Origin of the sequence: Trichocoleus sp. FACHB-40, from assembly GCF_014695915.1 — a bacterium.
Taxonomy (GTDB): Bacteria; Cyanobacteriota; Cyanobacteriia; order Cyanobacteriales; family FACHB-T130; genus Funiculus; species Funiculus sociatus.
This window is the reverse complement of record NZ_JACJPF010000113.1, coordinates 1-46,708: the sequence shown is the minus strand read 5'-3', so window position 1 is coordinate 46,708 and position 46,708 is coordinate 1. Positions and strand designations below refer to the sequence as shown.

The following is a 46,708-nucleotide window of genomic DNA, read 5'->3' as shown; positions in this document are numbered from 1 at the left end:
CTCCCATCAATTTATCGGCAATGTGCTGTTTGTTATACAGATTATTGGGCGGCTTATGAGCAGGTTATTCCAAGCAAACGACATAAAGCCGTGGGCAAAAACAGCGGGCTGACCAACCATATTGAGAGATTTAATAATACGATGCGTCAAAGAATTTCTCGATTGGTTAGGAAAACTTTATCTTTTTCTAAAAACTTAGAAAATCACATTGGGGCTATATGGTATTTTATCCATCATTATAATGCGTCGCTATCTATGTAGTAATTTTTTCACTACATATTTACCACTACCAATTATTTATATACTTATTTTACTTATTATTAGATTCAATCCGACTTTCAAAAATTCCTAATATCGTGCCTACATTATTCAAATTTATTAGTTTTTTGTTTTATAGCGTTTTTCACTTGGTTGGAGTATATCAAAATTCTTACCTTCCCGCGACCTTTCTAGGAACGTGGCATTGCCATGTCCCTACAAATGTATCGCACCCAATAGAGAATTGCTATATAATAATGTGCGACTTTTGTATAACTATTTTATTATATTTTCTGGGTCAAGCAAGATGCTCACCCCATTTTATTTACTTCAAAAACGGACGAGCTAAAAAGAAACTAGAAATCGATTTGGCATCTACAGGTTCGCCTGCCAAAATCGCTTTTTCTAACTCTTCAGGAGTCATAAAAACGGTTTCAATATCTTCATCGACATCTTGCTGAGGAGGCTTTTCTAACAGTTCCAAATCTTGAGCTAAAAAAGCATAAATAAACTCATCAGAATAACCAGGCGCTAAGGAAAACTTACCCAAGTTTTGCCATTTGTGAGCGCGATACCCGGTTTCTTCTTCTATCTCCCGCTTAATCGTCTCCGCCGGGTCTTCATTCGGCTCTATTGTTCCCGCCGGAAACTCCAAAAGTCGCCCCTGAACTGCAAAGCGATATTGCCGCAATAGTATCAGTTTACCCTCTGGCGTGACTGGCACGGCAAGCGCTCCGCCCGGATGACGAACGCATTCCCACTCACCCTCAGCACCATTGGGGAGACGCAGGCGGGTAACTTCATAGTTAAATTTACGCCCTTTATAGAATAGGCGTTGTTGTAAAACTGTTGGCGGTTCTTGACCCAGCGACATAGTAAATTACAATCGGCGGACTCCTGAACAGTCTACAGCCTGAACCAGTTGCGCGATCGCTTTCCCCGAAACTGGCTCTATCCAATCTGGCGTAATTTCCGCCAAAGGAACCAGCACAAAAGCTCTTTCCCCCATTCGAGGGTGAGGTAGCTCAAGTGTCGGCGTATCTAAGATTACATCATCAAATAGAAGTATATCTAAGTCAAGGGTTCTTGCCCCCCAGCGTTCTTTTCGGATGCGACCAAACTGCGCTTCAATTCTCAGCAGCGTCTCTAACAATTCCTGGGGCGTCAGCTTGACATCCAACAATGCACAACCATTCAAGTAATCTGGTTGCGGTGGCCCTATAGGTACAGTTTGATACCAACTAGACCGTGCTATTACGGTAATTCCGGGAGTTGCGTCCAGAATTTCCAAAGCTGCTGTGAGGATAGCGCGGCTGTTACCGAGATTGCTACCAAGAGCGATTGCGCTTTTGGTACACTTTTCTAATCCCATTTTCCTAATATGCTACACACAAATCCCCTCAAAGCCCCCCAATTTATCGGGGGGTTTGGGGATCTAAAATGTTGCATCAAAAACGTGAATTCATGGCAAAGAGACTGTTAGCTGTCTAAATTTCCTCTGCCTAAATATTGATCTTTAAAGCTGTTAATTTCCTCAGATAGCTCTTGGCGGCTGGAAGCTCGGAGTAAATAGCGGTTAATGAACCAAATTGTGTATCCTAGACCAATCAGATTCAAAGTCGAATCTAGCAAAGGCAAGTCATCAATTGCATCCAGCAAAGCCAGCGTCAGCTTTAAGGTAATCAAAGACGCAAAAATTAGCCCAACTGTAATTAGCGGTCGGCTGTATGACTTGAAAAAGTTGCCAATATAATTTGGCATCTTATCTAGAAAATCAGCAATTTTTTCCCCGACCTGCTGCCATTGAGAATTAAAGTTTTCTGTCGATAGCCTTTTTTCTCCCAAGGTTTCTGAGTTTACCTCTACCTCAAGCTTGATGTTTTCAGCTTCTGCCGTATCGTCGGAGCGTGAAAGTTCAGGATTCATATCAATTTTTGGGAATGACAACAACTTGATGCGTTAATTACGGCGGCGATTGTTCTATTTCTGGCTTGTCTTATGAAGATAGCGAGGTTAATCCTGCGCTTGGAAGTCATTATCTACTAAAATGATGAAAAACAAGCATTTTAAAGCAAAATTAACAGAACAACCTTGCTCTGTCGCCGCTCTCCAAGGCTCTCATCCATAAAAATAGCCGAGTATTGCCGTAACCGCCTCTAGCATTGGTTGTAGCCCCTATAAAAGTAACTTAGTTTATGATTCATCTGAGTAAGGCAGCAGCTAGCGAGATTAAGCGTCTGCAATCTAAGCGTCACAACTCCAAGAATCTCCAATTCCGTTTGGGAGTTCAAAGTGGTGGTTGTTCCGGAATGTCCTACACGCTAGGATTTGAAGAAGTTGTGACCCCAGGCGATCGCGTATATGACTGCGATGGGATTCAAGTAGTGGTGGACGAGCAAAGCCTAAATTTCATCAACGATCTCACCCTGGATTACTCAGAGGATCTTATGGGTGGGGGGTTTCGCTTCCACAACCCAAAAGCCAAAGAAAGCTGTGGCTGCGGTAACTCTTTCTCAACTAATGAGCCGGCGACAACCGACAGATAAAGTACCAAACTCCACAAATTGACACAAAGTTACTAATGGTGCTAAACTCAGAATTTGTCTGCATTCGGTTCAACTAAAGGCTCTGTAAATCCCGTAACTCATGCCCACAATCCAGCAGCTCATCCGTAATGAGCGCCTAAGCACAAACAAGAAAACTAAGTCGCCAGCTCTCAAGAGCTGTCCGCAGCGTCGGGGTGTCTGCACCAGAGTATACACAACGACACCAAAGAAACCTAACTCAGCTCTCCGGAAAGTAGCAAGAGTTCGTCTGACTTCAGGCTTTGAAGTAACGGCGTATATCCCCGGAATCGGTCATAACTTGCAAGAACACTCCGTGGTAATGATTCGGGGTGGAAGGGTTAAGGACTTGCCAGGAGTTCGTTACCACATTATTCGCGGAACGCTAGACACGGCGGGAGTAAAAGATCGTCGTCAAGGTCGTTCTAAGTACGGCACTAAACGGCCTAAAGAAGCTGGAGCGAAGAAGTAAGCTTTGCCGAAAGCTACCATTACGGTGTTTGGAAAGCCAAAATGTTCGCAGTTGTGCGATCGCACTTTCCTTAGTCGCGGGAACATCCCTCTCTCGTGCTAAAACTGGGATGAAACCCAGGCAATAATGGTAGAGTTGGATAAAGTATGTTTTAACTGGATTCTGTGCGATGAGAAGCATCAGAGATGTTATAGAAGCGTAGAGTCACACCTGATGCGGTAGAGATACCAACAAAAGCTAGGGGGTGTGAATCCAGTAAAATATATCTGAATCCAGGAAAGATTGCTTCGTTGTTGGCAACGAGGCAAAAAGAAATTAACGCGCTGGGGACAGGACGTAACTGTTATGTATGGGCGAATTTTACTCAATGTGAAATTCCCACAGTAGACTTTCCTGAACCCACAAAGAGGCTTGTTAAACAAAAAATCCCATCAAGAGGCGCGTCCATTGGGATTTAAGAAATTCTGCATTTTATTCATTGAAGGCTTACTATGTCTCGTCGTACCGTAGTTAAAAAGCGTCCTGTTCCCCCCGATCCAGTTTATAACAGCCGCCTGGTCAGCATGATGGTGCGGCGGATTATGAGAAGCGGCAAGAAATCCATAGCTTTAGGGATTATCTATGACGCACTGAAAACCATTGAGGAAAGAACAGGTAGCGATGCTTTGGAAACTTTTGAAAAAGCAGTTCGCAATGTCACCCCTCTGGTAGAAGTAAAAGCGCGTCGCGTGGGCGGTGCCACATACCAGGTGCCAATGGAAGTCCGTGCTGACCGAGGAACAGCCTTAGCGTTGCGCTGGCTGATTCAATTTTCCCGCTCTCGTCCAGGCCGCACAATGGCAGGCAAACTGGCAAATGAGTTAATGGATGCTGCTAACGAAACAGGGAACGCCATTCGTAAGCGGGAAGAAACGCACCGGATGGCAGAAGCGAATAAAGCTTTTGCACATTATCGGTACTAAATACGGACTCGCATCCATCAAAGGTGAAAACCTTTAACAAAGTATACAATTATAAACAGAGAGTAACGCCCGCATCCCATGCGGCACAGATAAAAGGAGGTAACTGTGGCACGTACCGTCCCGCTTGAAAGAACACGCAATATCGGAATTGCGGCCCACATAGACGCGGGCAAGACAACAACAACAGAACGGATTCTGTTCTATTCAGGTATCGTTCATAAAATTGGTGAAGTACACGAGGGAACGGCTACCACTGACTGGATGGAGCAGGAGCGGGAGCGGGGCATCACCATCACTGCTGCCGCTATCAGCACCAGTTGGCGGGATCACCAGATCAACATTATTGACACCCCAGGACACGTAGACTTCACGATTGAAGTAGAACGTTCCATGCGGGTATTGGATGGCGTGATTGCCGTGTTCTGCTCGGTTGGCGGCGTGCAGCCTCAATCTGAAACTGTATGGCGACAGGCAGATAGATATAAAGTTCCTCGGATCGCCTTTGTAAACAAGATGGATCGGACTGGGGCGAACTTCTACAAAGTTTATAGCCAGATACGCGATCGCGTCCGGGCAAACGCCGTCCCAATTCAAATTCCCATCGGCGCTGAAAACGACTTTCGGGGAATTGTAGACTTGGTTCGGATGCGAGCCTACATCTACAAAGACGACCAGGGAAAAGAAGTTGAGGACACTGAGATTCCCGCCGATCTTCAGGAAGTAGCGGAAGAGTACCGCACCAAGCTCATCGAATCCGTAGCAGAAACCGATGATGTCCTGACGGAGAAGTACCTCGAAGGTGAAGAACTAACCGAACAAGAAATTCGGACGGCGTTGCGTAAAGGCACCATTGCAGGCACAATTGTCCCGCTTTTGTGCGGAAGTGCCTTTAAAAACAAGGGCGTTCAGTTGCTATTAGATGCAGTAGTAGATTACCTACCCGCACCCATTGACGTTCCCCCAATTCAAGGGCTATTGCCAGACGGCACCGAGGTCGTTAGACGCGCCAGTGATGAAGAGCCTGCGGCAGCTTTGGCTTTCAAGATTATGGCAGATCCCTATGGACGCTTGACGTTCATTCGGGTATATTCCGGCGTAATCAAAAAGGGCAGTTACATCCTCAACTCCACCAAGGGGAAAAAGGAACGCATTTCTCGCTTGATCATTCTCAAAGCTGACGAACGGATCGAGGTAGATGAAATGCGGGCTGGAGACTTGGGCGCTGCATTGGGTCTGAAAGACACCTTTACAGGCGATACCATCTGCGACGAAAACTCACCAGTGATTCTGGAGTCCCTGTTTATCCCAGAGCCAGTGATATCCGTAGCAGTGGAACCAAAAACCAAGCAGGATATGGAAAAGCTCTCCAAAGCTCTGCAATCCTTGTCTGAGGAAGATCCAACTTTCCGAGTCAACATTGACCCAGAAACCAACCAGACAGTAATTGCGGGGATGGGCGAACTGCACTTAGAAATTCTCGTAGATCGAATGCTGCGAGAGTTCAAGGTAGAAGCCAACGTCGGTGCGCCGCAAGTCGCTTACCGCGAAACCATCCGCAAACCCGTCAAAGCTGAAGGTAAATTTATCCGTCAGAGTGGTGGTAAAGGTCAGTACGGTCACGTAGTGATTCAGGTGGAGCCTGGAGAGCCTGGGACTGGGTTCGAGTTTGTCTCCAAAATTGTTGGGGGTATAGTACCTAAAGAGTACATCGGCCCAGCAGAACAAGGGATGAAAGAAGCTTGCGAATCCGGCATTGTGGCTGGATATCCCGTGATTGACCTGCGGGCAACTATGGTGGATGGGTCTTATCACGATGTAGACTCCTCAGAAATGGCTTTCAAAATCGCTGGCTCAATGGCTATTAAAGAAGCCGTGATGAAGGCTTCACCAGTGCTATTGGAGCCTATGATGAAAGTTGAGGTAGAAGCTCCTGAAAACTTCCTTGGGGACGTGATGGGAAACCTCAACTCTCGTCGCGGTCAAATTGAAGGCATGAACTCGGAACAAGGTGTTACTAAGGTAACAGCGAAAGTTCCACTCGCTGAGATGTTTGGCTATGCGACGGATATCCGGTCGATGACTCAGGGTCGGGGTATCTTCTCAATGGAGTTTAGCCATTACGAAGAAGTTCCTCGCAACGTGGCTGAAACCATCATCGCCAAAAGCAAAGGGAACGCATAATTAGTCTGCGGTCAGTTGTTAGTTATAGGTAGCTTGCCAACTGGCAACTGACGTCAGGCATCTCGCCTGGGGCTACCAACTGACAAAGGAAAAAGGAAAAAGGAACACGTAACACATGGCACGCGCAAAGTTTGAACGGACTAAACCCCACGTCAATATCGGCACAATTGGTCACGTTGACCACGGCAAAACAACCTTAACTGCTGCTATTACCATGACCCTGGCAGCAATGGGTCGGTCGAAAGCAAAGGGTTATGCCGACATTGATGCAGCGCCGGAGGAAAAGGCTCGCGGGATTACCATCAACACCGCTCACGTTGAGTATGAAACCGAATCTCGCCACTACGCCCACGTAGACTGCCCAGGTCACGCGGACTATGTGAAGAACATGATCACGGGTGCAGCTCAAATGGATGGTGCCATCCTGGTAGTGTCAGCAGCAGATGGCCCCATGCCTCAGACACGGGAACACATCCTCCTCGCTAAGCAAGTTGGCGTTCCCCAGCTAGTTGTCTTCTTGAATAAGCAAGACATGGTGGACGATGAAGAATTGTTAGAATTGGTGGAACTAGAAGTCCGGGATCTGCTGAGTTCTTACGAATTCGACGGTGACAACATTCCTATTGTGGCAGGATCAGCGCTACAAGCGTTGGAAACCATGACTGCTAATCCCAAGACCACACGGGGAACGAATGAGTGGGTAGATAAAATCTACCAGTTGATGGATGAGGTAGATTCCTACATTCCAACACCAGAGCGGGATATTGACAAGCCCTTCCTGATGGCTGTAGAAGACGTATTCTCGATCTCAGGTCGTGGTACCGTTGCTACTGGTCGTATTGAGCGGGGTAAAGTAAAAGTCGGGGAAACCGTTGCACTGGTCGGAATTCGCGACACTCGCAGCACAACCGTGACTGGGATAGAAATGTTCCAGAAGACCTTGGATGAAGGTATGGCAGGCGATAACGTCGGCGTACTGCTTCGGGGTCTCAAGAAGGAAGACATTGAGCGGGGTATGGTGCTGGCTAAGCCTGGTACAATCACTCCTCACACTCTATTTGAGTCGGAAGTCTATATCCTTCAGGAAAAAGAAGGCGGTCGGAAAACACCGTTTTTCGCAGGTTATCGCCCTCAGTTTTACGTGCGGACAACCGACGTAACGGGAACCATCAAAGCCTTTACAGCAGATGATGGTACTGATGCCGAGATGGTGATGCCGGGAGACCGCATCAAAATGACCGTTGAGTTGATCAACGCGATCGCTATTGAGCAGGGAATGCGCTTTGCTATCCGTGAAGGTGGCCGCACCATCGGTGCAGGTGTCGTTTCTAAAATCCTGAAGTAGGATTCTGACAAACAAATAAGGAGCAGAAAAGCAATTGCCTTTCTGCTCCTTATCTGTGTCGCTTAAATCAAACTTTCTAATTTTCTGGCTGGGAAATTAGGTTTCATTCATAAGATACAATCTCGAAGGCTCTAGCTTCTACCAACTACTTTGAACCTGGAAAACTGAAAATGGCAACTATCCAACAGCAAAAAATTCGCATTCGCCTTAAGGCTTTCGATCGGCGTTTGCTGGACACATCTTGCGAGAAGATTGTCGATACGGCAAACCGGACACAAGCTACAGCAATCGGTCCTATTCCCTTACCGACGCGGAAGAAAATTTACTGTCTCTTGAGATCGCCTCACGTTGATAAGGACTCGCGGGAACACTTTGAAACCCGTACCCACCGCCGCATTATTGACATTTACCAGCCTACCTCGAAGACAATTGACGCTTTGATGAAACTGGATTTGCCAGCAGGCGTGGATATTGAAGTCAAACTTTAATAGGGTTTACGCACGTCAACATGCTGTAGGGGCATGGCAATACCATGCCCCTACAGCAGAATCAGGCATTCACTAATTAACTGCGTAAGTCCTGTTTAACAGTTTGTCAGTTGTTAGGGACGAGTTCCAATTATTCCCTAACAATTGACTAATGACTATCTATTGGCCCTTTAGAGCAACCTCTAAAGGGCTTCGTAGTTGGGATTCTGGGGAGAAATCGGTTAAAGTAAGTAAAGAATCACACTTACCGTGAACTATAGGGACAATGGCATCCTCTTCCTCAATCGCAGTTCGAGAACTTCCCCTTTTTCCACTGCCCGAAGTGGTGCTATTTCCAGGGCGACCCTTGCCACTACATATTTTTGAGTTTCGCTACAGAATTATGATGAATACGATTCTGGATAGCGATCGCCGCTTTGGGGTCTTGATGTGGAACCCAGTTCAAGGTAAACCCGCAACTGTAGGATGCTGCGCTGAAATTATTCACTTGCAGCGTCTTCCAGACGACCGGATGAAAATATTAACCTTGGGTCAGCAGCGGTTTCGAGTTCTGGAGTACGTCCGCGAAAAGCCCTATCGAGTCGGTTTGGTGGAATGGATTGAAGACAATCCGCCAGAGAAAGATTTGCGAAGTTTGGCTACAGAGGTCGAACAGTTGCTCAGAGATGTTGTGCATCTCTCAGCCAAGTTGACTGAGCAAGATATGGAACTTCCAGAAGACCTGCCAACTCTCCCTAGAGAATTGTCTTTTTGGGTTGCCAGTAATCTTTACAATGTAGCAGCTGAACAGCAATCCCTTCTGGAAATGCAAGATACAGCAGCACGTCTGGAACGCGAAGCGGAAATTCTCACCTCTACTCGCAATCACTTGGCGGCTCGTACTGTACTCAAAGATGCGCTGAGATAGTATCAGTGAATTGCTAATTGCTAATGGCAATAAACCAAATCGCAATTAGCAATTCTGTCTAAATCCCAGCTTCTTTTTGCCAACTAAACCAGCCGTACCAGTGACGGACAGCCAGCCATACGGCGGAAAGTAATCCTGCTAAGCTAAGGGTTAGGCCGCTGTAAGGCACTAATAAACCAAAAACGGGCAGGACTGCACCGGAAATTGTGCAAATGAGCGCAGCTAAGGAAGCCCGACGGTTGTTTGCGCCTAAGCCCCAGGATAAAGCTAACAAAGTTAGGGAAATTAAAGTCCACGCCAGGGGCGCACTTATTAAGCGGCTGAGATAAGTCAAAGTTAGTAAGCAAGCAAAGAAAACGCCGCCTGCGATCGCTACATTTTTCAGAGTCATTGGTAGCGACAAATACAGCAATAATATCCACCACAGAAATAACGCTGGTGCTAACAACAGCAGCCGTGGCAAAATTCCCGTATTTTGAATTGGGCCTGTCGAGGTAAAGACACCAAAGGGATTTTGTACAGAAACATTGTCATCAAATACCCAGGTGAAACGAGTGCCTTGTCCTTCTCGTTTGCTTTCAGTCGGGAGAATCCCACTAGCAAAATCAGCGTCAGGGAATGTAGAGAGCGCTCTCAAGCGAAAGTTGGAGAGCAACTGACCATTAGCACTATAAACCCAACGCGGCCCTCCTTGAGCCTTGTAGGTGACTTTGAAAGTAGTTTCTTGTCCAGGTTTCAAGTTGAAAGGAAAACCATAGTCACCGGGGTTTCTCTGTTGAAGCCTAGTGCCATCCCGCTCTACCTTAAAGCCTTGCAGCAGTGAGTAACCGTTAGGCGGTGGTATTTCAAAGAAAAAATTCTCAATATCGCTGAGCTGGTTGACTACTTTATATTCAGCCGTGTAGTCTACTCGGTAAATCGCCCGCCGAGCTTGAACGTCTTTGCTTTGGTCAAGTTCTACCTGAATTTGCGAGCCAGCCAGCGTCAGGAAGCGACTAACCTCTCGCGTATCCTTTACCCGGACGATTTTTCCATCAACTTGAGTGTCGTAAGCATACGGCTCTTGGATCGTGTACCGCACTTGTGGCGCTGCTTGCTCTAGCCTATCCCCAGCAACAGTTTGAGCCACTTGAGTCACCTTTGCCTGTTCCCAGTTGTGGTAACGATTGCCTAAAGTTGAGGTAAGAAAAAATCCTCCCACCAGCAAAACTAAGACTAGGGCTAAATGCTGCAATCCTCTAAGTAATTGGGAATATAGCAGCACCCATTCGCCAATGAAAATAGATTGTTCTGGCTGAACTCGACGTAGGGAAAAACTCAACAGAGCGATCGCAATTCCCAAACCACCGACAATGAATATTAATGTGGGGAACATCGCAAGCAGCTGTCCCCCAAATTTCATTAGCTCAGCCGGATGCGTTAAATCGGGCAATCCGGGAATGCCTTGAGCAGATGGAAACATAGTTGTAGATTTGTAAAGACGCTTGTAGGTCGCGTCTGCGTTGAGTTTTAGAGACTACAATTTCATCACTAGAGTTTCCCTATTGACACAATAGAATAGCTACCAAAAATCTTCAGCGTTTCGGTATAAGCTGTTAATTCTTTTAAAGCAGATTGAACAGAAGCTTCTCTGGCATCAGCTTCTAGGTCAGTAAAGAAAAGATAGTCACCAAGACTTCGCTTTGTCGGACGAGATTCAATTCGGCTCAAGTTAATCCCTCGACTGGCAAACACTTCAAGCGGTTTCACCAGCGCCCCCGGTACATTAGCGGGAACGCTAAAAGCTAAACTGGTATGACTGCCGCCGCCAGAAGGTTGTAAACTCAGTACCCAGAACCTGGTATAATTATCCGGATAATCATTAATAGGACAGACGAGAATTGGTAGCTGGTAGAGTTGGGCAGCTCTAGAGGATGCGATCGCTGCCGCAGTTTTATCCTCGCCCAAATACTTTAGCGCCTCCGTAGTCGCATTCATCGGCACTAGCTGCACAGAGGGCAGAAACCGCTCCAGCCACCCCTGACACTGAGCTAGAGCCTGGGGGTGGGAATAAACTGTCTTTATTTCTTCCAGAGTTTCCGCTCGTGACAACAGGGCATGAGAAATTGGCAACACATGAGCCTGTTGAATTTGCAGCTTATCCAATTGCCAGAGCGTATCCAGCGTTGTTGTCACGCTGCCCTCTACAGAATTTTCAACAGGCACGACTGCCACATCAGCTTGTCCCTGTGCCGCTGCTCGCAGCGTCTGAGCAATGCTGGGACAAGGACATAACAGCCCTTGCTGTCCCCTTTGGTTAAGCCAATTTACATAAGCCAAGGCAGCTGCTTCTGCGTAAGTGCCTGGTGGCCCCAAATGTGCAACCGATACGACCATTAAAGCTAGCCCTCAGTTTTCCGCAAGAGTTATAATGTGCAACCGATACGACCATTAAAGCTAGCCCTCAGTTTTCCGCAAGAGTTATTCTGACAACGTTTTAACCTTTATCAGTTATCAGTTACCAGATGTCAACCACTAAGTCCGTCGCTGGGGATAGGCTGCTGGATCTAGGTTAAACCCAATAATAGTGTCTACTTGTGATGCCTGAGAAGGAGGGAAATCAACTACATAAATTTTTATCATGACAGAGCGATTCAATTAATGCACAGTTTCCTTTCAAAAGCTGTAGCAGCGGAACAATCGAAATCCTCTGCAACTTTTTTAAGAACCGTAACGTAAAATTAACTTATCCTGCGTACAGAATTACATTCTGTTACCATCCCCTCATGCAAACTCAATTTGTTGCCTCCCAATCTGTTGAAATTGCTGTTGCGGAACAACCTGTTCCAATTCAGCATTATCTGCGCCAACCTCAACGTCTAGTACAAGCTCTGGTTGACCCCACTCGAATCGAACAACTCAGCGAGGAGATTTTCCGCCTGAAAATGCGCCCGTTGAGCTTTATGGCCCTCTCACTTCAACCAATTGTAGATATGAAGGTGTGGGCAGATGCAGACGGGACGGTTCACTTAAGGTCTACACGTTGTGAGATTCGCGGCATTGAGTATATCAACCAGCGCTTTGCGCTTAACTTGGTTGGTAAGCTTTCTCCCTGTCAAGTAAACGGTACAACTCATCTCAAAGGTAGAGCGGATTTAGAGGTCAAAGTCGAGTTACCGCACGCTTTTTGGTTCACGCCTAAAGCTTTTATAGAAGCTACCGGGAATGGTTTGCTCAAGAGCGTGCTGTTGACTATTAAACAACGATTAATGTATCAGCTGCTATCAGACTATCGCCGCTGGGCTAACACTTGGAATCAGCAGACACCCCCACCTCAAGTTCCGGTACTGCCCGCAGACAGCCCTTCGGCTTAATAAATTGAGGCTGAGCCTCGTTATTTTAGTTCCCAGGCTGGGACTGAGAACTAGGAGGGGGAGGCTCAGCCTCCAGAGAGGATATAGACTGAAAATCTACAATTTAATATCAACCCGGCAAGGACTGAAAGACCTCCGATGGAAGCGGGAGGGGCCGTGTTGTTGTAAAGCAAGTAGATGGTGAGCGGTGCCGTAACCCTTGTTCGCTGTTAAGTTGTAGGCGGGGTACTTCGCCGCCAGACGGATTATCAGGTCGTCGCGCCACACTTTAGCAACAATGCTGGCGGCGGCAATTACCAATGATTTTTCATCACCCTTGACTAGATTCTGTTGTGGGATTGGCAAGTCTGGAAGCTGCCACTTACCATCAACCAGACAAAGCTCTGGTTGGACATTCAGCTTGATTACAGCCCGCTTCATCGCTAACAAGGATGCGTGGAAAATATTAATTTGGTCAATTTCCTTGTTGGAAGCATAACCAATTTTCCAGTCTAGAGCGATCGCTTGAATTTGTGCTGCCAGTTTACCACGGCGATAACTAGACAGCTGCTTGCTGTCTCTTACCCCAGCGGCTGAAAGTTCAGCAAAAGCAGACTTTGGTAATATTACAGCCGCCGCCACTACTGGGCCAAACAAAGCTCCGCGCCCAACTTCATCGACACCAGCAACCAGTTCCCAGCCACCGAGTAACTCTGGCAAATCCGAGAGGTTAAAATTTGGTTTGCGGGAAGTCTTAACGACTGCACCTTTGTCTACCACTTGCTGCACCGACACGATACGAAAGCTCCTTAGTAATTAGTCACTGGTTCTTAGCCATTAGTCAGCTGCCATCTTAAAAGTTGTCAAGTTGAAACGAAGTCTTGTTCCAACAACTTTCCAACCTTCCAACCTTCTTCTAGCCAACAGACTAATGGCTAACCACTAACTTCACCCTTTCTCAAGCCTCTGTTGCAGAAGACCGCCGCCGCCGCCGCCGCCGAACTGGAGACTCGTCACTGTCTGATTCTGATTCTTCACTGGGGGATGCAGAGTCAGATGCGATCGCCTCTGACTCTTCAGGGGCTTCGTCTACGACAGGTACCAGTTCCTCTATCTGTTGTTGTTCCTCGTCTGCTGTCTGATATTCCATTTCATCTACCTCAAATGCGGAGGGTAGATAAGAGGCATTATCATCTTCCTCAGACTCAAAGGCAGAAGTCTGTGTATCCCTGTTATCTTTCGCCGCCTGGATTGAGGAAGCGATCGCTTCCGTAGACTGTGACTCTCCAGGCAAAGTAATCGATACTATCGCCGATTTCGGATTTTTCACTTCCCGCTCTAACAGCACCAACGGAGAAATTCCCATCAAAGCATAAACATCCTGTTGCTCTGGGGTCATTTCAATGGAAACAATCTCCGGCGGTTCAATTTCCTGTCTGGAAGGCTTGGGACGCTCAGGTTTCGGTGAGCGACGGACTTCTTCCACAACGGGTAGAGGCGTACTTCCCCCGCCCATATATGTCTCGCTTTCGCGGATTGGTTCCGGTTCTGCCACCGGAGTTGACCGGAAATGATTCACTATAGTCGGAGGAGTCGAAATCCGAATAGGAGTTTTTGGGGTTGGGGTTAATTCCTCCTTTAATGGAGGTTCACCCACCCGACGGCGGCGACGACGGCGATTATTATTTGCCCCCCGCTCCTGATAGCTGGGATGATTCATCAAATCCATTGACTCGTCATCATCGTCAACACCTAAATCTAAAGCTTCGCTGCGACTTTCAACGACTGGCAAAGGTATTTCCCTAATTCCGACTTCATTGTTGCGGTAGGGTAACGTCCGTGCTTCCCTAACAGGTGTCGGCGAGGGAGGTTCGGCAATTTCTCCTCCATTTTTGTTAGCCGACTCACCCGGTAGGCGAACCATATGCCCCAAACCGCCACAACTGGGGCAGGGCTGACTAAACAACTCGTAAATATTTTGCCCTTGCCGCTTGCGAGTTAGTTCTACTAAGCCGAGTTCGGAAAGTTGAGCAATTTGTGGTCTAGCTTTGTCTGCCTTGAGTGCTTTGTTGAAGTGTTCCAGCACTTGCAGCTGGTCTCGGCGCGCATCCATGTCAATAAAGTCAACAATGATGACACCAGCGATATTCCGCAACCGCAGTTGACGGGCTATTTCTGTCGCTGCTTCGCTGTTTGTCCACAGGACAGTTTCTCTAGCAGTTGCAGAACGGGTGAAGGAACCTGAGTTGACATCAATCACCGTTAAAGCTTCCGTCAGCTGGATAATGATGTAGCCTCCTGAAGGTAGATCCACTCTAGGTTTGAGGGCTTCTCGAATGGCTGCATTGATGCGGAAGTATTCTAAGATAGAAAGGCGCTCGCGGTGATGGTCGATTAATACTCCTTCCGGCGACTTTCCTCCGCTCCAACTGACTAAGTATTGCTTGACTCGCTTAACTCCGGTGTGGGAATCTACGACAATTCGATTTACTTCCGCACTGTACATATCGCGCAAGACGCGCTGAATAAAATCATCGTCTCGATTTAGCAGCGCTGGCGCTCTAGTGGAGTTTACTTCTTGTTGAATCGCTTCCCACTGTTTTTGCAGTGTCTCCAAATCTTCTATGATGGCTTCTTCCGAGCGTCCCTCGGCTTCTGTCCGCACGATTAGCCCCATGCCAGCAGGTTTAATGAGAACGGCTAAGGCTCTAAGGCGGTTGCGCTCGTTTTCGCTCTTGATTTGCCGCGACAGACTCACACCTCGTCCGAAGGGCATCAATACTACATAGCGTCCAGGTAAGCTGATATTACCTGTGAGCCTGGGGCCTTTGTTGCCTGTCGGCTCTTTCATTACTTGAACCAGAACTTTCTGTTGGGGTGCCAGTAGTTCTGTAATCGCACCAGCGGAACGTTTTAGTCGCAGCGGGCCTAAGTCAGTAACATGGATAAAGCCGTTGCGTTCGGCATCTCCAATGTTTACAAATGCGGCATCTATCCCAGGTAAGACATTTTCAACAATGCCCAGATAGATGTCTCCGACTTGGTGGCTACCAGTAGCAACGACAAGTTCTTGAATTTGATCTTCCCAAAAGACGGCAGCAATCCGATGCTGCTCCGCGATAATAATTTGCTTCGGCATTCAATTTCCTCAAAAATTCGTAGCAAGTTTAGGCACAACAGAGAATCGGAAAGTAGAAGGCGGATTTAATTCCTTTTTCTTCCTTCTTCCTTCCTCGTTGATCCTTTCTAGGCGCCTCTCACTTTTGCTCAAAGAAATAACGGTGTAAGCCAGAAACTCTCTTTCGGTCGATTTGGTTTTACCTTCTGATTCAATGTGACAGGGGATAGATTCTAAACCCGCCCCTACGTAGAGAGAATAAAGGTGTGTTAACCCAGAATCACTGATTACAGTGACAGACATCCCTTGTAAACTCTTCCCCGATTGCATTTTTTGCCAGTGCCATGCCTTTTCAAAAGGCTTGAACACTGGAATTTGCCCAAAATGAACAGAAAGTCTCTCTGAAAAGCTATCTTGCGCGATCGCTTCCATTTCAGGTTCACTCTTAGGGGCAACCTGATAGATCCTCGATCCGCAATTGCTTCTATTGTGATGTATTATATCGCGCTGTCACTCCGATCAGACTCAACTTATGGGTAGTTGCACTCGCTTTAATTTTGGTAGTCCCAAGGACTCTTGACTAGGGAAGAGGTGAAAAGAAGATTCTCTCTTGTCCTATTGTCTCCCTTCATTGCATTTGTTTACGCAAGCTGAAAATAGTTGCGATCGCGTGTTTTGCTACAGCTTCTATCTCAGATGCCGTATTAAACCGTCCAATTCCAAACCGAACCGAGGCGTAAGCCAGTTGTTCTGAACGTCCCAGCGCCGTCAGAACATGGGAAGCAGACACATTGGCGGCGGTACAAGCCGATCCGGAAGAAACTGCTACCACTGGCTGCAATCCTAGCAGCAGCGCCGCTCCATCCACCCCTTCTACACTGATGTTAAGGTTTCCTGGTAGTCGCTCTTTGGGGTGTCCGTTCAGATGAATTTTTTCTACCTGACTGAGTTGTTGCCAAAGGCGATCGCGCAACTGGATGAGGCGTTTTGTCTCTGATACCATGTTTACCTGCGCCAATTCTACGGCTTGGGCAAATCCGACAATTTGAGGTGTATACAGTGTACCAGAGCGCATTCCCCGCTCATGTCCACCTCCATGCAGCTGCGGTGCAATTTGGACTCTGGGGTTGCGGCGTCTGACGTAAAGAGCGCCAATACCCTTGGGCCCATAGACTTTGTGGGCAGTCATTGACATTAAATCAATGTGCATCGCCTCCACATTTAGAGGTATTTTGCCAATAGCTTGAGCAGCATCAGTGTGGAATAGTACCTGATGCTTGTGACAAATTGCCCCAATTTCTGCTAAAGGCTGTATGACACCAATTTCATTATTAGCTGCCATTACGGAAACTAAAATTGTGTCGGGACGGATAGCTTTTTCCAATTGATCTAAATTAATCAATCCATCACTTTCAACTGGGAGAAAAGTAATTTCAAAGCCAAGAGTTTGCAAATATTTACAAGGGTCGAGAACCGCCTTATGCTCGGTTGCCACTGTAATGATGTGTCGCCCTTTGCTAAAATTAGCTTCCGCCACACCTTTAATAGCTAAATTGTTCGCTTCCGTCGCGCCGCTAGTAAAAATAATTTCCTCTGGCGTAGCGTGTATCGCTTGTGCTAAAACTTCCCTTGATTGTTTGACAGCAGCTTCAGCTTCCCAACCATAGGAATGGCTCACGCTGGCGGGGTTGCCGAAATGCTGGGTGAAGTAAGGCATCATGGCGGCAAGTACGCGATCGTCTAGGGGCGTTGTGGAGTGACAATCCAGATAAATAGGGCGTACAGTCATACCAATTTGAGATTTAGGATTTGGGATTTGGCGGTGGTCGGAGTTTCGGAAACTCCGATGATTGGTTTGCATCAAACTATCAGGTATATTCACTTCGCGATCGCTCCCCTTGTATGCTCCCTGAAGATGTGTAGCTCCACCAAATCAAAATGGTGTCAATGGGTGTCTCGAATGAGTCACAATTCTATTTTGGCAAAATTGTAAGTTGAGAAATTAAAGATACGATAGCGATAAGCAAAAGACTTGATGAAGTTCCTCTGACTGTAATACTTCAAAGATAGAGCGAAACTACAAGAACAGTTGCATCTGAGCGATCGCGACTACCAACTGTAACTACAAGATGGGAATATTGTTGTAATAACTATCAGATATCGCATCCAGCAAATTGGCACTGAGTTAATTAGACTTCTAAGAGGATGTCTGAAAAGTAAAAAAGCTCTCATAACTATACCCTGTCAATAGCAAAATGTTGATTCGACAGCGTTAAGAGAGCAATGTCTCAATCCTATCCCAGTGACTTAACCGACGAGCAGTGGGAACTGCTCTCAGGACTGATTCCTAGAGCCAAAGTAGGTGGGCGTCCCCGAAGTGTTGATATGCAAGCTGTGGTGAACGGTATCCTCTATATCTTGTGTGCTGGTTGCGCGTGGCGGATGCTACCCCACGACGCAACCCGCATGGAAAACGGTTTATCACTATTTTCGGCAATGGCGTATTGATGGAACTTGGCAACGCATCAACAAAAGGCTACAGCAGTGGGTGCGAGTGATGGAAGATCATGAGCCTACCCCCAGCGCTGCCGTTTTAGATAGTCAATCAGTGGAAACTGCCACAATGGTCAATATTGAGGTCGGCTATGATGGCGGCAAACAGGTGAAAGGGCGCAAGCGGCATCTGTTGGTCGATACCTTGGGATTAGTGGTGATGGTGGTAGTCACTGCTGCTAATGTCAATGACCGCGATGGGGCACGCTGTCTGTTGGAAAGGCTGTATCAGATACGCCAACCCTTTCCCCGTCTAGTACGCATGTGGGTTGATGGCGGCTATAGCGGTGAGAAGTTTATCCCCTGGGTGATCAATATTTATCGTTGGATTCTCGAAGTCGTGTTGCGCCCGCAGACTGCCCAAGGCTTTGAGGTGCTGCCTAAGCGATGGGTGGTTGAGCGTGCTTTCGGTTGGTTTAACTGGTGCCGGCGCTTGAGTAAAGATTATGAGATTCTGCCGGTAACTTCCGAAGCGTTCATTTATGTTGGCATGATCCGTATCTTGCTCAGACGATTGGCATAATCTTTCACTTCTCAGACATCCTCTAACTTAGATGAGTTGAGAGAATCCCTCAAAAGAATTTTAGATAAGTTAACCGTACAAAATGTCATTTCTTTAACAAAATGGCGATTTATTGTTGATGGGCTATCTGTAGCAAATATTTAGCTCATTGATATTAGGGCGATCGCCAAACCTTAATTTTTCCCTCTTCATTACTGACCAAGATTTTTCCATCGGGACTGAAAGCAACAGAATTAACATCACCATTAAGGTTAGAAATAGTGCTTTTTAATTCTCCGGTTTGGGGATTCCACAGCTTAATTGTCTTGTCCCTGCTACCACTGGCTAAAGTCTGTCCATCAGGGCTGAAAGCGACAGAATTAACATAATTTTTATGGGCAGAAATAGAGTAATTAGGACGGCACGCCTGCGCCCCGTTACAGCCATTTTGAAGTTCGCGCAGATTCCACAGGTTGATTTTGTCATAAATACTGCTACTGGCAAGAGTTTTACCATCTGGGCTAATAGAAACAGCAGGAATAGCATCCCCTGTAGGGTCAGAGATGCTGCTAAGTAGAGTGCCTGCGGATAGATTCCATACCTTGATTGTTTTATCAGAACCGCTACTAACAAGTGTCTTTCCATCCCGGCTGATGGCAACCGATAAAACGAAATCTGAATGCCCTTTCAAGGTGTTTTTCATTTGTCCTGTCTCCAAATTCCACACCTTAATTGTCTTGTCTTTATTAGCACTGGCAAGAGTCTGTCCATCCAGACTAAAGGCAATGGAAAAAACGCGATTTTCAGATGTGGACTTCAGAGTTTGCAGCAGGTTTCCTGTTGGCAAACTCCAAACCTTGATGGTTCCATCACCACTACCACTAGCTATTTTTTGCCCATCGGAACTAAAAGCTACCGCATAAACCGCGTCTGAATGCCCTTTTAATGTACGTAACAGTTGTCCCGTTTGCAGATTCCACAACTCAATCGAATTGCCATCCCCACCACTTGCTAAGAGTGTACTATCTGAGCTAATGGCAACCGAATAGACGTTCTTTGAAGAGCCAGCAAGGGTATTAACTAAAGAAATAGTTTTTAAACGATCCCAAGAAATATTTGCTGTTCTTACCAGTGGCAATAAACTATTTTGTTTTGGGACGTAGTTCATTCCCGCTGTCACAGCTAAAGCAGCCGCAATACCTGTTCCAATTCCTATTAAACAACGAAATTTGTTTGTTGGGTTGGCAATACCAGTGTTATCCTTTGCTACATCTACCTGAGATACAAATAAATCAACATCAGCCAAATTTGTTTGTGCTTCAGATGGCGAATTTTGAGGCGGTAAAGTAACAGTAGCTGGGGGTTGAGTTGGAATTGGAGAGGGCGTTAGCGGATGCCTAGAGACATTATAAGTTTGAGTTGATTGAGAATTGGCCAACTCCAGCGCTTGTAAAACTTCTGTTGCTCTCTGGTAGCGTTGACGGTAGTCATAGCGGATCATTTTGTCTAAAACGTTGGCGAACTGCTGGCTAACTTGCACTTTGTCGCGCCAAATAGTTTCACCCGTTGCAGGATCTTCTGGCAGTTGGGACGGTGCTATCCCTGTAAGCGCTTGAATTCCTAGCATCCCCACTGCATAAATATCGCTACAAAACCTCGGTTTACCGCCGAGTTGTTCGTTCGGCATATAACCAGGTGAACCAATAGAAACCGTTAAAGTTGTATTTCCGTCATTATTACCTTTGTGAGTGCTAACTTGTTTGACTGCTCCAAAATCAATTAAGACTATCTTCCCGTCTTGCTTGCGCCGAATTAAATTTGAAGGCTTGATATCCCGGTGAATGACATCTTGCTGATGGACAAATTCTAAAATTTTTAAAATTTCGCGGCATAAAGCAATAACTTGAGTTTCACTAAACTTTTTATCGCTTGGTAACTCTTGCTTGATTTCATGACCTTCGATGAAATCTTGGATTAGATAAAACTCTTTATCCTCTTCAAAATGCGCCAAAAGCCGGGGGATTTGGTCGTGGCTGCCCAGCTTGTAAAGAACTTGTGCTTCCCTATCAAATAATCGTCGCGCTACCTCTAAAGTGAATGAATCAGTAGCTTTGGGCTGGAGTTGCTTGACAACACAAAGCGGATTTCCTGGTAGTTGTTTATCTTCGGCAAGGTAAGTTTGTCCAAATCCGCCACCTCCCAAGTGTTTCACAATTTGGTAGCGACCGCTGAGCGTTTTAAATAGCATGACAGTTTTTCAATTTTGAATATACTTGTCTGCTAGTTTAGCCTTGAAATTTATGAAATACAAAAAATCTGTGATCGCTCGGTGCTAGTTAGTCAAAGATTGTAGGTTAGGTTGAGCGGCTAAACATTACCCGATGAATACTGACGCTTTAAAATACTTGCATTCAAAATCAGATAATTTAGGGCGATTGCCAAACCTTAATTGTTCCGTCCAGGCTACCACTGTAAATCGTCTGCCCATCGGGACTAATAGCAAGTGCAAAAATTGTCTTGGAATGTCCTTCAAGTGTGCGAATTAATTCCCCAGTCCGCACATTCCATAACTTAATAGTATTCTCATTGCTGCCACTGCCACTAACAAGAATCCGACCGTTCGGACTGATAGCAACAGCATAAACTCCCCCTGATAGAGAGCCATTTGGTAATCTAGACGCATGGGGGAAAGTATTTAGTAATTCGCCCGTTTCCAAATTCCACAGTTTTGCTGTTCCGTCGGGACTGCCACTGGCAAGAATCTTACTATCCCGGCTGATGGCGATCGCACTCACTGCCTCGATATGCCCGCCAAAAGTGCGGCGCAGTTCACCCGTTACCAGATTCCAAACATTTATGTCATAAATATTACTACCGGACAGAGTTTGACCGTCTGGGCTAATGGCGACATCACTAACCCCCTCCTCTAGCTGTGTTCCGATTAGGGTACGTACCAACTCACCCGTTTTCAGGTTCCACACTTTGATAGTCTTGTCCTTACTGCCACTAACGAGAGTTTGTCCATCTCGGCTGATGGCAACTGAATAAACATCTCCCGTATGTCCAGACAAGGTACGGAGTAGTTTACCCGTTTTCAGGTTCCACACTTTGATAGTTTGATCGCCACTACCACTGGTGAGAGTTTGTCCATCCGGGCTGATGGCAACAGAATAAACATACCCCGTATGCCCGCTTAGGGTATAAATTATTTCTTTTGTACGGAGATTTCTAATTTTGATAGTTTGGTCAAGACTGCCACTCGCCAGAATTTTACCATCTGGACTGAGGGCGATAGAGGTAATACCAGCAGCATGACCAGGGAGGGTATTGACTAAGGCAACTTCTTGTGCTGTATCTTCTAAGCTATTGGGTTTTTGAAAAAAGTAAATTCCTACACTTAGAGCTAGAGCAGTAGCGAAACCCGCGCCAATTTTAATCAGCAGAGGTGCTTTATTTCGGAAAGTAGAAAAAACAGTTTCCGGCTTTCGTGGATATGTTGAGATTAGTGCTTTGGAACTTTGAAGGGTTTCAGTAGCGATCGCTGGTGGTTGCTCAGTAGGCAGCGTATCTTGAAAAGCAAAGGAAGTATACTGCTGTCTGCTTGGTGAGGTTGGAAGCGTCCCAGTAGCGATCGCATCCGGGATGATGTGCCGTGTTGGTAGCTCGTTGAGCTGTTGGAGCGCCTCCAAAGCTTCTGTCGCCGTCTGGTAGCGTTGGCGAAAGTCATAGCGCACCATTGTGTCTAAAATGTCTGCAACCTGCTGGCTGACTTGAGCCTTATCGCGCCATACAATCTCACAGGTTTGGGTATCTTCTGGCAGTTGTGACGGCTGTAAACCTGTGACAGCTTGGATACCCAGGATTCCCACAGCATAGATATCGCTACTAAATCGCGGTTTGCCGCCGAGTTGTTCGTTCGCCATGTAACCAGGCGAACCAATAGCAATTGTTAAAGTTGTTTCCCCCTCAGAGGCAAGCGCCTGAGTGCTAACTTGTTTGACAGCTCCAAAGTCAATCAAAACTATCTTGCCATCTTGCTTGCGCCTGATTAAATTGGACGGCTTGATATCCCTGTGGATGACATCCTGCTCATGGACAAACTCTAATATTTTTAGGATTTCGTGCAAAAGAGCAGCTACCTCCGTCTCAGGCAACTGCTTACCTATTGGTAATTCTTGCTTAACTTCATCCCCTTCGATGAATTCCTGAACTAGATAAAACTCTTGTTCTTCCTCAAAATGAGCCAAAAGTTGGGGAATCCGATCGTGTTTACCCAGTTTGTATAGAACTTGGGCTTCTCTATCAAATAATCGTCGTGCTACTTCTAAGGTTCCCGGATCGGTAGCCTTGGGCTTGAGTTGCTTGACAACACAAAGCGGATTTCCAGGTAGTTGCTTATCTTCGGCAAGGTAAGTCTGACCAAACCCTCCGCCTCCCAAGTGTTTCACAATTTGGTAGCGACCACTGAGCGTTTTTCCCAGCATGAAGTTGATGCGGTGTTCTGGCAGTTCTTCTAGGGTAGTCCTTCAGGCGCTTAATCGGCTTGTCAGCCTTAAAGGTTTTAAAGCCTAATTTTTGCTCTTTCTAGAAAAATCTGTACCCAGATAGCATAACCTGCTCGATACACCCCTTTTCCCCTGATAGCTATTTTCGTCAGCTAAAACGGGTTGAGGTCACTGAATTTAGTTGGCACCTGTTGAGGGAGGAAACCTTAGAAGCGATTCCTCACAATCAACGACCATAATCAAAGATTATGGTCGTGGAGGATGTCAATTGCCGAATTAAGACAATGTGAGTATTAAAACAAACACCCAAACTAGGCAATCGGGTCAACTATTTGCCCAGTTAAATTCGCCAGTCTACTTTGTGGACGGCTGAGTGCGGGCGTAGTCATCTTGAAAACGAACAATGTCATCTTCTCCCAAATATTCTCCATTCTGAACCTCAATTAACACCAAGTTAATCACACCCGGATTTTCTAGACGATGAGTGTGACATTGGGGAACGTAGGTAGATTGATTACTGCCCAGAATCAGTTCGTTATCGCCACAAGTAACCTTAGCTGTGCCTGAAACGACGATCCAGTGTTCGCTGCGGTGGTAGTGCATTTGCAGGCTAAGCCGATGACCGGGCTTGACTTCAATTCGCTTGATTTTATAGCCCCGTCCTTCTTCCAGAATAGTGAAGGAACCCCAAGGCCGCAATTCAGTTGCAGCAACTCCATTGATAGTCATGGAGTTGGGAAGAGGTAAAGTAGTAATTTGAGAAACTTCTTGCGCTTTAGCCATTGTTTTTTCTCCTTAGAACCGCTGTAGGTTTAGCAGGGCTCATATAAATATGCAGAGGTAATCCTCTTAAAAATTGTAGAACTAACACATTTAGGCAACCCTAGCTAAACATAACAACGATCTTTAAAGCCTGTCACCAGTAAATTTGCCGATTAAGCGAATCTACATCAACTCTTTATATAAGCTCTGCTAAATAATTTATTTGGCAAAGTTTAAAAATTTAATTGCTGGGCGATCGCAAACCCGGTTGAAGGAAAAGCCCCAGACCGTTGTGAACGCGGGCGGCGGTGGTGGGAGGCCGATTAATAAGTTGTCCCCCTAGATAGAGGCTGGTAGAGCTGCCACCATCTAAATTAAGAGCCTCAACAGCTCCCATTTGCTGCATTATCTGAGCAGTTTCTGCTAATGTCGGGCCTTTTCCACCTGTGCGGTTGTGGATGGCAACCATCATCAGTTGTCCAGATGCGGTGGTAGCGATCGCACTTCTAACAGCTGCTTCTTTGATAAAGGCATCGCTAAATTGCTCAGCTTTAGCATCTAGCACAATTTGACGATTTTGCACCAGAAGTGGCCCAGCGCCGACAATTTGCGGATAGCGCACAAAGTCCGGTTGTGAAAAAAGCTCATTGATACGCACCCTGGTGCCGACACTCAAGATCCCGACTGGAGATGTTTCTTTACCTCGGATTGTCAGCAAATAACCGTTTTCCGGCGGAATGGGAAATGATATTTTCCCAGCCATGCCTCCAGGTAACTGATTTATAACCTGGTTATTCTGGACAACGACGATGGTTTCATTATCAGTCAGGGGAGTGTAAGCCCCTCCCCATTCAGAGGAGTAAAGGGCGATTCCCGCTTGGACATAAGCACTGTTGAAGAAAAGGACTGGTAAGCTTGAGGAATTTTCGATATCCAAGGCTCCCTGGTAGCTCAGACGACCCATTTTAACTTCACCAGCATCATTCCAAGCGATCGCGCCTCGATTCAGAATCGGCCCAGATAACCACCGACCATCTCGTTTAATTGCCCCTAAAGGCAGTTGGTTGTTGCGGTTAAAAAATCCGGCGTTGATAGCTGCTGAAGCCTGCCACAACTGGGCTGTCCTCAGCAGAGGAGCGATTCCTGCAACACTATTAGGGTTACTCCAGATTGGTTTGAGGGTTAGCCCTCTTTGACGAAGATTGATAGTCAGCGATGCGACTGGGAAGCGGTCAATCGACTTGGGATTTGGGATTTGGGATTTGGGATTGACACTACCTCCATCCAACAGCGGGGAGTCGTTAGCTGATGACTGGTGAGTAATGGCTACATACTGCTGCTTCCAACGGATTCCTTCTGCCCAGAGAATATCTCGTTCTACCATAGCTTCTGGTTGAAAATCAATCAGCAGGCGATTCGGGGAGGGCATACTGAAAACGCGAGGATACAGCCCTGCTGGGATTTGTACTCGAATCGTGGTTTGATTCTGAGTGCTTTCGACGACAGGGATTGGGGGCTGGGGATTGGGGGCTGGGGATTGGGGGCTGGGGATTGGGGGCTGGGGATTGGGGGCTGGGGGCTGAGCATTTCTTATTCCCTCTACCTCCGTCTCTGGCTTAGGTTCTGGAGGAGGGGGAGGGAAGCGCTGCAAGATGGCGGGAGGGGCTGCTGCGTTGATTGTGACAACTAAATTCTGACCTTGTTGAGTGACTTGCCAAGGGGCCGGGCGGTCTAGATCGACAACAAGGCGCGAACCCCACAGTTGAAGACTTTGTTGAACGTCCCCCAGTCGCGCTGGTTTTGTGGTAATTAAAAGCGTGTTGCCCTTTATTTGGGTCTTCCAACCGTTTTTGAGCGCGAAATCAGTAATGTCTAGATAGCGGTAAGGTGCTACTGGAAAGGTAGCCAAAATTAGCCGGTTGGCACCAGAAAACCACTGTATCGGCTGTTTGGTTAAATCCCCGGTGTTTAAAAGCTCTACTCCCAGTGTTTGAGCCACTCCAACATCGCTTATTCCCGTGCGTACAGATGTCCCCCGCTGCCACTGGCTCCAAGCTGCGGGTAAGGTTCGACCATTTATAGATACTTGACTACCCTGCCGATTTATTTGAGGCGATGCCTTTGGTGCTGATACCACGAGGCGTGATGGGGGTAAATTTGGAACTGCTCCTATGGGGACATTTGTCGCGTAAAGCGATGCGGCGATCGCTGACGGGAGCGAGAAGGCTATCAGGCGGCTGGGGGCAAATAGCCCCAGACCACCAACCGTTTTAGTTTCTGGTGTCGTTCTCCCGATCATCCGGCAAAGTCACTCTTTGATGTAGGGTTCAAAAATTTGTACAGGAGTATTGCCATACACCCGGATCGGGCGATGGTGCGCCTTTACAACATCAAGATTTCTAAAATAACCCAGATGTGGACGCAAGTATCAAAAAACAATGACTTTATCTTCCAAAGAAAGCTTTTTTAGCCGCATAATAGGAGGCAAGACCACAGGGGGTCGGCAAGACGCTTTGTTCAACAACCCATTAGGGGCGAAGCACAGACGCGACATCTCGCGTCTCTATATTTGACTCTAAAATTGGGTGGCTATAGCCAAGTCTAGACTTCGCGTTTATCTCGCCCCTACAATTTGTTTGTCCTGGCTCGAAGTCTTAGCGTTGAAATTTGTGTTGAACTTGGCTTTTAAATGATAGAATATCTAATCCGTAAGTTTGGTAGATGGCTGGCATCTGAATCGGGTTAGAACAAGGTTCATTTTTGAGCACCAGTAGCCATTTCAGGCAAACCCTCCGCCAGCAGAGCGTCTTACGTGCAGACGCTTGGATATTATTGCGATCGCAAGAGCAAAAAGTTTTGCGACCCCTGGGTCTGGGGCAGAAAAGCCGAGAGATAAAAGTTTCATCAGTTACAGCTTTCATGGTCAAATGGCATCTAAGTTTAGATAAATAAGGCTATGGAAGCAAAAGAATAGTCAAGGGCAAAAGAAGACTGAGGGATGTTTAAATACATTGGCGAAGTCTTGGCAAAAGTTTTTCAAATTTTAATTCTGGGATCAGCACAGTTGTGCCACAGGATTAACAACCTTCAATCAGTAAACCTGTATCAGTAAGTAAAGAACGTGGATTATCTCATGGAGCATCGCGTGAATGACAATCAACAACAGACGACAGCAGTAAATGCGACAGATACCTATCCCGGTCAACGGTGGTTGGTGGAAGAGCGGGATGCCTGCGGTGTCGGCTTCATTGCCAACCAAAAGGGAACGCCGACACATGAATTGGTAGCAAAGGCTTTATCCGCTCTGACTTGTCTAGAACATCGGGGTGGTTGCAGCGCTGACGGGGATTCTGGGGATGGAGCAGGTTTGATGACTGCTATTCCCTGGAAGCTGTTGGGTGAGTGGTTGGCTACCCAAGGCATAGAAATGCCGCCGACTGAAAAGACAGGGGTGGCAATGGTCTTTTTACCCAAAGATGCCGAAACCAGAGCCGCTGCTAAGGAAATTGTCAACAAAACCTTGGAAGAAGAAGGATTAACTGTACTGGGGTGGCGAGAGGTTCCAGTGCAGCCTCAAGTGCTGGGGGTGCAGTCCAGAGAAAACCAGCCCCACATTGAGCAGCTGGTATGTACTTCCAAAAATGGTTCTGGAGATGAGTTGGAACGCGCCCTGTTTTTGGCTCGTCGCCGCATAGGTAAAAATCTGGAGGCTAACAGTACCCTTAAATGGTCGGACGAGTTTTACATTTGTTCGTTCTCTAATCGCACCATTATTTATAAGGGGATGGTGCGGTCGGCGGTGTTGGGAGACTTTTATACAGATTTAACTAATCCCAATTATGAAAGTGTTTTTGCTGTCTATCACCGACGCTTTAGCACCAACACGCTGCCTAAGTGGCCTCTAGCTCAGCCGATGCGTCTTTTGGGACACAACGGCGAAATTAACACGCTGTTGGGAAATATAAACTCGATAATGGCGCGAGAGGCAAATCTGACGCATCCAATTTGGGGCGATCGCATTCAGGAACTCAAGCCTTTAACCGATCTAGATAATAGTGACTCGGCAAACCTCGATAACGTGCTAGAGTTGCTGGTTCGTACTGGCCGCAGCCCTCTGGAAGCTTTAATGATTATGGTGCCAGAAGCGTACCAGAATCAGCCGGAATTGGCAAATCATCCGGAAATTGTGGACTTTTACGAATTCTACAACGGACTTCAAGAGCCTTGGGACGGCCCAGCGCTACTGGTATTCAGTGATGGCAAGAAAGTAGGTGCGACTCTCGACCGCAACGGGTTAAGGCCAGCGCGATATTGCACCACGCGCGATGGATTAGTTGTGGTAGCTTCGGAAGCTGGTGTAATCGATTTGCCAGAAGCAGAGATTCTGGAAAAAGGGCGACTGGGGCCGGGGCAAATGATTGCCGTTGACCTGGAAACTCAGGAAGTTCAGAAAAACTGGGAAATTAAGGGGCGCATCGCTGCTGTTCATCCTTATGGTGAGTGGCTGGCATCTTATCGGCAAAATCTCCCCGACGTACCTTTTACCGAAGAGAAGAATCTCGACTCTCAAACCTTGCTGAGAGAACAAATTGCCTTTGGCTACACCACAGAAGATGTGGAAATGGTGATTGAGGAAATGGCATCTTCTGGGAAAGAACCTACCTTTTGTATGGGAGATGACATTCCCTTGGCGGTGCTGTCCTCCAAGCCGCATTTACTGTATGACTATTTCAAGCAGCGCTTCGCTCAGGTGACGAATCCGCCAATTGACCCGTTGCGAGAAGGGATGGTGATGTCCCTGTCGGTTTCTTTAGGGAAGCGGGGAAACCTGCTGAAGGTAGAACCAGAGTATGCGCGGTTACTGAAGTTAGAGTCTCCGGTTCTAAATGAAGCAGCGCTAGAGCAGATCAGCACTTCCTCTTTTGCAACAGAGAAGTTCTCGACGCTGTTTGAAATCGAAAAGGGGCCAGAAGGTTTAGAGGCGGCGGTTCGCAATTTGTGCCAGCAAGCGGCGGCGGCGGTGCGTGCGGGCAAAGAAATTCTGATTTTGAGCGATCGCGCCGGAAACTCTTTGAGCGCCGAACACAGCTACATTCCACCTCTGTTAGCTGTGGGAGCAGTACACCACCACCTGATCCAAGAAGGCCTGCGAGCCTTTGCCTCTTTAATTGTCGATACCGCTCAATGCTGGAGTACGCACCACTTTGGCTGTCTCATTGGCTACGGGGCTTCCGCGGTATGTCCGTATTTGGCTCTAGAAACCGTGCGTCATTGGTGGAGCGATACCAAGACCCAAAATATGATGCAGCGGGGCAAACTCAAGAATATTACTCTTGAGCAGGCGCAAAAAAATTACTGCAAAGCCGTAGAAGCTGGATTGTTGAAAATCCTCTCGAAAATGGGGATTTCTCTGCTGTCTAGCTATCGCGGAGCGCAAATTTTTGAGGCGATTGGTATTGGCGGCGATCTCTTGGCTCTTGGCTTTAAGGGTACCGCATCGCGACTAGGCGGCCTTTCCGTACGGGAACTGGCGCAGGAAGTGATGTCATTCCACTCGGCGGCTTTCCCAGAGGTACCACGCAAGAAGCTGGAAAACTATGGCTTTGTGCAGTACCGTCCGGGTGGCGAGTACCACATGAATAGTCCGGAAGTTGCCAAGTCGCTGCATCAAGCAGTGAAAAACCCGCAACATGACCATTACGAAGTTTATCAGAAGCATTTGGCAGGACGACCTGTAACAGCGCTGCGAGATTTGCTGGACTTGGAGAGCGATCGCGCCTCTATTCCCCTGGAAGAAGTAGAGCCTGTGGAGTCAATTGTCAAGCGATTTGCTACAGGTGGGATGAGCTTGGGAGCATTGTCGCGGGAAGCACACGAGACGCTGGCGATCGCTATGAACCGCATCGGCGGCAAATCTAACTCCGGTGAAGGCGGCGAAGATCCAGTTCGTTACAAAGTTCTAGATGATGTGGATGAAATGGGCCATTCCCAAGTTCTGCCACACCTCAATGGGCTGCGGAATGGAGATACAGCTTCTTCTTCCATCAAGCAGGTAGCAAGCGGTCGCTTTGGCGTGACCCCAGAGTACCTGATGAGTGCCAAACAAATTGAAATCAAAATCGCCCAAGGTGCAAAACCTGGGGAAGGTGGACAGTTACCAGGAACAAAGGTAAGCCCCTACATCGCGATGCTGCGCCGCTCTAAGCCAGGAGTGACGCTGATTTCACCACCGCCGCATCACGATATTTACTCGATTGAAGATTTGGCGCAGTTGATTTTTGACCTGCACCAAATTAACCCGAAGGCAGGGGTATCGGTGAAGCTGGTGGCAGAAGTGGGTATTGGCACCATTGCCGCCGGTGTGGCGAAGGCAAATGCCGATGTTATCCAAATTTCGGGCCACGATGGCGGGACAGGCGCATCTCCCTTAAGTTCAATTAAACACGCAGGTTCCCCGTGGGAACTGGGATTAACCGAAGTGCATCGCGTCCTAATGGAGAATGAACTGCGATCGCGCGTAATTCTCCGAGTAGACGGCGGCTTCAAGAGCGGCTGGGACGTAATCATAGCAGCTTTGATGGGTGGAGAAGAGTACGGTTTCGGCTCCATCGCCATGATTGCCGAAGGTTGCATCATGGCGCGGATCTGCCACACCAATAACTGTCCCGTTGGTGTGGCTTCTCAGCAAGAAAACTTGCGGAAGCGCTTCCCAGGAATGCCAGAACACGTCGTTAACTTCTTCTACTTTGTAGCCCAAGAAGTGCGGAGTCTCTTGGCGCGGTTGGGATATCGTTCTCTAAACGAGGTGATTGGTCGCGCCGACTTGCTGAAAGTGCGCCCCACCGGATTAACTAAGACGACAAGCTTGAATCTGGATTGCCTTACCAATCTGCCAGATACGCGCACAAATCGCGATTGGCTGATTCATGAACCAGTACACAGCAACGGGCCAGTTTTAGATGACGAACTGCTCAGCGATTCGGAAATTAAAGATGCGATCGCTAACCAATCTAACGTCACCAAAGAAGTGCCTGTGGTGAACACAGACCGGACAATTGGGGCGCGAATTGCCGGCGCGATCGCCTCTGAATATGGCAACACAGGTTGGAGCGGTCAAATTACCCTCAACTTCTCCGGCAGTGTGGGTCAGAGTTTCGGTGCCTTTAACCTCCCCGGTATGACTCTCAACCTGGAAGGCGAGGCGAACGATTACGTAGGCAAGGGAATGCACGGTGGCGAAATTGTTATCAAGCCGCCTCAGGAGGCTACTTACGATCCAGCTCAGAACGTGATTGTCGGCAACACTTGTCTCTACGGTGCCACGGGCGGCATTATGTTAGCCAACGGTCAAGCCGGGGAGCGGTTTGCTGTCCGTAATTCTAAGGGAATGGCGGTGATTGAAGGCGCAGGCGACCACTGCTGTGAATACATGACAGGCGGCGTAATTGTCGTTCTGGGTAGAGTAGGCCGCAACGTGGGAGCTGGGATGACAGGGGGTTTAGGTTACTTCCTCGATCAGGATGGCAGCTTTACACCAAAAGTTAACCTGGAGATTGTCAAAATCCAACGGGTGAAAACGCCAGCTGGAGAACAGCAGCTCAAAGAGCTGATTGAACTTCACGCTGAAAGAACAGGTAGCCAGAAGGCAAAAGATATTCTTGCCAATTGGTCAGAATACTTGCCTCAGTTCTGGCAGGTTGTGCCTCCTAGTGAAGCAGATTCTCCAGAAGCTAATCCGGAAGCAGCAACCCAAAAGGTTCTCAGTTCGGTGCAGTAATAAAAGGTAAAAGGCAAAAGGAATCTTTCTGTTTCTTTTGCCTTTTACCTTATTTTTTACCAGCTGCCAATTTAACTTCTTTGTCTTGCATTTCCATCAGTTCTGGCACCGTCACAAACTTGTAGCCGCGCTTTTGATATTCGGTAATTAGTTGCGGTAAAGCTTGCACCGTACGCGTCCGATTGCCGCCTCCATCGTGCATTAGTACCATACCGCCTGATGTGGCTCCTTTTAGCGCGGACTTGATGAATACTGGCACCGAGGGACGGCGATAGTCCATAGAGTCAGATGACCACATCGCCACGGCGTAATTTTTTTTACGGGCGTAAGCGACCAAGCCATTGTTCAGATAGCCACCGGGCGGACGAAACAGAGCTGTCTTCACACCTGTGGCTTCATAAATAATTGCCGCTGTGCGGTCAATTTCACGGGCAGCCCCAGCTTCGTTTACATGATGGTAAGAGTGGCTCCAGGTATGATTAGCAACGGCGTGTCCCTCAGCAACTACGGCTTTCGCCAGATGGGGAAAATTTTTCACGTTCCGCCCGATCATGAAGAATGTTGCTTTAATGTTGTTTTTCTTCAGGATCTCCAGCACCTGCAACGTCCCTTGAGGCGAAGGGCCGTCATCAAAAGTCAGGGCAATGACTTTCTGGTTAGTGTTTAGTTTTACTTCTTGAAATACTTTCCCCTGAAACCCTTTGGGGACTGAAAAAGTCAAATTTCTGTCTTTTTCTTCCTGCTGCAATTGAGCGAATACTTTGTTAAACGCCTCATCTCGCTGCGCCATCAAAACGTTTATATCAGTGCCACTTTTGTCTTTATTCCGATTCCCCAACTCTTCGGTTGCAGATAAAAGAATCGACGGATGATTCTCATGGCGATTAATCGGCAACATGAGACCAGCCAAAAAACTACTAGCGGCAGCAACAACAGCAATCAATGTTGTTTTTTCCCGCCAAGAAAATCGATCATACTTTGCCACGTCAGCTCTCCTTCACTCCTCCATTCATCAAGGCGGAGTTTTGTCAAGTTCTCCGCCTCTTCCAGCACACCAGGTTTCTCAAACAATTTTTTTACAGCTACGTACTTGGTGTAAGCATTGCCCTAGCTTTGTCGGCAATGCTTACGTGTATCTCGGTAATCTATGGTTGGCCTCCTCCCTTAGCTCTGTTGGATATGTGACGCGAATCCTCTGCCTATAGTTCGTTTTTACGGGTATAAGCGATCGCTAAAAGCTATTTTGTTGCGTCGCAAATTGTTTCCCTATCTAATAAGGAAGCTTTCTTTGTCCTTTTGTACCCTATTGCAAAATACTACCCAACAGTCAGGCGCTCCGGGTAAGAAAGTTAATTGCTAAGGGAGTTGACTTTTACTGAAAAATATGGTTTTTGGGAGGAACATCAATTATCTAGACACAGACAGCTTTTGATGATATAGACTGACAATTCGAGCAGTGACTTCGGCAATGCCCAGACCGTCAGTTTCGATCAAAATAGCGTCTGCTGCCTTTTGCAAGGGTGCCACGACGCGGGTGCTGTCGCGGGTGTCGCGTTCTTGAATGTCCTGCTCCAACTGCACTAAACTTACGTTTGGCTGCTGTTGGTTTTTCAGGTCTTGCTGACGGCGTTGCGCCCGTTCGTGAACGGATGCGGTTAAGAAGATTTTAAGTTCGGCATCCGGGAAAACGTGGGTGGAGATGTCGCGACCTTCAGCGACGATGCCTCCCTTTAAACCCCAGCGCTGCTGTTGTTTCACCAGTTCTTGACGGACGTATGGTTGGGCAGCGATCGCACTCACCATCGCTGTCACCTCCAAAGAGCGAATTGCAAAGGTGACATCGTGATCGTTAATCCAGACACGAGTGGTAATCTGGGGATCGTCACCCGTGCTTAACTGAATCTGAGAACGGCTGGCTAACTCGGCTATGCTTGGTTCATCATCTACCCTGATTCCCGATTCCAAAACCAGCCAAGTCAGAGCGCGATACATCGCCCCGGTATCTAAATACAACAATCCTAAAGACTTAGCAACCTGACGGGCTACAGTCGATTTCCCCGCCCCGGCTGGGCCATCAATCGCCACAATCGGCTGGCGATCGCGTAATACTACATTATCAATTAAACGGGTCGATCCCAGTCGGGCGGCGATCGCTAGTAGTCCCGCTTCTTCAACTTTTTCCAAACGCATGAGAGTAGTGGGGTGAACCAGTTCAATATACTCGATTTGTACCTCTGGTACGATAGCAATTTCCTGTTGAACTGTGTCTATGAGAATAGCGCGATCGCGATCGCCTGATTGAAATGCTTTCTTAGCTTGTTGTAAAGAGCGATACAACACCGATGCTTGCTCTTTCTGCTCTAAAGTCAAATACTGATTCCGGGAAGAGAGAGCCAATCCCGATGCTTCCCGTACTATTGGACAACCCACAATCTTGATGCTCCAATTTAGATCCGCCACCAATCGCCGAATAATCGCCAATTGCTGGGCATCTTTTTCCCCAAAATAAGCGTTATTTGGTTGTACCAGGTTCAGCAACTTTGTTACCACAGTTGCGACTCCCTGAAAGTGTCCGGGACGAAAGCGACCGCACAAAACTGATGTCATATTCTCTGGTGGAAGCACCGTTGTGCTGATTGGAGATTGGGAATCGGGAATTGGGAGGCGCGCTACCCCAATCTCCAATCCCCAGTCCCCAGTCCCCAATCCATACAATTCTTCAGCAGAAGGGGCAAAAATCGCATCTACCCTAGCCTGTTGGCACAATTGCCGATCCTGCTCCAAAGAACGAGGATATTGCTGAAAATCCTCACTAGGGCCAAATTGTAGTGGATTGACGAAGATGCTGACTATGACGATATCATTGTGCGATCGCGCACGTTCGATTAAGCTAATATGCCCGGCGTGCAAGGCTCCCATTGTCGGCACAAAGCCGACGTTTTTGCCCTGCCGATGCAAACCCAAGTAGCAGCGCAATCCCGCAATTGTCGTAAACAGGCGCACCAAAACCCCCTTCAATAATTTTGAGTTTTGAGTTGTAGCGGCAGTTCCTTCTGCCTGGAGTGCTGAATTAAAAATATCAACTCAACACTCATAACTCAAAACTCTGAAGGTGGAAACCTAGTTTTCGTCAACTGCTACTGTCTGCGGACGACCTAGAATTTCTAGCTGCACTGGCGCTACCCCACTGCTCGTCATTCCCAAAATTTTAGCAGCACCTGCGGACACATCAATTATCCGACCTCGGATAAAAGGCCCGCGATCGTTAATTCGCACGATTACAGAACGCCCGTTGTTCCTGTTGGTCACGCGCACTTGCGTCCCAAAAGGCAAGGTACGGTGGGCAGCTGTCATTGCATTCTGATTGAATCTTTCACCACTGGCGCTCCGCAAGCCGTGGAATCCATAACCATACCAGGATGCCATACCGCTACTCTGGCCCATGACTGGTCTGGTGGTGAGCCGTCTGTTTGTTGGTGCGGCGGCTCTATTAGCTCTAGGGTTGTAAGCAACCCTCTGGGGTTGTTTGGATAATCCGGCGATTTCCCTCAGTGGCGGTGCATTACCCATCAGGCGGCGGAGTCGATTGGTTGCTTGTAGGGCATCTACAGCAGGGTTGCGAGTTGTGTCTGGCAATATTGTTTTTCTGTTAACTTCGACCAGTTTCTCCCCGTTTACTTTAATGACATAGCTGCCCTTGTCGCCATTCCAACTGACAGCGATCGCACTGGCATCTACGTTTTCTAAACTCAACTGATTCAGCTTAGCAGCAACGGTTGTGGCACGGGCTACCGGATCGTTTTGATTACTGGCATCCGATGACATCTGCTTTGGAAAACCACCCGCACTGCTTAAAATTTCTCCCATCTTGGTGTCTTGTGTGGGAGTCACGCGGGAACCCAGAAAGGTCAGGATTGGGATACTACGGACGTAAAGCGTCGCGGCTTTATACCCTCGTACTTCATGGGGAAGAATTTTAGCTACGACTACTCGATCCAACAGGGTCGCCACACCTACAGAATTATTGCAAGGGCGTGTTGCAAGGCAAGCCATTCTGACTTGGGATTGATATTCTCCCACCTTGACAACTTCTGGCGGCTGTACCCGATTGGAAGTTGCAGGTTGCCGAGAGGCGTTTTTACTTGTCTGCTGCGTCTGAGGAACATTGGACTCGGAAACTTGGTCAAACCTTTTAGCTGACTGGGCATAACTGGATGTAGTCATCCCAATCGTCGTTAACAGGGCTGCAAATATTCCGCTAAAAAATCTTTGATTCATACCTACGGTTGTGAAACGTACTTGGAAGTCGAGGTGTGAGCTAGTTGGTAGTTGTATTGCCAGACAGCTCCCCTTCGGTCATCGATAACTCGTACTCATTCTGTATTCACCCTGGTGCAAGGAACTGAAACAGAGTATCACGAAGTTTTTGGATTGGGGATCAGGGATTTCCTCTAGGTTTTGACAAATTCATCAAAAATTTAATTTTGAATTTCCGCATTTATGCGGAGATGAGTTCCATTTCATCAGGGTTTTGGGCAATTTCAGTTTTCTAGAACTTCATCAAAAATTCATAAAAGATTTAGGCAGTTTATGAATAAGCAAATCAAAAGTCAAAAATCCCAAGTCACCCATTGGGAAAAACGCTGGTAGTAAGACTTTTGGGGCTTAACTTGTTAATAAATTAAATGTGGAACAGCTTATAATTCGTCAGGAGAACCCATAGCCAAGTAAAATACGTCTGCGATCTGCGATCGCTAAACGAGGCGGGGCGTGAACTCATGGATTATCGAGAAGCAGGTGTAGATGTTGAGGCGGGGCGGAGTTTTGTAGAAAAAATCCGCCAAAGCGTACAAAGCACCCACCGTTCTGAGGTTTTAGGTGGATTCGGCGGCTTTAGTGGTTGGTTTCAGCTGCCTAGTGGCTACCAGGAGCCAGTTTTGGTTTCTGGGACGGATGGGGTAGGGACAAAGCTAAAGCTCGCTTTTCAGCTCAACACTCACCACACAGTAGGTATTGATTTGGTGGCGATGTGTGTCAACGATGTGTTGACGTGCGGCGCAGAACCGCTATTCTTCTTGGATTATTTAGCTACAGGTAAACTAAATCCAGAGCAGCTGACTCAGGTAGTTGCGGGCATAGCTCAAGGGTGTCGCGAGTCGGGATGCGCCTTACTGGGAGGGGAAACCGCAGAAATGCCGGGTTTTTATCAGAAAGGCGAGTATGACTTGGCGGGTTTTTGCGTCGGAATTGTGGACAAAAGCCAGATACTGGATGGTTCCCAGGTGCAAGTGGGAGATGTAGCGATCGCGCTTGCTAGTCAGGGTATCCACAGCAACGGGTTTAGTTTGGTGCGGAAAATTGTCGAGCGAAGTGGCGTTGACTTGCACTCCCCCCTAGATGGTCACGATAAGAGCTTAGGGGAGATTTTGTTAACTCCCACGAGGATTTACGTTAAACCTGTTCTAGCGGCACGCAAAGCCAAATTAGAAATTCATGGCATGGCTCACATTACTGGTGGTGGTTTGCCAGAAAACCTGCCTCGCTGTCTCGCTGCTAATCAATCCATCCAGATTGATCCTAAATCTTGGCTAATTCCACCTATTTTCCAGTGGCTATCTGACACAGGTGAAGTCAGCCCGATGGATATGTTTAACACATTCAATATGGGTGTTGGCTTCGTGCTACTCGTACCCCCAAACCACTCCGACCAAACCATCAACCTCTTTGAATCCCAAGGAATTGCCGCTTATGCCATCGGTAAGGTAATTCCCGGTGACGGTCGTATCGTCGGTATCCCCGAATAAGAACCTTCCCTGTATGCCGCGCCCGGATTTATTTTAGGCTGGGCATTCTGCCCGCCTTAGGCTCCGATCGGAGCCTAAGGCGGGCAGTTGTATTTTATAAAGGCGGCACCCAGATTTGAACTGGGGGTGGAGGTTTTGCAGACCTCTGCCTTACCACTTGGCTATGCCGCCATAAGATACCTTGGACATCTTTCTAGACTACTAAGTAGCCAGAAAGTAGCCAGAACCTCTTAGTCTGTTTTTAATGTTACCACGTTGTCCCCAGCCGTCCATAGACTTTTGCTGGATCTTATCTAGTTGGCTTAGTAGTTGCTCAGGGTCTGAGTTTCGTGGGATACTTTGGGACTCTTTGGGATACTCTGGGACAGTTTGGGACATCTTGGGACAGTTTGGGACAAAATATCCCAGACTGGGACAACTTGGGACAATAAGACCCAGATCAGGCACCTAAGAAAAACCCTAGCTGGTAGCCAGGGTAGCCAGGGTAGCCAGGGTCTGATAAGTTATTTTGGTTCTCTAACAAGTATTTGTAGCGTCCTATAGTCTCCTAGAGTGTTTCTGCGTACTGTGATGGCACCATTTGACCAGAGTTCATAGCGATCGCTATCATTTCCGTTTTCTCTTGGCATGATCCACACTGCTGTAGGTGTTCCGTTGTACTTAACCCTACGTCTTTGGTCTTTCATCTGCTTATTAGTTCCTTAGTGACTTAGGCTCGGACTTCTAGGGCTGAAACTATCCGGTCTACTTTCTCTGATAGTTGCTTAAGTAGTTCTACTTGCTCCTGATCGACTTTCCTTACTGAGTCTTGACGGTAAAGCCGCATCATCTCTGTAAAAAGTGCCATGTGACTTTTCCCGTCTCGTTTGGCGGTCTCTTTGAACTCATCGAATAGATCAGCTTCTGTATGGTTTCTTGTGACTAGGCTTAACTGATATCTCATAGCGTCCACTGTTCTAAACATTTAACCTAGACCTAATATAGCTTTCACCCTCTCAGCCTAGCTATTTACTAGCTTATATAAGTTATTATACTATGTCAACCTAGTATATCTGTGAGTTAAGAATGCAGCCTAGAACCTTGTCAGGCTGAGAGGTTTATTTGTGTTAGAACATATTTTGCTAAAACCATTGACGTTACAAGGCTTACTGTTCTAACATAGTAGACATCAGGGGAAAAGAGAAGCGCCCAAGTCTGACAAACCAAACGCCTCTCTTCCCAGTCACCACAGAAAAATAGGAGAGCTAGAACAATGCTAGAGCATAACGAGAACCTACAAGACGACCAGGAAGTTTTTGACTTTATTGGCTATGCCCCTGAAGAGTGGGGTCAGCCTAAATACTGGATGATGCAGAAAGTCTCTTGGTTAGAGAATGGTAGAACGCTGTCTGGCACTATCATCGGTCTAACCTACGATGACCTGAAAGAGGAATGGGACTATGAGATCGCTATTGATCACCAGTTCCGTAAATGCCGGACATACTCTGACCGATCGGACTACTGCTTTAACCTCTACGAAAGCGGTATCGATCATCAGAAACAGCTCTTGGTGCTGGATAAGCTCTTCTGTAACTCCTAATAAACCCTAGGCGTTGGTCTACGGACTGACGCCACCTCTGACTGGACTGAAGTAAACATAGTAGGCTGACCTAAAATGAAAAACGGTAAAGTGTACGCTGCAAAAGTGACTCTGAACAAAGTCTTCAACATCAGAGTATTTCAGACTTCATCTAACCCTACCAAGTATGCCTGTTTAGCTGATGTGGTTGAGGTTATTGGAGAAGACAAAGCATCTCTAGAGTTCATTTTCCAGGATCGTGAAACAGGCAAGTGTCTATTCCCCGATAAAACCCTTAAGGGACATCAGGTGATACCCATAGGCTTTGTTCTAGGTTATTGGCTACAGATGGCAGATCACAATAACCAGGTGAAGGATGAAGGTAACAATGTTGCATTACGCCTGACCCGATCCTTAGTCGAGAAAGGTCTAGAGGAACGTGCTGATAAAGCCCTTAAAGAGGTGAAAGACCGAAAGCGCGTGGACTTGCACCGGACAAATAACGCTGGATAGCACCACCTAGGCGTCAGACCTAACCGAGGCACCTGACACCCTCTTCTGACTTAGAGAGCGATCGCTTGACGGTCGCTCTATACGCCACTAGACTTGAGTAAACCCAATAGGTCAACCTAGTATGAAAGATATTCAACATGTGACTGTTGCGATCGCTGGTTCTTATGTGGATCTGTTTCAGTTACCTGATGGTTCCAGGGTCGGTAGCCTTAGCAGTATGGCTGAAGCTATCGGAAAAAAGGCAAATAGCGCTTTCGACTTTTTAAAGGGAAATAGCGTGGAAGCTTCACCCTATAGAGGTTTGACGCTTTCGACAGTTCCTAAAGGACGTACACGGATCAAGGCAGTCCCTCTAGAAGTCATGACTGCCTACTGGTCATACCAAGCTGAGAAGGGAAACATCCAAGCCAAGTCCCTGATCCGGGCTGTGACTCAAGAGGCGCTAGAAAGACGCTTAGACGGTGCATTAGGTATCCATCAGACTGAGGCACAGTATGAGGAACAGACAACACAGACTCGCGAAAGTTTACTAAAAGACGCGCTAGAAGCTCATGAGGCTTATTTAAAGGTGTACAGTGTTGATCCTAAAGAAGCCTGGTGTAAACCTAAGATACTTTTTGAACACCATCTGCGATATATTCCCGCTGAGGATAGGGCTTTATTGATAGATAAACAGACTCAGCCAGTCCTTTATCAAAAGTGGGTTGTAGACCGGGCAGACTATATCGAGACCGGCGTTAAGGTGACTTATTAGCAGTCATAGGACTAAGGTAAACACGCGATCGCTATCGGCAACTCTAAGCTAAAAGAAAACCCCTAGGACTCCTAGGGGTGATCACCTCCAATAAACTTACTCACACACACACTTTTGTTAACACTCTTGCTACACATAAGTTTTATAGGTTAACAGGCAGTTATGAGTCAAACCAAAACCATTGGTCTAAGACTAGCGCCCCACGTGGCAGAAAAGTTAGATCGGTTATGTCAGCTTAGAGGTCAGTCTAGGGTTGAGTTGGTCACTGATCTGATCATGGGTGTTAACAGGGAAAGTGGCGTTAACACAGCTAAAACCTTACAGGCTAAGGATGTTAACAAAAGTGTGTGTGTGATAGCGGTAGGGACTAAGTTACCAAGCACTTGGGATATTAAAGCTGATGAAGGAGAGAGAAAAGGGCTGCGTGAGAAGATATTCGGTAAACTCTGGTACGTCTTTCCTGAAGACCGGGTTGTAGCTGTCAAGAAAAAGTCTGCTAATGGCACTCAGCAATGGTTAGAAGTGGCTAAGGTTTACCCAGATGAGGTCTGGGATGAAGCTGAGTCCGAGCTTAGAAAGTGTCGTGTCTATTCTCCAGTAACTACGCTTGAAACGTGCCTAAGCGAATATCAGGCTGGACTAGCCTATGAGAGCAACCCCATTGTTATCGAAGCTAAGCAGAAGGGCTTTAAGTTGGAAGACCCTCGGCAGGCTTTCCGCTATGGTCTAGAAAAAATGGTAGAAGCCGCTGATCGCTATTTAACTTTTGCTAGTAACCCTACATTTATAGAGGCTAGTAACAAAGGTTTCATTTTGAACGGTAACTCATGCTTCTGGCAACCCTACCACATCTTACTGGCAAAGGCAGAGAGATACTTAGCCCAGTTAGAGGTTATACCAGTGATCACTGAGGTGCATAGTGCTGGGTCAGAAATGCCGCCAGTCCTTAGTGATGACACCAGGACACCAGAGCAGACCGAGGTATCCCCAGAACATCTGAGGCTGACTATGGAAGAGTTAGCTAAAAGACTGGCAACTCACGACACTGCTAAAGCTATACGGGCTATGGTAAATACACTGACCACAATAGGCGCAAAGCCACTGGGAAAAGGTTGGACTAAGAAAATAGATCCAGACCAGCTAGTCTGGCTACCAGTGGATGACACTAGGGAGGAATGGGTAGCCAAAAGACCTTAGAGTAGCGTTAGTGCTAACAGTGTCGTGTAGTTGCAAGTCTAACAAGATGATAGGTAGTAACTACTTATATCGATATTTCTTATAGATAAAAGTAGCCTGGTACTCTAGCAACTTAGTTGCAGTACCAGGCTTTAACTTTGTTAGGCGATCGCACATACCCCACCGACTTCTAAATGTGTGGGGTTGACATATCTAGTCAGCATAGTCCACTCTTGAGAGCAGCACATTAGAGTGAACCCGTGATGCTACTGATAGCTAATATCGTCTCCAAAGGTGAGAACAAAGTAGAGACCCTAAACAACCTCAAGAAAAACCAGATCCTAAAGAGAATAGAGGAGTATCTGAAAGATAAGCACTCCGGGGAGAATGTAGCATTAGCATTAGCCTGTGAGCTGACATTACCGTTTGAGGATGATGAGTTACAGGCTAAGGACTACATCACCCTAGGTGAGTGGTTAGAAGGGAAACGGTTGGAGCTGTCTTTAGGGGACAAACAAAGACTAGCTAACCTGGTAGCAGATAAGTACCTAGCTGAATATGGTAAGAAACCAAAGGTTGTTGCCCGTAAGAACGATCAGGGGCATTTTAGGAATAAAGCTAACGGGTTCCATCCTAGTCAGATATGGATACTGGAGACAGCACTGAAAGAGCTAAACCACAAGGACATTATCTGGACTAAGGCAGATGAAGAACCCGACCGTCAGAATGGGTAGCCCGGACAAGTTCCCCCATATGCCATAGCGCCACACACTAAACCTGATGACTGGAAAGGTTTTGATGGGGTTTTTGGTGGTGGTCGGGACTACGGTAAAGACTCTGATATCTACCGGATGTTCCATCAGCTAGAGGCACCTCTAGTAGAGAAACTGCCCAGGAAGTACGCACCAGATGACCTAGAAGATAGAGACTTTGTTAGCTATGACTCTATCATCTCTGGTAGATATAAAGACCCATCCATAGCACAGACAATAGCAGCCATTTACTCTGAGATGGATAGGCGCTACAAGTTACGCGATCGGGGTATTGAGAACTGGGAGATCCATAACTGGTACGTTGATGAGATACCAGCGATCGCTACTAACCTTAACCTTTTCAAAGACGCTATGGCGATGCTAGTCCTAGAGGCTCGGAAGGTAGGCATCAGACTGTGGCTACTAGCTCAGGGGCAAACAGTGAAGCTGATGGGCTTAGAGGGTAAGGGCGAAGTCCGAGAGTCCCTGACCTATGTCAGACTTGGTGACTTTGCCATTGACCACTGTAAGCAGCTAGTCAGAGCTGAAGAGTTAGAGAAAGATGATCTAGTCTGGCTGAAAAAGCAGGAGTATCCAACGATGGTGCAAGACCAGTTAGCCGTCAGACCCTCTTGGGCTGAGATGAAAAAGGTCATCAATGCTGGTATTGGTCGAACCAGTTCGATAAGTTCGACAGCGCCTAAAAACGTTTCGATAACGCCCATCGAACTAAACGTCGAACCTGTCGAAAACGTGGAGCTAGAGCCAGTTTCAGCCCATCGAACTTATCGAACCACAGAACTTTTAGAGCCTCAAAACGGGCATAATAGCACTTCAGTTTCGATAGGTTCGGCAGGTTCGACAGCGGTTTCGGTGTTCAGGCAGGGACTATCAGAAGTTTTATCGCAGATGGTGAAACAGCCAGAACCCGACAAGCAGACTATAAAGAGACTGACCCAGCTACTAATAGACGCTAAAGAGGTCAAGTCTAACCCGGTTGACCGAGAATGTCAACATCTAACAAATAACCCCTAAACTGGCATCTAGGGGTCTTGTCTTGAAACTAGGTATAAACCAAGTCTTATTATTATTATTGTAGCTGAAGGTATAATAGAATGCTCATTCTGACTTGGCTAAAACTCAGGCACCTCTGAGACGGTAGCGCCCGCATAGTGTTTTAGGACTACCTCTGGACTGTTGCCAACTAAAGAAGCTACCTGGGAAACCGTTAGACCGTTAGCCAGTGCCAGAGTAATAAATGTATGTCTAGTGTTATATGGTGGTCTGTATCTCTCAACTAGACCCTGACGGACTAGCTCAGTCACGATGCCTCGGTAGGTCTTACCCCCGACCTTACAACCTCTCCAGACTTGGTTAGTAAACTTTCCGTTATGGATGTGCTGACCTTTAGGGCTAGGAAATACTAAAAGGTCTGTCTTAGGTCTGTCCGGTCGGATAGCCTCTAGGAGTACCCTGAGAGACCTATTAACCGGGAACCGTCTAGTCTTCCCGGTCTTGGTAGTCTTCCGGATGTCTAGCTGGCTATCATAAGACTCTGAAAAGATAACCCAGTCTAGACTAGGGCTAATGTTACCCCAGGTCAGCGCGATCGCCTCACCAGTCCGGCACCCAGTGGCAAATAGGAAACTAACAAAGCTGTGATAATGGTTCTTATTCTCTTGGAAAGCTTCTAGGATAGCTTGGCGTTCTGAAACGGTAAACGGGTCTATCTGGCTAGTTGCCTTTGGTCTCTTGATGCTGCCAGCTACCCCCAAGAACGGGTTAGTCTCTATCAGCCCGGAAGCTACTGCCCAGTTACAACAGGCGCTAAGGTAGGTTAGGACTCTCTTAGTTGTATCAGCAGAATGCTGGAATAATAACCAGTCTCTGATGACTGAGACCTGACTAATGTCTCTGGTCGGTAGCTGGTCTATATGGTTCTTATATTTTCTAACGTAGTCTTTCTGATATGTGGTCTCAGCTATCTGAGGTCTCATATAGTCCGAGTATTTAGACCAGAGACTAGCTAGGTCTTCTGGCGATCGCTTGACTACTTTTTGTTTCTGCTGGAAAGCTGACTTGTAACGCTCTAGGCTGGTGTCTAGCTGTCCGGTCTTGATGTCTTCTTCTATCTGCCAAGCTACCGCTTGTGCTTTCCTAAAGTCTTCAGGGGTTAGACCAGTGCTGATATACCTAGCGCTACCTTCTGCTATTACCCTAGGCAGTCTTAGCCTTAGCCGTCCGTTTCTCTCTTCTATACCTATCGCGGTCTTAGTAGCCATCTGGTAGCCAAGATAGGACTAAACCAGACTAAGAGAGGTTATTCTACAGGAACCTAGCCTCTTTCTTCGGTTTTGCAGACCTCTGCCTTACCACTTGGCTATGCCGCCATAAATTCAGATTACTACTATACCAAATTTTAACGATTACTTACCTACAGAAAAATTCTTAGTAGATTATCGCTGTATTTACAGGCAGATGTCCATTTCCGGCGCTATATGTGATGACGATCACATATGGGGGGTTCCTAGATCGCAGGTATTTGACGATCTCTAACGGTAATGTATTACCCATCTAAAGGCGTAAGTGTTTACACGGAGTTTTTAATATTCATCTATCTTTAGACTTATTTTATTAACTTGTTCCGTAGGAAAGCTATAAATCGATGTTTACCTATTAGAGCAGAGCCATTGGGGTTTAGTGTCCTAACTATTTTTCTTTGAGCCGCTACTAGATTCCATTACAAAACTTTATGATTCCACCCAAGCCGCTTGCGATCGCTCAAATCACAGATATTCACCTGTTTGCCGACACCAAAAAAGAATTATTAGGTCTTCCTACGGAAAAGTCATTTCATGCAGTTCTAGAGCAATTGCAAATACTATTGCCTCAGCTAGATATGCTACTGCTGACTGGGGATTTGTCCCAAGATGGCAAGGCGGAATCATATCAACGGTTGGCAGAATTGCTGAGTCCCTTATCCATCCCAACCTACTGGGCACCAGGCAACCACGATCAGCCTCTGGTAATGCAGCAGGTGTTAAAAGAGGCTCCCATTTCTCCAGAAAAGTCTTTTGCAGCCGGAGGCTGGCAGTTTTTGCTACTTGATTCTCATGTTTCTGGTTGCGTGCATGGCAAACTATCGCCAGATAGCCTAGTTTTGCTGGACACGCAGCTAAAGCTAGCAAGCGCAAGACCTACCCTGATCGGTTTTCACCATCCACCTTTTCTCGTGGATTCAGATTGGCTAGATGGCAGCACACTACAGAATCCAGAGGAACTTTTTGCTGTTATAGATGGCCATCCTCAAGTTAAATTGGTGATTTTTGGTCACATTCACCAAGAATTTTATCAGCGGCGTGGCGGTGTTCACTATCTGGGTAGTCCTTCTACTTCGATTCAATTTGAGCCTCACAGCCACAATTTTTCCCTAGATAAAGTAGAGCCAGGATTTCGTTTATTAAATTTATATCCTGATGGCTCTTTTGAAACTAGAGTGCAGCGGGTTACTTACGTGCATGAACTGGATTTGGCGGCAACTGGTTATTAGAAAACCTGGGGAATAATTAAAGGCTTTCATGGTATCAAGTCCGGGGAATGCGAAATGAAACTTCAATTCCCCCCAATAAGCTTTAACCGAACAGTCTTGCACAGCGATCGCTCTAAACGTAAACTATCTGTAGTGCATTTGTTTAGGTGGTGTTATGCCTAAAGTCATATTATTTATTGCATCTAGTTTAGACAGCTATATTGCACGCCCTTCTGGTAATGTTGACTGGCTGTTTACAGACCAAGATTACGGTTACTCGGAGTTCGACGCTGGCGTTGACACCGTTGTTATGGGCAGAAAAACCTATGAACAAGTTCTTACTTTTGGAGAATATCCGTACAAAGGGAAAAAGAGTTATGTTTTCACAAGGCATCCTTCCTGCCAATCGGACAACAACGCTGAATTTATCGCAACAGATGTGAAGAACTTTGTAGATGATTTACGTCAGGTTGATGGAAAGAATATCTGGTTAGTGGGAGGCTCTCTATTAATTCACGATTTCATCAGCAAAAATCTTGTGGATGAGCTGATTCTTTCGATACACCCAATCGTCTTAGGCGAAGGAATCCCACTATTTTCTAATCAATTAACCACTACATTTTTGAAGCTGACTGGATGTCAGACATACAGTTCGGGATTGGTTCAGCTATCTTACAATTTTATGGGTTGAACGCGATCGCTACTGAGGTGTTATACAAATTCATGTTTTTCCCGCTACACTAATCGCTTTTCGGTAGTGCCAAAGATGTAATGATATAGAGATAGACCTGACGTTGTTCTTTTTCTCATGCCTGGTTGTCCCAACTGTGCTTCCTCCAAAACAGTCAAAAACGGTCACATTCATAACGGTAAACAGCGATTTAAGTGTCATGAGT

At 46.9% G+C, this 46,708-nt stretch carries 40 protein-coding genes and 1 tRNA gene; 21 read left to right on the top strand and 20 right to left on the bottom strand.

Going from position 1 to position 46,708, the window contains the following annotated elements; genetic code table 11:
* Positions 1-261: IS1 family transposase (locus H6F63_RS27610; RefSeq protein WP_277876505.1), on the top strand; the 261-nt coding region annotated here is incomplete at its 5' end.
* Between the two features lie 322 nt (positions 262-583).
* On the opposite strand, the gene H6F63_RS27605 is transcribed toward H6F63_RS27610, so the two are convergent.
* The 3 genes from H6F63_RS27605 to H6F63_RS27595 all read right to left on the bottom strand — a co-directional run bounded on the left by H6F63_RS27605 (position 584) and on the right by H6F63_RS27595 (position 2,184).
* On the bottom strand, positions 584-1,132 hold the full coding sequence (locus tag H6F63_RS27605; RefSeq protein ID WP_190640481.1) for an NUDIX hydrolase: 549 nt from the start codon (positions 1,130-1,132) through the stop codon (positions 584-586).
* Between the two features lie 6 nt (positions 1,133-1,138).
* The gene (gene folK, locus H6F63_RS27600) at positions 1,139-1,630 is read right to left on the bottom strand and encodes a 2-amino-4-hydroxy-6-hydroxymethyldihydropteridine diphosphokinase (protein ID WP_190640480.1); all 492 of its coding nucleotides are present in this window, start codon (positions 1,628-1,630) and stop codon (positions 1,139-1,141) included.
* A gap of 107 nt (positions 1,631-1,737) precedes the next feature.
* Positions 1,738-2,184, bottom strand: coding sequence for a CAAD domain-containing protein (locus H6F63_RS27595; RefSeq protein ID WP_190419792.1), 447 nt, complete (start codon positions 2,182-2,184; stop codon positions 1,738-1,740).
* Positions 2,185-2,453: 269 nt separating this feature from the next.
* On the opposite strand from H6F63_RS27595, the gene H6F63_RS27590 reads away from it, so the two are divergent.
* The 7 genes from H6F63_RS27590 (at position 2,454) to H6F63_RS27560 (ending at position 9,177) form a co-directional block, all read left to right on the top strand.
* Complete coding sequence (locus H6F63_RS27590; protein ID WP_190640479.1) at positions 2,454-2,804, top strand: iron-sulfur cluster assembly accessory protein; 351 nt, start codon at positions 2,454-2,456, stop codon at positions 2,802-2,804.
* Between the two features lie 100 nt (positions 2,805-2,904).
* The gene (gene rpsL, locus H6F63_RS27585) at positions 2,905-3,294 is read left to right on the top strand and encodes a 30S ribosomal protein S12 (protein WP_190419788.1); all 390 of its coding nucleotides are present in this window, start codon (positions 2,905-2,907) and stop codon (positions 3,292-3,294) included.
* 491 nt (positions 3,295-3,785) lie between these two features.
* Complete coding sequence (gene rpsG, locus H6F63_RS27580; RefSeq protein WP_190419786.1) at positions 3,786-4,256, top strand: 30S ribosomal protein S7; 471 nt, start codon at positions 3,786-3,788, stop codon at positions 4,254-4,256.
* A gap of 105 nt (positions 4,257-4,361) precedes the next feature.
* A complete protein-coding gene (fusA, locus tag H6F63_RS27575) occupies positions 4,362-6,437 on the top strand; it encodes an elongation factor G (protein WP_190419784.1) in 2,076 nt (691 codons plus the stop codon).
* A gap of 115 nt (positions 6,438-6,552) precedes the next feature.
* The gene (gene tuf, locus H6F63_RS27570; protein WP_190419782.1) at positions 6,553-7,782 is read left to right on the top strand and encodes an elongation factor Tu; all 1,230 of its coding nucleotides are present in this window, start codon (positions 6,553-6,555) and stop codon (positions 7,780-7,782) included.
* 170 nt (positions 7,783-7,952) lie between these two features.
* On the top strand, positions 7,953-8,270 hold the full coding sequence (gene rpsJ / locus H6F63_RS27565) for a 30S ribosomal protein S10 (protein ID WP_190415403.1): 318 nt from the start codon (positions 7,953-7,955) through the stop codon (positions 8,268-8,270).
* 265 nt (positions 8,271-8,535) lie between these two features.
* Positions 8,536-9,177, top strand: coding sequence for an LON peptidase substrate-binding domain-containing protein (locus tag H6F63_RS27560; RefSeq protein WP_190419780.1), 642 nt, complete (start codon positions 8,536-8,538; stop codon positions 9,175-9,177).
* 58 nt (positions 9,178-9,235) lie between these two features.
* Here the strand turns inward: H6F63_RS27560 and H6F63_RS27555 are convergent, their stop codons facing one another.
* Together H6F63_RS27555 and pheA are read right to left on the bottom strand one after the other, a co-directional pair.
* Positions 9,236-10,639: a hypothetical protein gene (locus H6F63_RS27555; protein ID WP_190640478.1), complete on the bottom strand. Its 1,404-nt coding sequence runs from the start codon at positions 10,637-10,639 to the stop codon at positions 9,236-9,238.
* Between the two features lie 68 nt (positions 10,640-10,707).
* Positions 10,708-11,553 (bottom strand): prephenate dehydratase, encoded by an 846-nt coding sequence (gene pheA / locus H6F63_RS27550; protein ID WP_190444432.1) that lies wholly within the window; start codon positions 11,551-11,553, stop codon positions 10,708-10,710.
* Between the two features lie 389 nt (positions 11,554-11,942).
* On the opposite strand from pheA, the gene H6F63_RS27545 reads away from it, so the two are divergent.
* Complete coding sequence (locus tag H6F63_RS27545; RefSeq protein WP_190640477.1) at positions 11,943-12,530, top strand: DUF1997 domain-containing protein; 588 nt, start codon at positions 11,943-11,945, stop codon at positions 12,528-12,530.
* Between the two features lie 96 nt (positions 12,531-12,626).
* Here H6F63_RS27545 and H6F63_RS27540 read toward each other — a convergent pair whose 3' ends face one another.
* The 4 genes from H6F63_RS27540 to H6F63_RS27525 all read right to left on the bottom strand — a co-directional run bounded on the left by H6F63_RS27540 (position 12,627) and on the right by H6F63_RS27525 (position 17,416).
* Positions 12,627-13,229, bottom strand: coding sequence for a ribonuclease HII (locus H6F63_RS27540; protein ID WP_199298318.1), 603 nt, complete (start codon positions 13,227-13,229; stop codon positions 12,627-12,629).
* Positions 13,230-13,467: 238 nt separating this feature from the next.
* Positions 13,468-15,648, bottom strand: a complete 2,181-nt coding sequence (locus H6F63_RS27535; protein ID WP_190640476.1) for an Rne/Rng family ribonuclease — start codon at positions 15,646-15,648, stop codon at positions 13,468-13,470.
* 9 nt (positions 15,649-15,657) lie between these two features.
* On the bottom strand, positions 15,658-16,059 hold the full coding sequence (locus tag H6F63_RS27530) for a hypothetical protein (RefSeq protein ID WP_190640475.1): 402 nt from the start codon (positions 16,057-16,059) through the stop codon (positions 15,658-15,660).
* Positions 16,060-16,255: 196 nt separating this feature from the next.
* Positions 16,256-17,416 (bottom strand): IscS subfamily cysteine desulfurase, encoded by a 1,161-nt coding sequence (locus tag H6F63_RS27525; protein ID WP_190640484.1) that lies wholly within the window; start codon positions 17,414-17,416, stop codon positions 16,256-16,258.
* Between the two features lie 494 nt (positions 17,417-17,910).
* Here H6F63_RS27525 and H6F63_RS27520 point away from each other — a divergent pair.
* Positions 17,911-18,703, top strand: a protein-coding gene (locus H6F63_RS27520) for an IS5 family transposase (RefSeq protein ID WP_347276842.1) whose coding sequence is annotated in 2 segments (ribosomal slippage) — positions 17,911-18,084 and positions 18,086-18,703 — 792 coding nt in all. Because the reading frame shifts where the segments join, the coding sequence is not laid out codon by codon here.
* Positions 18,704-18,857: 154 nt separating this feature from the next.
* Here the strand turns inward: H6F63_RS27520 and H6F63_RS27515 are convergent.
* The 4 genes from H6F63_RS27515 to H6F63_RS27500 all read right to left on the bottom strand — a co-directional run bounded on the left by H6F63_RS27515 (position 18,858) and on the right by H6F63_RS27500 (position 26,248).
* A complete protein-coding gene (locus H6F63_RS27515) occupies positions 18,858-20,930 on the bottom strand; it encodes a serine/threonine-protein kinase (protein ID WP_190640474.1) in 2,073 nt (690 codons plus the stop codon).
* Between the two features lie 178 nt (positions 20,931-21,108).
* Positions 21,109-23,166 carry a serine/threonine-protein kinase gene (locus H6F63_RS27510; RefSeq protein ID WP_190640473.1) on the bottom strand — a complete coding sequence of 686 codons (2,058 nt, stop codon included), beginning with the start codon at positions 23,164-23,166 and terminating at the stop codon, positions 21,109-21,111.
* Positions 23,167-23,541: 375 nt separating this feature from the next.
* Positions 23,542-23,970: a phosphomannose isomerase type II C-terminal cupin domain gene (locus H6F63_RS27505; protein WP_190419591.1), complete on the bottom strand. Its 429-nt coding sequence runs from the start codon at positions 23,968-23,970 to the stop codon at positions 23,542-23,544.
* Between the two features lie 220 nt (positions 23,971-24,190).
* Positions 24,191-26,248, bottom strand: a complete 2,058-nt coding sequence (locus H6F63_RS27500) for a phosphodiester glycosidase family protein (RefSeq protein ID WP_190640472.1) — start codon at positions 26,246-26,248, stop codon at positions 24,191-24,193.
* A gap of 461 nt (positions 26,249-26,709) precedes the next feature.
* Between H6F63_RS27500 and H6F63_RS27495 the strand changes: the two genes are divergently transcribed.
* Positions 26,710-26,901: a hypothetical protein gene (locus tag H6F63_RS27495; protein WP_190640471.1), complete on the top strand. Its 192-nt coding sequence runs from the start codon at positions 26,710-26,712 to the stop codon at positions 26,899-26,901.
* Positions 26,902-27,082: 181 nt separating this feature from the next.
* The gene (locus H6F63_RS27490; RefSeq protein WP_190640483.1) at positions 27,083-31,726 is read left to right on the top strand and encodes a glutamate synthase-related protein; all 4,644 of its coding nucleotides are present in this window, start codon (positions 27,083-27,085) and stop codon (positions 31,724-31,726) included.
* A gap of 49 nt (positions 31,727-31,775) precedes the next feature.
* Here H6F63_RS27490 and H6F63_RS27485 read toward each other — a convergent pair whose 3' ends face one another.
* The 3 genes from H6F63_RS27485 to H6F63_RS27475 form a co-directional block, all read right to left on the bottom strand.
* Positions 31,776-32,711 (bottom strand): polysaccharide deacetylase family protein, encoded by a 936-nt coding sequence (locus H6F63_RS27485; RefSeq protein WP_199298317.1) that lies wholly within the window; start codon positions 32,709-32,711, stop codon positions 31,776-31,778.
* A 422-nt stretch (positions 32,712-33,133) separates the two neighbouring features.
* Positions 33,134-34,729: a bifunctional pantoate--beta-alanine ligase/(d)CMP kinase gene (locus H6F63_RS27480; protein WP_190640470.1), complete on the bottom strand. Its 1,596-nt coding sequence runs from the start codon at positions 34,727-34,729 to the stop codon at positions 33,134-33,136.
* A gap of 117 nt (positions 34,730-34,846) precedes the next feature.
* Complete coding sequence (locus tag H6F63_RS27475; protein WP_242020177.1) at positions 34,847-35,950, bottom strand: septal ring lytic transglycosylase RlpA family protein; 1,104 nt, start codon at positions 35,948-35,950, stop codon at positions 34,847-34,849.
* 554 nt (positions 35,951-36,504) lie between these two features.
* Here H6F63_RS27475 and purM point away from each other — a divergent pair.
* A complete protein-coding gene (gene purM / locus H6F63_RS27470; protein WP_190640468.1) occupies positions 36,505-37,530 on the top strand; it encodes a phosphoribosylformylglycinamidine cyclo-ligase in 1,026 nt (341 codons plus the stop codon).
* Positions 37,531-37,630: 100 nt separating this feature from the next.
* Here purM and H6F63_RS27465 read toward each other — a convergent pair.
* The 3 genes from H6F63_RS27465 to H6F63_RS27455 form a co-directional block, all read right to left on the bottom strand.
* Positions 37,631-37,701 (bottom strand) — tRNA-Cys (locus tag H6F63_RS27465).
* Between the two features lie 332 nt (positions 37,702-38,033).
* Complete coding sequence (locus H6F63_RS27460; RefSeq protein WP_190640467.1) at positions 38,034-38,216, bottom strand: hypothetical protein; 183 nt, start codon at positions 38,214-38,216, stop codon at positions 38,034-38,036.
* 23 nt (positions 38,217-38,239) lie between these two features.
* Positions 38,240-38,377 carry a hypothetical protein gene (locus H6F63_RS27455; RefSeq protein ID WP_190640466.1) on the bottom strand — a complete coding sequence of 46 codons (138 nt, stop codon included), beginning with the start codon at positions 38,375-38,377 and terminating at the stop codon, positions 38,240-38,242.
* 405 nt (positions 38,378-38,782) lie between these two features.
* On the opposite strand from H6F63_RS27455, the gene H6F63_RS27450 reads away from it, so the two are divergent.
* The 6 genes from H6F63_RS27450 to H6F63_RS27425 all read left to right on the top strand — a co-directional run bounded on the left by H6F63_RS27450 (position 38,783) and on the right by H6F63_RS27425 (position 43,318).
* Positions 38,783-39,109, top strand: a complete 327-nt coding sequence (locus tag H6F63_RS27450; RefSeq protein ID WP_190640465.1) for a hypothetical protein — start codon at positions 38,783-38,785, stop codon at positions 39,107-39,109.
* 75 nt (positions 39,110-39,184) lie between these two features.
* On the top strand, positions 39,185-39,601 hold the full coding sequence (locus tag H6F63_RS27445; protein ID WP_190640464.1) for a hypothetical protein: 417 nt from the start codon (positions 39,185-39,187) through the stop codon (positions 39,599-39,601).
* Positions 39,602-39,722: 121 nt separating this feature from the next.
* Positions 39,723-40,355, top strand: a complete 633-nt coding sequence (locus tag H6F63_RS27440) for a hypothetical protein (protein WP_190640463.1) — start codon at positions 39,723-39,725, stop codon at positions 40,353-40,355.
* A 162-nt stretch (positions 40,356-40,517) separates the two neighbouring features.
* Positions 40,518-41,552, top strand: a complete 1,035-nt coding sequence (locus H6F63_RS27435; RefSeq protein ID WP_190640462.1) for a hypothetical protein — start codon at positions 40,518-40,520, stop codon at positions 41,550-41,552.
* Positions 41,553-41,791: 239 nt separating this feature from the next.
* The gene (locus H6F63_RS27430) at positions 41,792-42,265 is read left to right on the top strand and encodes a hypothetical protein (protein ID WP_190640461.1); all 474 of its coding nucleotides are present in this window, start codon (positions 41,792-41,794) and stop codon (positions 42,263-42,265) included.
* 117 nt (positions 42,266-42,382) lie between these two features.
* Positions 42,383-43,318 (top strand): hypothetical protein, encoded by a 936-nt coding sequence (locus H6F63_RS27425; protein WP_190640460.1) that lies wholly within the window; start codon positions 42,383-42,385, stop codon positions 43,316-43,318.
* Positions 43,319-43,416: 98 nt separating this feature from the next.
* On the opposite strand, the gene H6F63_RS27420 is transcribed toward H6F63_RS27425, so the two are convergent.
* A complete protein-coding gene (locus H6F63_RS27420) occupies positions 43,417-44,565 on the bottom strand; it encodes a tyrosine-type recombinase/integrase (protein WP_190640459.1) in 1,149 nt (382 codons plus the stop codon).
* Positions 44,566-45,035: 470 nt separating this feature from the next.
* Here H6F63_RS27420 and cpdA point away from each other — a divergent pair, with 470 nt between their 5' ends.
* Positions 45,036-45,833 (top strand): 3',5'-cyclic-AMP phosphodiesterase, encoded by a 798-nt coding sequence (cpdA, locus tag H6F63_RS27415; RefSeq protein ID WP_190640458.1) that lies wholly within the window; start codon positions 45,036-45,038, stop codon positions 45,831-45,833.
* Between the two features lie 154 nt (positions 45,834-45,987).
* Positions 45,988-46,503, top strand: a complete 516-nt coding sequence (locus tag H6F63_RS27410) for a dihydrofolate reductase family protein (protein ID WP_190640457.1) — start codon at positions 45,988-45,990, stop codon at positions 46,501-46,503.
* The last annotated feature ends 205 nt before the right edge of the window (positions 46,504-46,708 follow it).

Coding starts and splice junctions, on each gene's coding strand:
- cpdA (WP_190640458.1), top strand. CDS start 45,036: ATGATTCCACCCAAGCCGCTTGCGATCGCTCAAATCACAGATATTCAC.
- tuf (WP_190419782.1), top strand. CDS start 6,553: ATGGCACGCGCAAAGTTTGAACGGACTAAACCCCACGTCAATATCGGC.
- rpsL (WP_190419788.1), top strand. CDS start 2,905: ATGCCCACAATCCAGCAGCTCATCCGTAATGAGCGCCTAAGCACAAAC.
- H6F63_RS27605 (WP_190640481.1), bottom strand. CDS start 1,132: ATGTCGCTGGGTCAAGAACCGCCAACAGTTTTACAACAACGCCTATTC.
- H6F63_RS27460 (WP_190640467.1), bottom strand. CDS start 38,216: ATGAAAGACCAAAGACGTAGGGTTAAGTACAACGGAACACCTACAGCA.
- rpsJ (WP_190415403.1), top strand. CDS start 7,953: ATGGCAACTATCCAACAGCAAAAAATTCGCATTCGCCTTAAGGCTTTC.
- H6F63_RS27515 (WP_190640474.1), bottom strand. CDS start 20,930: ATGCTATTTAAAACGCTCAGCGGTCGCTACCAAATTGTGAAACACTTG.
- H6F63_RS27445 (WP_190640464.1), top strand. CDS start 39,185: ATGAAAAACGGTAAAGTGTACGCTGCAAAAGTGACTCTGAACAAAGTC.
- H6F63_RS27435 (WP_190640462.1), top strand. CDS start 40,518: ATGAGTCAAACCAAAACCATTGGTCTAAGACTAGCGCCCCACGTGGCA.
- H6F63_RS27595 (WP_190419792.1), bottom strand. CDS start 2,184: ATGAATCCTGAACTTTCACGCTCCGACGATACGGCAGAAGCTGAAAAC.
- H6F63_RS27420 (WP_190640459.1), bottom strand. CDS start 44,565: ATGGCTACTAAGACCGCGATAGGTATAGAAGAGAGAAACGGACGGCTA.
- H6F63_RS27510 (WP_190640473.1), bottom strand. CDS start 23,166: ATGCTGGGAAAAACGCTCAGTGGTCGCTACCAAATTGTGAAACACTTG.
- folK (WP_190640480.1), bottom strand. CDS start 1,630: ATGGGATTAGAAAAGTGTACCAAAAGCGCAATCGCTCTTGGTAGCAAT.
- H6F63_RS27505 (WP_190419591.1), bottom strand. CDS start 23,970: ATGGCTAAAGCGCAAGAAGTTTCTCAAATTACTACTTTACCTCTTCCC.
- H6F63_RS27555 (WP_190640478.1), bottom strand. CDS start 10,639: ATGTTTCCATCTGCTCAAGGCATTCCCGGATTGCCCGATTTAACGCAT.
- H6F63_RS27425 (WP_190640460.1), top strand. CDS start 42,383: ATGTTCCATCAGCTAGAGGCACCTCTAGTAGAGAAACTGCCCAGGAAG.
- H6F63_RS27450 (WP_190640465.1), top strand. CDS start 38,783: ATGCTAGAGCATAACGAGAACCTACAAGACGACCAGGAAGTTTTTGAC.
- H6F63_RS27545 (WP_190640477.1), top strand. CDS start 11,943: ATGCAAACTCAATTTGTTGCCTCCCAATCTGTTGAAATTGCTGTTGCG.
- H6F63_RS27560 (WP_190419780.1), top strand. CDS start 8,536: ATGGCATCCTCTTCCTCAATCGCAGTTCGAGAACTTCCCCTTTTTCCA.
- H6F63_RS27475 (WP_242020177.1), bottom strand. CDS start 35,950: ATGACTACATCCAGTTATGCCCAGTCAGCTAAAAGGTTTGACCAAGTT.
- rpsG (WP_190419786.1), top strand. CDS start 3,786: ATGTCTCGTCGTACCGTAGTTAAAAAGCGTCCTGTTCCCCCCGATCCA.
- H6F63_RS27440 (WP_190640463.1), top strand. CDS start 39,723: ATGAAAGATATTCAACATGTGACTGTTGCGATCGCTGGTTCTTATGTG.
- H6F63_RS27530 (WP_190640475.1), bottom strand. CDS start 16,059: ATGGAAGCGATCGCGCAAGATAGCTTTTCAGAGAGACTTTCTGTTCAT.
- H6F63_RS27590 (WP_190640479.1), top strand. CDS start 2,454: ATGATTCATCTGAGTAAGGCAGCAGCTAGCGAGATTAAGCGTCTGCAA.
- pheA (WP_190444432.1), bottom strand. CDS start 11,553: ATGGTCGTATCGGTTGCACATTTGGGGCCACCAGGCACTTACGCAGAA.
- H6F63_RS27535 (WP_190640476.1), bottom strand. CDS start 15,648: ATGCCGAAGCAAATTATTATCGCGGAGCAGCATCGGATTGCTGCCGTC.
- H6F63_RS27455 (WP_190640466.1), bottom strand. CDS start 38,377: ATGGCACTTTTTACAGAGATGATGCGGCTTTACCGTCAAGACTCAGTA.
- H6F63_RS27490 (WP_190640483.1), top strand. CDS start 27,083: ATGGAGCATCGCGTGAATGACAATCAACAACAGACGACAGCAGTAAAT.
- H6F63_RS27410 (WP_190640457.1), top strand. CDS start 45,988: ATGCCTAAAGTCATATTATTTATTGCATCTAGTTTAGACAGCTATATT.
- H6F63_RS27525 (WP_190640484.1), bottom strand. CDS start 17,416: ATGACTGTACGCCCTATTTATCTGGATTGTCACTCCACAACGCCCCTA.
- H6F63_RS27500 (WP_190640472.1), bottom strand. CDS start 26,248: ATGATCGGGAGAACGACACCAGAAACTAAAACGGTTGGTGGTCTGGGG.
- purM (WP_190640468.1), top strand. CDS start 36,505: ATGGATTATCGAGAAGCAGGTGTAGATGTTGAGGCGGGGCGGAGTTTT.